The 57,671-nt window shown below is 38.8% G+C and carries 47 protein-coding genes (1 of these 47 cut by a window edge); 21 read left to right on the forward strand and 26 right to left on the reverse strand.

Features of this window, described 5'->3' with window-relative positions; all coding sequences use genetic code 11:
* Positions 1–131: 131 nt before the first annotated feature.
* The 4 genes from VB694_RS00680 to VB694_RS00695 all read right to left on the reverse strand — a co-directional run bounded on the left by VB694_RS00680 (position 132) and on the right by VB694_RS00695 (position 4,703).
* Positions 132–2,654: a DUF3769 domain-containing protein gene (locus VB694_RS00680; RefSeq protein ID WP_323358385.1), complete on the reverse strand. Its 2,523-nt coding sequence runs from the start codon at positions 2,652–2,654 to the stop codon at positions 132–134.
* Between the two features lie 202 nt (positions 2,655–2,856).
* Positions 2,857–2,973, reverse strand: coding sequence for a photosystem II reaction center protein I (locus VB694_RS00685; RefSeq protein WP_323358386.1), 117 nt, complete (start codon positions 2,971–2,973; stop codon positions 2,857–2,859).
* Positions 2,974–3,154: 181 nt separating this feature from the next.
* A complete protein-coding gene (locus VB694_RS00690) occupies positions 3,155–3,838 on the reverse strand; it encodes an acyltransferase (RefSeq protein WP_323358387.1) in 684 nt (227 codons plus the stop codon).
* A gap of 736 nt (positions 3,839–4,574) precedes the next feature.
* Positions 4,575–4,703, reverse strand: a complete 129-nt coding sequence (locus tag VB694_RS00695; protein ID WP_323358388.1) for a hypothetical protein — start codon at positions 4,701–4,703, stop codon at positions 4,575–4,577.
* Positions 4,704–5,293: 590 nt separating this feature from the next.
* Between VB694_RS00695 and VB694_RS00700 the strand changes: the two genes are divergently transcribed.
* Together VB694_RS00700 and glgP are read left to right on the forward strand one after the other, a co-directional pair.
* A complete protein-coding gene (locus VB694_RS00700) occupies positions 5,294–5,617 on the forward strand; it encodes a hypothetical protein (protein WP_323358389.1) in 324 nt (107 codons plus the stop codon).
* A gap of 416 nt (positions 5,618–6,033) precedes the next feature.
* Entirely contained in the window at positions 6,034–8,598 is a 2,565-nt protein-coding gene (gene glgP / locus VB694_RS00705) for an alpha-glucan family phosphorylase (RefSeq protein WP_323358390.1), read from the forward strand.
* 276 nt (positions 8,599–8,874) lie between these two features.
* Here the strand turns inward: glgP and VB694_RS00710 are convergent, their stop codons facing one another.
* The gene (locus VB694_RS00710; RefSeq protein ID WP_323358391.1) at positions 8,875–9,195 is read right to left on the reverse strand and encodes a hypothetical protein; all 321 of its coding nucleotides are present in this window, start codon (positions 9,193–9,195) and stop codon (positions 8,875–8,877) included.
* A gap of 230 nt (positions 9,196–9,425) precedes the next feature.
* Complete coding sequence (locus VB694_RS00715) at positions 9,426–9,641, reverse strand: DUF433 domain-containing protein (protein WP_323358392.1); 216 nt, start codon at positions 9,639–9,641, stop codon at positions 9,426–9,428.
* A 262-nt stretch (positions 9,642–9,903) separates the two neighbouring features.
* Between VB694_RS00715 and VB694_RS00720 the strand changes: the two genes are divergently transcribed.
* The 3 genes from VB694_RS00720 to VB694_RS00730 all read left to right on the forward strand — a co-directional run bounded on the left by VB694_RS00720 (position 9,904) and on the right by VB694_RS00730 (position 13,360).
* A complete protein-coding gene (locus VB694_RS00720; RefSeq protein ID WP_323358393.1) occupies positions 9,904–10,353 on the forward strand; it encodes a DUF29 domain-containing protein in 450 nt (149 codons plus the stop codon).
* A 27-nt stretch (positions 10,354–10,380) separates the two neighbouring features.
* Positions 10,381–12,108: an ATP-binding protein gene (locus VB694_RS00725; protein WP_323358394.1), complete on the forward strand. Its 1,728-nt coding sequence runs from the start codon at positions 10,381–10,383 to the stop codon at positions 12,106–12,108.
* A gap of 163 nt (positions 12,109–12,271) precedes the next feature.
* Positions 12,272–13,360, forward strand: a complete 1,089-nt coding sequence (locus VB694_RS00730) for an RNA-binding domain-containing protein (protein WP_323358395.1) — start codon at positions 12,272–12,274, stop codon at positions 13,358–13,360.
* Positions 13,361–13,566: 206 nt separating this feature from the next.
* Here the strand turns inward: VB694_RS00730 and VB694_RS00735 are convergent, their stop codons facing one another.
* Complete coding sequence (locus VB694_RS00735) at positions 13,567–14,307, reverse strand: DUF429 domain-containing protein (RefSeq protein ID WP_323358396.1); 741 nt, start codon at positions 14,305–14,307, stop codon at positions 13,567–13,569.
* Positions 14,308–14,454: 147 nt separating this feature from the next.
* On the opposite strand from VB694_RS00735, the gene VB694_RS00740 reads away from it, so the two are divergent.
* A complete protein-coding gene (locus VB694_RS00740; protein WP_323358397.1) occupies positions 14,455–16,089 on the forward strand; it encodes a mechanosensitive ion channel in 1,635 nt (544 codons plus the stop codon).
* Between the two features lie 96 nt (positions 16,090–16,185).
* Here VB694_RS00740 and VB694_RS00745 read toward each other — a convergent pair whose 3' ends face one another.
* Positions 16,186–17,637 (reverse strand): GTP-binding protein, encoded by a 1,452-nt coding sequence (locus tag VB694_RS00745; RefSeq protein ID WP_323358398.1) that lies wholly within the window; start codon positions 17,635–17,637, stop codon positions 16,186–16,188.
* A 284-nt stretch (positions 17,638–17,921) separates the two neighbouring features.
* On the opposite strand from VB694_RS00745, the gene VB694_RS00750 reads away from it, so the two are divergent.
* The 5 genes from VB694_RS00750 (at position 17,922) to VB694_RS00770 (ending at position 24,647) form a co-directional block, all read left to right on the forward strand.
* Positions 17,922–19,652: an EAL domain-containing protein gene (locus tag VB694_RS00750; RefSeq protein WP_323358399.1), complete on the forward strand. Its 1,731-nt coding sequence runs from the start codon at positions 17,922–17,924 to the stop codon at positions 19,650–19,652.
* A 1-nt stretch (position 19,653) separates the two neighbouring features.
* Positions 19,654–20,412: a TIGR00297 family protein gene (locus VB694_RS00755; RefSeq protein WP_323358537.1), complete on the forward strand. Its 759-nt coding sequence runs from the start codon at positions 19,654–19,656 to the stop codon at positions 20,410–20,412.
* Positions 20,413–20,668: 256 nt separating this feature from the next.
* On the forward strand, positions 20,669–21,427 hold the full coding sequence (locus VB694_RS00760) for a peptidylprolyl isomerase (protein ID WP_323358400.1): 759 nt from the start codon (positions 20,669–20,671) through the stop codon (positions 21,425–21,427).
* The gene (locus tag VB694_RS00765) at positions 21,376–24,060 is read left to right on the forward strand and encodes a type I secretion system permease/ATPase (RefSeq protein ID WP_323358401.1); all 2,685 of its coding nucleotides are present in this window, start codon (positions 21,376–21,378) and stop codon (positions 24,058–24,060) included. Before VB694_RS00760 ends, VB694_RS00765 begins: the two co-directional genes overlap by 52 nt.
* A gap of 95 nt (positions 24,061–24,155) precedes the next feature.
* Positions 24,156–24,647, forward strand: coding sequence for a hypothetical protein (locus tag VB694_RS00770; RefSeq protein ID WP_323358402.1), 492 nt, complete (start codon positions 24,156–24,158; stop codon positions 24,645–24,647).
* A 62-nt stretch (positions 24,648–24,709) separates the two neighbouring features.
* Here the strand turns inward: VB694_RS00770 and VB694_RS00775 are convergent, their stop codons facing one another.
* Complete coding sequence (locus VB694_RS00775) at positions 24,710–24,853, reverse strand: hypothetical protein (RefSeq protein ID WP_323358403.1); 144 nt, start codon at positions 24,851–24,853, stop codon at positions 24,710–24,712.
* Positions 24,854–24,881: 28 nt separating this feature from the next.
* On the opposite strand from VB694_RS00775, the gene VB694_RS00780 reads away from it, so the two are divergent.
* The gene (locus tag VB694_RS00780) at positions 24,882–25,031 is read left to right on the forward strand and encodes a hypothetical protein (protein ID WP_323358404.1); all 150 of its coding nucleotides are present in this window, start codon (positions 24,882–24,884) and stop codon (positions 25,029–25,031) included.
* Positions 25,032–25,714: 683 nt separating this feature from the next.
* Here the strand turns inward: VB694_RS00780 and VB694_RS00785 are convergent.
* On the reverse strand, positions 25,715–26,146 hold the full coding sequence (locus tag VB694_RS00785) for a hypothetical protein (protein ID WP_323358405.1): 432 nt from the start codon (positions 26,144–26,146) through the stop codon (positions 25,715–25,717).
* A 333-nt stretch (positions 26,147–26,479) separates the two neighbouring features.
* Here VB694_RS00785 and psbQ point away from each other — a divergent pair, with 333 nt between their 5' ends.
* Together psbQ and VB694_RS00795 are read left to right on the forward strand one after the other, a co-directional pair.
* Positions 26,480–26,944 carry a photosystem II protein PsbQ gene (gene psbQ / locus VB694_RS00790; RefSeq protein ID WP_323358406.1) on the forward strand — a complete coding sequence of 155 codons (465 nt, stop codon included), beginning with the start codon at positions 26,480–26,482 and terminating at the stop codon, positions 26,942–26,944.
* A 113-nt stretch (positions 26,945–27,057) separates the two neighbouring features.
* Complete coding sequence (locus tag VB694_RS00795; RefSeq protein WP_323358407.1) at positions 27,058–28,200, forward strand: FAD-dependent oxidoreductase; 1,143 nt, start codon at positions 27,058–27,060, stop codon at positions 28,198–28,200.
* A gap of 273 nt (positions 28,201–28,473) precedes the next feature.
* On the opposite strand, the gene VB694_RS00800 is transcribed toward VB694_RS00795, so the two are convergent.
* Entirely contained in the window at positions 28,474–30,318 is a 1,845-nt protein-coding gene (locus VB694_RS00800) for a bifunctional serine/threonine-protein kinase/formylglycine-generating enzyme family protein (RefSeq protein WP_323358408.1), read from the reverse strand.
* A 248-nt stretch (positions 30,319–30,566) separates the two neighbouring features.
* Positions 30,567–31,103, reverse strand: coding sequence for a P-loop NTPase family protein (locus VB694_RS00805; protein WP_323358409.1), 537 nt, complete (start codon positions 31,101–31,103; stop codon positions 30,567–30,569).
* Between the two features lie 270 nt (positions 31,104–31,373).
* Between VB694_RS00805 and VB694_RS00810 the strand changes: the two genes are divergently transcribed.
* The 6 genes from VB694_RS00810 to VB694_RS00835 all read left to right on the forward strand — a co-directional run bounded on the left by VB694_RS00810 (position 31,374) and on the right by VB694_RS00835 (position 36,587).
* Positions 31,374–31,955 carry a nucleoside monophosphate kinase gene (locus VB694_RS00810; RefSeq protein WP_323358410.1) on the forward strand — a complete coding sequence of 194 codons (582 nt, stop codon included), beginning with the start codon at positions 31,374–31,376 and terminating at the stop codon, positions 31,953–31,955.
* 227 nt (positions 31,956–32,182) lie between these two features.
* A complete protein-coding gene (gene rph / locus VB694_RS00815; RefSeq protein WP_323358411.1) occupies positions 32,183–32,926 on the forward strand; it encodes a ribonuclease PH in 744 nt (247 codons plus the stop codon).
* 65 nt (positions 32,927–32,991) lie between these two features.
* The gene (locus VB694_RS00820; protein WP_323358412.1) at positions 32,992–33,777 is read left to right on the forward strand and encodes an MlaE family lipid ABC transporter permease subunit; all 786 of its coding nucleotides are present in this window, start codon (positions 32,992–32,994) and stop codon (positions 33,775–33,777) included.
* 233 nt (positions 33,778–34,010) lie between these two features.
* Positions 34,011–34,733 carry a 6-phosphogluconolactonase gene (gene pgl, locus VB694_RS00825; RefSeq protein ID WP_323358413.1) on the forward strand — a complete coding sequence of 241 codons (723 nt, stop codon included), beginning with the start codon at positions 34,011–34,013 and terminating at the stop codon, positions 34,731–34,733.
* Between the two features lie 96 nt (positions 34,734–34,829).
* The gene (locus VB694_RS00830; protein WP_323358414.1) at positions 34,830–35,753 is read left to right on the forward strand and encodes an FHA domain-containing protein; all 924 of its coding nucleotides are present in this window, start codon (positions 34,830–34,832) and stop codon (positions 35,751–35,753) included.
* 93 nt (positions 35,754–35,846) lie between these two features.
* Positions 35,847–36,587 (forward strand): M50 family metallopeptidase, encoded by a 741-nt coding sequence (locus VB694_RS00835; protein ID WP_323358415.1) that lies wholly within the window; start codon positions 35,847–35,849, stop codon positions 36,585–36,587.
* 89 nt (positions 36,588–36,676) lie between these two features.
* Here VB694_RS00835 and VB694_RS00840 read toward each other — a convergent pair whose 3' ends face one another.
* The 14 genes from VB694_RS00840 to VB694_RS00905 all read right to left on the reverse strand — a co-directional run bounded on the left by VB694_RS00840 (position 36,677) and on the right by VB694_RS00905 (position 55,121).
* Positions 36,677–37,693, reverse strand: a complete 1,017-nt coding sequence (locus VB694_RS00840; protein ID WP_323358416.1) for a 2-hydroxyacid dehydrogenase — start codon at positions 37,691–37,693, stop codon at positions 36,677–36,679.
* A gap of 76 nt (positions 37,694–37,769) precedes the next feature.
* Positions 37,770–39,203: a GAF domain-containing SpoIIE family protein phosphatase gene (locus VB694_RS00845; protein WP_323358417.1), complete on the reverse strand. Its 1,434-nt coding sequence runs from the start codon at positions 39,201–39,203 to the stop codon at positions 37,770–37,772.
* A gap of 176 nt (positions 39,204–39,379) precedes the next feature.
* Entirely contained in the window at positions 39,380–39,799 is a 420-nt protein-coding gene (locus VB694_RS00850) for an ATP-binding protein (protein WP_323358418.1), read from the reverse strand.
* A gap of 195 nt (positions 39,800–39,994) precedes the next feature.
* On the reverse strand, positions 39,995–40,333 hold the full coding sequence (locus VB694_RS00855; RefSeq protein WP_323358419.1) for an anti-sigma factor antagonist: 339 nt from the start codon (positions 40,331–40,333) through the stop codon (positions 39,995–39,997).
* Positions 40,334–40,411: 78 nt separating this feature from the next.
* A complete protein-coding gene (gene glgX / locus VB694_RS00860; protein WP_323358420.1) occupies positions 40,412–42,532 on the reverse strand; it encodes a glycogen debranching protein GlgX in 2,121 nt (706 codons plus the stop codon).
* Positions 42,532–42,891 carry an STAS domain-containing protein gene (locus VB694_RS00865; protein ID WP_323358421.1) on the reverse strand — a complete coding sequence of 120 codons (360 nt, stop codon included), beginning with the start codon at positions 42,889–42,891 and terminating at the stop codon, positions 42,532–42,534. Before VB694_RS00865 ends, glgX begins: the two co-directional genes overlap by 1 nt.
* Before the next feature lie 88 nt (positions 42,892–42,979).
* Positions 42,980–44,800, reverse strand: coding sequence for an AGE family epimerase/isomerase (locus VB694_RS00870; RefSeq protein WP_323358422.1), 1,821 nt, complete (start codon positions 44,798–44,800; stop codon positions 42,980–42,982).
* Positions 44,801–44,854: 54 nt separating this feature from the next.
* Entirely contained in the window at positions 44,855–45,457 is a 603-nt protein-coding gene (locus VB694_RS00875; RefSeq protein WP_323358423.1) for a DJ-1/PfpI family protein, read from the reverse strand.
* Positions 45,458–45,586: 129 nt separating this feature from the next.
* Positions 45,587–46,033, reverse strand: a complete 447-nt coding sequence (locus tag VB694_RS00880; RefSeq protein ID WP_323358424.1) for a nuclear transport factor 2 family protein — start codon at positions 46,031–46,033, stop codon at positions 45,587–45,589.
* 345 nt (positions 46,034–46,378) lie between these two features.
* Entirely contained in the window at positions 46,379–46,804 is a 426-nt protein-coding gene (locus VB694_RS00885; protein ID WP_323358425.1) for a nuclear transport factor 2 family protein, read from the reverse strand.
* A 144-nt stretch (positions 46,805–46,948) separates the two neighbouring features.
* A complete protein-coding gene (locus tag VB694_RS00890) occupies positions 46,949–50,554 on the reverse strand; it encodes a nuclear transport factor 2 family protein (RefSeq protein WP_323358426.1) in 3,606 nt (1,201 codons plus the stop codon).
* A gap of 16 nt (positions 50,555–50,570) precedes the next feature.
* Positions 50,571–52,127 carry an EthD domain-containing protein gene (locus VB694_RS00895; protein WP_323358427.1) on the reverse strand — a complete coding sequence of 519 codons (1,557 nt, stop codon included), beginning with the start codon at positions 52,125–52,127 and terminating at the stop codon, positions 50,571–50,573.
* 422 nt (positions 52,128–52,549) lie between these two features.
* Entirely contained in the window at positions 52,550–52,891 is a 342-nt protein-coding gene (locus tag VB694_RS00900) for a carboxymuconolactone decarboxylase family protein (protein ID WP_323358428.1), read from the reverse strand.
* A gap of 478 nt (positions 52,892–53,369) precedes the next feature.
* Positions 53,370–55,121, reverse strand: a complete 1,752-nt coding sequence (locus VB694_RS00905) for an iron uptake porin (RefSeq protein WP_323358429.1) — start codon at positions 55,119–55,121, stop codon at positions 53,370–53,372.
* A 417-nt stretch (positions 55,122–55,538) separates the two neighbouring features.
* On the opposite strand from VB694_RS00905, the gene VB694_RS00910 reads away from it, so the two are divergent.
* Positions 55,539–57,671, forward strand: partial view of a CHRD domain-containing protein gene (locus VB694_RS00910; protein WP_323358430.1) — the 5' portion only. It continues 267 nt past the right edge of the window; the window shows 2,133 of its 2,400 coding nt (coding positions 1–2,133); its start codon is at positions 55,539–55,541; the stop codon falls past the right edge of the window.

Raw genomic sequence — 57,671 nt, forward strand, 5'->3', positions numbered from 1 at the left:
AAAACCGATAAATTATCGCCCGAATGCTTCGCCCCTACTTGGGAAAAAACCGATAAATTATCGCCCGAATGCTTCGCCCCTACTTGGGAAAAAACCGATAAATTATCGCCCGAATGCTTATTCTCTGTTACCTAATTACCCTGACGTACACCATTGACAACTGGTTTAACTTCTCCATCAGAAAACGGATCAGTACCACCTGTCCAGTTAAAGTCACTAATACGAATAGTAAAACCACCTAATTCCAAGACGGGATTGTAACGCAAGGTAATACCATAAGTACGGCGATTATATTCCATTATATAATCTGTGCTACTTTCCTGACCTGTATCTAAGTTCACTGATGTTTGTAAACCTAAGCGAAATGGTCCATATATTTGCTGTGAAATACCAGCACTCAAGACTCGATTATCAACAGAACGATCAAACAAAAATGGTGATAATCCACTGTTGAATCCTTGGGAATAACTAACATTAAAGGCTGTGTAGTCAAAAAATGGTCGAGAAAAATGACCAACCTGGCCGACTAAGCCGACTGTACCAATTAAGGTACTTTGATTATCGCCACTAGTGTAATAACTAGTAGTACCTGTAACACCAGCGATCGCTTGCAAGTAAGGAACTACAGGATTTGGTGTATATTTTAATCCTTCTGTCGCAGTTGGTGCTAAGGGTTTTCCCTGCCATAACAAGAAACCAGTACCAAGTGCAACACTACCTTGTAACCGACCTAAAGAAATGCGGTCATTTTGGCGTTGAGGTTCCAGTAAATCTGGGCGATCTGTATTCGCAGTAATATACTGAGTGCCGCCTTGATAACTCAGATTAATGCCACTTTTACCCAAGGGAATAATCGGAGAAGTGATCACAGCACCTAAACTACTCTGCACAGTTTGGAAACCGAGAGTACCATTGTAAAGGCGATCGCGATAGCTATATTCTAAATTCAATGTATGGGGATTTACCTCACCCAATGTCTGACGTAACCGTAAACTTCCCCGTAACTCATCTTCTATTTTATTAACATCCAGACTTGTTAATTCTCCCTTACCTTCGACTGTAGTTTTTGGACCTAAAACACTATTCAGTTTAGTTTTTACACCAAGAAAATCAGTAAAATTACCGCCATCTTCAAAAGCTTTCTGCACAAAAAATTGAGGTGTGACATTCCAGCGGGTTTTGTCTGTATTAACTACTCTCAAATTACGCTCCACAAACAAACCACCCCGTTTACCATTATCAAAACCAGGAGAGACAATAAATGGATTAATGTCCCTTTCCCGACGGTCAATTTTTTGATTATCAATGGGGATAGGTAAACTCACATTTTGGTCAAATACTAAACGTTGATTTTGGGTAGTAATTCTATCTACCAAAGGCGCTTCTTTCGTCAACGTCACTTTAGATGCTCGTAACTCTAATTCTGGTGGTGAAAAAGGATCATTGGTAATCCGCACATCCTCAGCTTGCCAACCACGGGGATTAAAATCAATGCGCTGGGCTTCAAATCGCATCCGTTTAATAATACCACCAGTTTTTGATCCGGGAATATTACTAGCATCGGCTTGACCACCAACGGTAACATTTATACCCCCAGGACTACCCACACCAGTCACGGGCTGATTAGCGCGAATGCGATCGCTTGGTGGGCGACTAGGTACACCTCCTGCTGTAATATCTGTAGTTACGGAAGGAGACAAAGCAAAATCCGTTTGAGTTGAAGGGATGTAAATTTCGCCTCTGCCATTTTCCAGATCCCCACTATCCTGGACAAAATTATAGGTAAAGCGTTCTCCCCGCAATATTTGATTACCCCTAGTCAGAGCAATATTACCTTCACCTACAGCAATTAAATTATCTAAATTTACCTGTAGGCGATCGGCATCTATAACCGCCCCATCAAATCGTACTACTACATTACCTTCAGCAGTAACAATTCGCCTTTGTTCATCATACTCTTGGCGATCGGCAGTTACTTCCACAATTCGTTTTCTCACCTCTGGAGTATCCCCAGCCGGTTGATCTGCGGGTAAAGTAGATTCTGGGGTTGGGGGAAATTCTACAGTAGTAGAAGTTGATGGTTGGTTATCAGGACTACGTGGCTTGAACTCAATAATATTTTGTACTAGAAAAGAACTGGGTATATTTTTTCCCGTCTCTGTTTCTCCAGAAATATTAATTTTACCATCTAATTTATGTATATTTACATAATTTTTCTGTTGAACTGGGGCTGGTGTTTCAATGACAACGGGTGCCTCAGACAATAATAATTTTTTGTGGTTGACAACTTCACCAGAAATTTGGGGAACTGTAGCAGCTGGGGAATTATCAGCATCAACAGTTTCCATCTGGGAATTAGCAACTTTTAAGGATGTGCCTAAAAGCGATGCACTTTTAGAAACAGTGAGGGGAGAAAATTCTGGAGGTAACGTTTCTGGAACAGGAGATGAAGATAAGGGCTTGACAACTACTAAATTATATGGATTGGTCTGGGTAGGAGTTGCTAGATCATCAGAAATCTCGATGTTTCCTGGAATTACAAATTCCTGCTTCCCAGTTTCATCCTCTACAACAGGAGTAGAAGACAGAGGATTGGCAGGTTGTATGTATTCTTGAACAGGAAGTGAGTCAGGTGGTAAAACTGGGTGAAGCATATCTCAGGACAATCGAGCTAATAAACAGCCAGATATTAAGCCGGAAGGATTCATTCAACATTTGCCTTCCGACCTTCATTTTTGGTTGACTTGCAGCCAGCCAACAAGAGGAGGACACTGTATCATTGTTCCAGATTTATGCCAGTTTTCAGGCTTTTTGTGTCTTCCATCTTTTAGCAGTTACAGATGATTTATGGTGTTCTTATTCTAAATCCCGACGGCCAGGGTTACGAGCAGGGTCATTTGACAACAATCCAAACACAAAAATTCCTACGAACAAGGCAACAACAATATAAACAGCGATTTTTAAAGTCACCATAGAAATATCTCCCAAGGGTAAGAAAAAAAGTTATCAGCAATTTCTATCTTACTCACATCTGGTCTTTTTTTGGAGGCATTGCCTCATATAAAAAGATAGGGTTTTTGTCCAGGAACTCATAGTAGGGAGCAATGCTCAAAGATTTATCATCACCGCAACATCCTTACCCAACCGTTAAAAATTAGACCAGTTCCTTTACATTTCGGCTTTTAATCACTTTTGCGGGTATACCCACAGCAATAGAATATGGAGGAATATCTTTACTAACTACTGCTCCCGCACCAATGACACTACCTTTACCAATAGTCACCCCATCTAATACAGTTACTCCATGTCCTAACCAGCAATCATCCCCAATGACAATTCCTTGACGAGTAATGCCTTGCCGATTTATTGGTGACAAAGGATCGGTAAAATTATGATTATTGGCATAGATCCCAGTGTGAGATGCGATCATGCAATTTTTACCAATTCTAATATCTCCCGGTCCAGCAATAGAGATATTTGCACCGATGAAAGTATCCTCATCAATGTGTATGTAAGTATCTTCCAGACAGCCTATATCAACGTTGCGCTCAATGGCCACTCTATTTTCTAAATGGATTCTATTATTTGGGTGTCCTTTGGCATCTAACCGGACATTTTTAAAGATGTGTACCCCCTGACCAAGTTCAATAGAAGATGTACCCAGAAACTCCACACCATTCTGAATGTACACCTGATCACCCATAGCTGCAAAAAGATGGCGATATACTAATCTTCTCAATTGGGGACCTAAAAGAATTGTCGGCAAATCACCTAATAAGGTAGTGGCAAAAAGTTCTTGTAATCGTTGTAAATTGGAAGAATATTGTTGGTTGATCATGGTTACGAATCTCTCTAATAAATTTTGTTTGAAGAGTTGGAATTTTCTTCAAAGAAAAGCTTTCTTATGCAAAATTGATACAGTTGTGCATATTTTAATACTTGTCAGTTAAGGAGAAAAATGAAGACAAGTCGCCAGGGCGAGTTTTCACCTTGATTCATTAAGTTTTTCCCCAATCCAATTAAAAAAATCAGATGGCAACAAACACTACCTGTAGTTTAGTATTGACACGCATCTATCTATTACTCAAGTTTTTGTTGAAAAGAATTGCCTTTTGACTTGACAGACAGTGTAATTTTTATGGAAAGATAATTAGTGTTTTTGTTAAGATTCAGAATACAGAACCCAGCATAGCCTGAGAAAAACCAGGGCAGACAGAATGACTAAAACTTTTACTATCATGCTGAATATTGTTGATAAAATCTCGAATCTTTTGATTCCTGATTCTACAACTGTTCTGATAGCTTGGCGTTAGCTATACGGCACTTTCTCCACTTGGGAAAATCCGAAAACTGTACTTTATTCGTAAGTATTCAGCTATAGCAATCGTTCATATCTAGATCCCCGAATTCACCAGATCAATTGATCATTTATGGACACAATAAATAAAAGAGATTGGGGATCTTATCGCTTTACCTGAATTCTTACTTTTTTTCTCCTGGCTTGTTTAAGGGTAAAGCATACTGCTAAACCTTTACTGATTCCTGAATGCTGAGGTTTTTTTTATTATAAAAATCTAGGGTGGAGTATCACCTACTTCTGCCATGACGTTGAAGTTGACCATCGGTGCAAACAAGTAAGCACTTCCTCGACTGTTATGACGGTTGTCTGGCAACGAATTTGTAGCGTATGCTGCTCTAATCATGCTGCAAACAAATGATTTATATACTAACAGAATCACGCTTTTAATAACATTAGCGGTTTTTAATTACAATTGATATTTACCATAACATAGTTTATTTTCAATGGACAACTTTAAGTAAAAAATCCGTTTATTCTCTATGATTTGTATCTGTAAAAATTGCAATATCGGATATTTTTATACTGCAATAATTTGTGATTTTTCAGTCAAGCTTGAGGTTTAATAGTTTGCCTATCATAAACATATTAATTCATAATTTATGATAGTTCATCCGGAAGCATAAGCCAACATAATTCATGAACTTCCACTTTTTTGATTAATTGGTTATCTATTATTTATATGGGAAATTACTGAATTTATGACATATTTGACTTGTTCTATTTAACTAAGTATTTTTTCATGCCTATAACTTTGAATTTGTAAATCACCTCATTGGATGAGCCAAGAGGATGATGTTTGTTTGGAACTAATCATGATAAATTCTTAATAAACAACAGATTAGTTATTTTTTTCTTTGCACCCTCTACCTACAGGACAAAGAGCCACTTACATAGTAGAATATGTCTTTTAAGTAACACGGATGGTTAAATTATATGATTGCAATTAAAGAAATTGTGCAACAAGCTCTAACTATTGGCTATTTGAGTGCTACAGCACAAAACCAGATTCAGAAACTTCTGCAAACCAATTATGACTCAGATGACCTAGATGGGTTAATTATTTTACAGCGTGCCGTGATCACGGGTAAAGTTAAGCAGGAGTCACTGGATCAAAAAAATCACGCTTCTTTTCCAGATAAGTATGCTTCATCAAACATCAAAATTGCTTATCAAATAGCCGCTGAGATGGCTTTTGCAGCTGCAATGGCTCTAACCATGTCACATAATACCCATGATCAGCCTTCTATTGGAAATTAAAAATAAACGTAGAAGCGACAGCTTTTGGTCACAGTCTACCACTCCAGATATAGAGAAGCCAGTATAACTTTATATCAATAAACTATTAAGAAATAATTAAAATTTTGCTTATTAATTGATATGATAGTCTAATATTTCTAGACTAAAATGCTGATAATAATAACTATAAGTTTTGTGAATACATAGACTGGATAAGTAACAATAAGAAATTAAAGCTTACGAAAATTGGTAAACTAAGTGATGGAAATCCATAGACCAAAGACATTTTTTGGTGTAAAGTTTAGCCAAATATGAGAAAATCATTATTAATGCTTAATAAAGTCATCAAAAATTCACAAACATAGTATAAAGAATTGGCAACATTAAGTAAAAACAGTAAACAATAACCATAGCTGAATTTAAACTTTTGCCACACTATGCAGCCAATTCGCACATTTAACGTTTCTCCTTCCATCCCTCAACGACTAGAACCACTGCGGAAACTAGCGTACAATCTACACTTTGATTGGAATGTTGAGAGCAAAGACTTATTTCGTCGTTTAGACCCAGATTTGTGGGAATCTAGCCGACATAACCCAGTTTTGATGCTGGGAACTATTAACCAAGAACGGCTATTGGAAGTTGTTGAAGATGAAGGCTTCCTCGCACAAATGGATCGTGCAGCGCGTCAATTAGAAGATTATTTGCAAGAACGCACTTGGTATCACAAACAACGCGGTCAGAATCCAAAAGAATGCTACGCTTATTTCTCTGCTGAGTTTGGTTTGGTAGATTGTCTACCCGTTTATTCCGGCGGTTTGGGTGTACTGGCAGGGGATCACCTCAAATCTGCTAGTGATTTGGGATTACCTCTGGTGGGTGTGGGTTTACTCTACCAACAAGGTTACTTTGCTCAGTATCTTAATGCTGATGGTTGGCAACAAGAACGTTACCCCATCAACGATTTTTATAATATGCCTTTGCATTTGGAACGTAATCCTGATGGCTCAGAGCTACGGATTGCGGTAGATTATCCAGGACGCAAGGTATACGCTAGGGTGTGGCGTGTGCAGGTGGGAACAGTACCACTATATATGCTGGATACGAACATTGAACCCAACAAAGCTTATGACCACGACATCACCGATCAGTTGTATGGTGGTGACATTGATATGCGGATTCACCAGGAAATTATGCTGGGGATCGGTGGTGTGCAAATGTTGAAAGCGTTGGGATATGAAGTCACCGCTTACCACATGAATGAAGGCCATGCGGCTTTCTCGGCTTTGGAACGCATTCGGATGTTGATTCAGGAAGAAGGTTTGAGTTATGCTCAAGCTAGACAGGTAGTGTCTTCTAGTAATATCTTTACTACCCACACTCCTGTACCAGCGGGGATTGACTTGTTCGCTCCTGATAAAGTTTTGTATTATCTGGGTTACTACGCAGATATCTTTGGTTTACCCAAAGAACAGTTTTTAGGACTGGGACGAGAAAATACTGGTGATTTATCTGCGCCTTTCAGTATGGCTGTGTTGGCATTGAAAATGGCCACATTTTCTAATGGTGTGGCACAACTCCACGGTGTTGTCTCCCGGCAAATGTTCCAAGGTTTGTGGAAGAAAGTACCAGTTGATGAAGTACCAATTGCAGCTATTACCAATGGTGTTCATGCTCGCAGTTGTGTATCTAAATCAACTCAAGAGTTGTACGATCGCTATCTTGGTCCAAACTGGTCATCAGCAGCACCAGATAGTCCACTGTGGGAACGGATGGACTCTATTCCTGATGAAGAATTATGGCGCAATCATGAACGCTGCCGCCTAGATATGGTTCTGTATGTGCGGGAACATTTGGTTAAGCATTTAGTTGATCGTGGTGCTTCTGCTTCTGATATTGCCCAAGCGCAAGAAGTGCTTGATCCCAATGTCTTAACTATTGGTTTTGCTCGTCGTTTTGCTACCTACAAACGCGCTACTCTGTGGATGCGTGATTTGGAAAGAATTAAACGGATTTTGTTGGGTAACAAACACCGCAAAGTGCAGTTTGTAATTGCTGGAAAAGCACACCCTAAAGATATTCCCGGTAAAGAATTAATTAGGGATATCAATCATTTTATCCGCGAACATCATTTAGAAAAACAGGTGGTGTTTGTTCCTAACTATGATATTCACATTGCCCGGTTGATGGTAGCAGGGTGTGATATCTGGTTAAATACCCCCCGTCGTCCCCGTGAAGCTTCCGGTACTAGCGGTATGAAAGCTGCTATGAACGGATTGCCTAATTTAAGTGTACTTGATGGTTGGTGGGATGAAGCTGATTATGTCCGCACCGGTTGGGCAATTGGACATGGGGAAAATTACGAAGATCCTAATTATCAGGATGAAATAGAAGCTAATGCTCTCTATGAGTTGTTAGAAAAAGAAGTTGTACCTCTATTTTATGATCATCGTGATGGCGATGGTTTACCCCGTCCCTGGGTAGACAAAATGAAGGATGCAATTCGTTTAAATTGTCCGTTTTTTAATACTGCGCGGATGGTGCGGGAATATGCACAGAGAGCTTATTTTCCTGCCAGCGATCGCTATCATACTCTCACCGTTAGTAACTATGCACCTGCTAAGGAATTAGCGGCTTGGAAAGCAAAATTAGGTGAACAATGGTTTAACATCAAAATCAAAGATATTGATGTTTCCGCAGCTTCAGAAATTGAGGTAAATCAAACGGTAGCTGTGAAAGCTAAGGTTGATTTAGCCACTTTAACAAATGATGATGTGCGCGTGGAATTATACCAAGGTGCAATTGATGCTAATGGCGAAATTGTCAATGCTGTTCCTGTGGTGATGGATTATCAAGGACAGGATAACCAAGGTTTAAGTATTTACACCGTGGATATCATTTACACCACTTCTGGTTTGCAAGGTTTATCTTTGCGTGTGTTACCACAAAACCAATACCTTGCTACTCCTTATGAACCCAGGTTAATTGCTTGGGCTGAATAGTTTTTGTATCTTCATTCAATATTAGGCGTTGCTGATGGAATTTGGCAACGCTTTTTTTATTTGTCTGAATCAGGATATCCAGGATTTAAGGATTTACAGGATGAGGATTTTTGTCAGAATCAGGATGGACAGGATTTGAGGATTTACAGGATGTGATTTTTTGTCAGAATCAGGATGTCCAGGATTTAAGGATTTTCAGGATGAGGATTTTTGTCAGAATCAGGATGTCCAGGATTTGAGGATTTTCAGGATGTAATTGTTCAATAGTAAATTATACTAGATGATAGAAATTTCTTGATAATCACCAAGTTCAGTTGTATTGATAACAGAAGAAATTTTATCAATTTGTGTCCGAATTTTTGGCCATGAAGTTGACAATAAAACCACAATTGCAATTTGGCGATCGCTCAAATTCTGTTGATAACGCAAATTCTGATCTGTTGTAACAAGTATTTGATATCCTTTAGATTCAGCAGATTTTATAAGTTCTCCATTTGATAAATTAGACCATCCTTCTTCATAAGCTGTTGTTACAGAATGGTCTGTTAAATATTTACGTAATGGTACAGGAGTTCCCTGATCAAAAAGAATTTTCATTTCTAATTAGGGCTTGCTGAAAAAGTTGTCTGTGAGGGTAGGGAACAGGGAACAGGGAACAGGGAACAGTTTCAGCCATCTGGATATACTTAATTTCCTATATCCGACAAGGAAAAATGCAACTGTTTTGAGACTCAATTTGCCAAACCCTTGCACTTTTTTGTTCTAAAAATTCGCAAAACCCTTATTAATAAACGGTTTTAGTTTTATTCAGCAAACCCTAATTATATCTAAGCAGCTAATTTTTCAAGCTCATAATTAAGTACAGCTTCAACTTGTGATCTTTGCACAGGTGGAAACCATTCCAAAAATTCATCTACAGTTGCACCATCGCGCAAATTTTCAAATAATGCAGCAACGGGAACTCTTGTTCCTCGAAATACCCATGCACCACTTACTTTATCAGGTTGTCTTTCTATGGCATCTAAATTTTCCCATTCCTTCATCACTTATACCTCTTTGGTAAATGGAAAAGTTACACTTGCATTAATTGTAAACTGGCAATTGTCTGAATCAGGATTTCCAGGATTTGAGGATTTTCAGGATGTGATTGATCACTATATGCTATATTCAGCGAATATGCTTTGAATAATCAAAATGTTAAAATAGCTTAAATTGTGTTAGCTTTCCTAGTTTACAGGTTGATTGTCTAACATTACAAATGATTTCACTTAAAATGGAATTAGGTCATTTAGAGGATTTACAGCAATGACACGGACACCGATTGCAGTATCTTTATATGAGCAAGACTATTTACTCTGGATTGAAGATATTGTCCACAAATTACGGAATAGAGATATAGAAGGACTAGATATTGATAATTTGATAGAGGAAATAGAGGATTTGGGGCGCTCAGATAAACGTGAACTTGAAAATCGGTTAGCAGAACTTTTAGAACATATTCTCAAGCGGAATTATGTGAACATGACTGATTGTTATCGTGGGTGGGTAGAATCAATTATTAAACAAAGAATTGGCATCAGAAAGTTACTCAAAAATTCACCTAGTCTCAAGCCTTATTTTAGCCAAGTGTTTGATGAAGCTTACGCAGATGCTCTGAAAATTGTCCGCAATGGTTATCCCCAGTGTGAATTTCCTGATGCGTGGCCGTTTAGTTGTGATATTGAAGCAATGTTAAATGTGGACTTTTGGGAATAGATGAACTTTAAATTTAAAAAATAAACCATGATGAATACTAATGATATCCAATCTTTAATTAGCAAGGCTGACGATTTATTGATAAATTGTCAAAATGCTGTTACTCTTAGACAACATGGAAACGTATTATCAAAAAATAGACAATATAATAAGGCGTTTGAATTATTTGAACGGTCATTGCAGCTTCAACCTGATAATATTGTTACTTTAACTAGCTATGGAAACGGATTATCTAAAGCAAGAATACATGAAAAAGCTTGTGAGATTTTTGAACATTCTTTACAAATTAATCCTGATGATATTATTACTATAGCTAGATATGCTAATATTCTAATTAAATATGGAAAAATATTATTAGATGCTAGAAAATTTGAAAAGGCTTGTGAAGTTTTTGAGCAATATTTACAAATAAAATCTGATAATTATATATCTTTTATATACGCTAAATGTCTAGAGCAGTTGGGTAAATACACAGATGCCATATCTCAACTTCAAGCGATAGATTTTGATAGCCTACAGCAATATCATGTAAATGTTATTCATATCAGCTTAGGAAGACCTTACTATTGTCTTAGATTGTACGATCAGGGAGATAAATATTTTAACTTAGCAATTGCTAACTCAGATGATAAAGAGAAGTCAATACTATCCAGTGCTAGAAGTATTCTCGCTCATAATCCTCATAATGAAACTGCTGTGAAGATGTTACAACAAATTGCTGAGGAATCACCACGCTATTCTCAAGCACTGGAAATGTTGACGCTGAATTTAAGTGAAGAAGAGTATTTTAAAATGGTCAAATCTGATTACCAAAGTGGTGTAAATGACACCGAAATACTAAATCGAGCAATTTATCATAAAATTGCTAATGAAATCAGTATTCTTAAAGGGATTGCTTACCGGATTTTGCGTTTTTCTCAAACAGAAGATCCCTTACTCACAGGTATTATTAATGATATTGAGAATGTACTTGAAGAAGTTAACCGTCGTCGAGGATTAGAAAAATCCCAAATTGCCACTATTGCTAATGATGAATATGAGCAAATTATAGCAATTATTTCCCAAACTGCTCATGATATTTCTGATTTTGTTAATAATGAGTTGGCAATTATTGAGTCTAAAACTAGACGCGCAATGAGAAAAATTACTATTGATGATCCTCACTATAAGCAATTTGAAAAACTATTAACCCAACTCAAATTTACTCAAATTGCTCTTAATGATCTCAAAGCTATTAATGAAGGTATCAAAATTAAGAATCATCATTTTAAAATCAAAAAAATATTTGAAAAATGGGAAGCTAACCCTCATATTGATAATGCTTCTATTACTTTAGATATTGCAAATGGTGATTCAGAGTTTAATGGTGATGAAGAAAAGATCAAAAGTATTTTAAATGAATTAGTAGAAAATTCTCTCAAACACAATGCTAAAAAACTAGATTTAAACATCTCCATATCTACAGAGGATATTATCAATCCTGTGGGAGTACGTGGTGCTAATATTCCAGGTGAGCAAAAATATCTATTAATTGAGTTTAATGATAATGGTCAAGGAATTCCCTCAGATAAAAAAGATTGGATATTTCAACCTCTAAAAACTACAGCTAATGAAGGTTATGGTAGTGGGTTGGGACTATTTATCATCCGCAAAACATTAACACAGATGAACGGATACATCCAAGAAACTGGATGGAAAGGAGCTAAATTTAAAATCTATATTCCTTATACAAAAAGCGAAAATGTAAAAATTTAGGTGGGGTGATAAGATCCCCGACTTCTTTGATTGATTTTGTCCACAAATTATAAATTGATGTCAGAAGTCGGGGATCTGGGTATCAGTCTCACTATGGGGTTATACTGGCAAATAGTATAATTTACTTTATGTCCTTTTTTCAAGCCGTCAAAGTCATAGAATTATGCAGACTGAAAATATTCATTTGCTACTGGTGGAAGATAATCCTCGTTACCTCAGTGAACTTTTAGAGTGGTTAAATGATTACGGTTATCGTCATATTGAGACGGCTGCTAGTGTAGTTGAAGCAACAGAAAAGTTAGGTGATCCTTTTGATGTGATAATTGCTGATATGCGAATGGAGCAAGATAACAGTGGATTTGCGATTGTCGAACAGGTAAAAGCACGTAATCTTTCATCAGTGGTGATTATCCTCACTGCTAACGACACTGTGATAGATTGCCGGAATGCTTTTAAATTGGGAGCATGGGACTATATTTCTAAAAATATGGGGGGTAATGTTTTTGATGCTCTCCACGATTCTATCCAAGAAGCCATTACCTATTTTAATCGCTGGGGTAATGTCCACAATGAACAGTGGATAACTGAAAATCTAGAAATTTTAGAAAAAGACTATTGGGGTAAATATATTGCAGTCATTAATAAAACTGTGATTGAAACAGCAGATAATGAAGATACCCTCAACGCATTACTTGAGGAACGAAAATTAAGACGGTTTTTAACTACCATTAGAAAAATAGGCGATTTACAACCAATTTCTCAACTTATAAAATTACCAGAAAGTCCGACATTAGAATATAAAAGCACTTTGCAATGGGATGTTAGACAAAATCGGAAAAATGAGGATTTGAGATTTAGTGTCCTCAAAACTATTGCTGCTTTTCTCAATTCTGAAGGAGGAACTCTAATTATTGGAGTTGAAGATAATGGTAATATTTTTGGTTTAGAGCAAGATTTAGCTATACTTTCCAAAAGTTCCCTAGATCAATTTGAACAGACAATTGTACATCTAATTTGTGATCGCATTGGTGCTGGCTTTATGTCATTAGTTACGGTTAGATTTGAGACAATAGACAGTAAAACAGTCTGTGCAATTGATGTCAGAAAATCAGATATAATAGCTATCATGCAAGGGAAAGATAAAAAATCAGAACTCTATATTCGTGCTGGTAATACCTCAAAGTCTCTTGATATTTCCGAAACAGTAGAGTTTTGTCTAAAACGCGGTAAAACGTCAGGAGAAAATTATTAGACCAAGCAATTAACTGTATTCGTGGGTAAGAATTCAGGTGAGGCGATAAGATCCCCGACTTCTTTTTTTTATTGTGTCCATAAATGATAAATTGATCTTAGAAGTCGGGGATCTGAGTATGAACGATTGCTATAGCTGAATACTTACATTCGTGGTATAGTAGAAACCCAACAAAGTGAGAGCGATTTTTATTTAGATTGTAGGTTTTAGATACAAATCCTCTCAGGTACAACTATATAACCTGTGCTTAAATCTCCTAAAACTAGGTTACGTTGTGTCCCCCAAAACCACCAATATGCAGCTACATAAGCGCAAATTAAACTATCTAGTTTATCTTCTGTTTCTTTGAGTTCTTTTCCTGTGTAGGGAATTTCTGAAGGAAACGAACCGCAGAGACGCAGAGAACGCAGAGGAGGAGAAATTGCAGGGAGAATATTGAGGATGTAATTATATAGTTTAATGAGTTCTGAACGACGTTCTTGGATTTTTCCTTTTTTATATTTAAGAATGCGTTCTAAGTTAAATAAATTAACTATGGTTGGATGGGGGAAAACTTCGATTTGATATCTGTTGGGTTTTTGCGGTTCGATGGTTGGTGCGTGTGCAAAACCACGCGATTCTAATTCTAAACCAAAATTAATAGTGCGTTCTGCAAAGGCTAGATTTTGGTTTGCTGGATAACAACCAGCGTGATATTTACCAAAGTATTTATGACTGAGTTTATCTGGTAAACGACTCCCTGTAAAATTGGGAATTAGTGTCGGTGCATCTACGGCAATGATCGCACCTTCATCCGCTTGTACTTTTTTATCTATCCAAGTGAGGATGTCTGCGATCGCATCTTGACGATCTAAATTCAGTAGTTGCAGTTCTCCATCTATTAATTCTAAACAGCATAGTCCACTGGGTTGGGATTTCCAGCCAAAATCAATGCCGACAAATTTCATAATTTTTAGCTTAAATATGCAATTATTATTACATTTGGCATGAATACTGGCAAAAAATAAATCTTTCTTTCAGAAGTTTTGTTTTAGACACAGATTCTCCTATAGTGTCATAGTTTCCAAGTATATACAGTTAAATATCGAAAAACCATGAATACAACTTGGCACGGAATCACCCAGTTGACAGGAGTTGGTTTGTCGAACAGGGTGCAGTATTTTTTAGCACAATCGTCAAGCTTACCAACGGAGACATCAGAAGTAAGTAAAGGAGTTAATGATGTCCAAGGAGTTGTTGAACAACTAATTCAGTTTACCCCCCGGTTATTAGGATCTGCGGCGATTTTGTTGGTGGGTTGGCTACTGGCTGCGATTATCGCTAAGGCTACTAAGACAATTCTTGATAACACAAACATAGATAACCGCATTGCTGCTGGTATTACTGGTACTCAGGATGTTCCCCAGATAGAGAAATTAATCTCTAGTCTGGTATTTTGGAGTATCATTCTGTTAACAGTGGTGGCTGTTTTACAGAATTTAGGTCTAGAAGTGGCCTCTCGTCCACTGAATAATTTTCTCGATCAAGTAATTGGCTTTTTGCCCAAAATAGTCGGTGCAGGTATAATTTTAGCTGCGGCATGGTTTTTAGCAACTATTGTCAAACTTCTGACGGTGCGCGGGTTACAGACTTTTAGACTAGATCAGTTTTTAGGTGAAGACAGTACACCGGGCTTAAATCAATTATCTCTAAGTGAGACTATTGGTAGTGCTTTGTATTGGTTCATTTTCTTGCTGTTTCTTGTTCCAGTGTTGGATACTTTGGGACTGCAACAAGCACTACAACCAGTTCAAGCTTTAACTACGGAAATTCTTTCTATTCTGCCTAATATCTTGGCAGCAATATTAATTGCGGCTGTGGGCTGGTTTTTGGCTAATATAGTCCGCCGGCTTGTGACTAATTTACTACACACAACTGGCATTGACTATCTGGGAAGTCGGTTTGGACTGTCTCCAAATACGGGGGTACAATCTTTATCAACAATTATTGGCACGATTGTTTACATTTTGATTTTGATTCCTGTGGCGATCGCAGGTTTGAATGCGCTCAAAATTGAGGCTATTTCTGCCCCAGCAATTTTAATGCTGCAACAGGTTCTCAATACTTTACCCAGTATTTTTACAGCATTGGGCATTTTAATTGTTGCCTATTTTCTGGGTAAATTTGTCTCGGAGTTGGTAACAAGCATCCTCACCAGTTTAGGTTTTAACAACATTTTCACTGTTCTGGGTTTACCATCACTTACTCAGCAAACAGCAACTTCTGAAACACCCACTACCCCAATTCGCACCCCTTCCGAGATAGCTGGCATTATTGTTTTGGTGGGGATTATGCTGTTTGCAACTGTCGCCGCAGTAAATATTTTAAATATTCCCGCACTGACAGTATTGGTAACAGGCATTGTTATTATTTTAGGTCGGATTTTAGCAGGATTGGTAGTATTTGCTGTGGGTTTGTTTTTGGCAAATCTAGCTTTTAGTATTATCAGCAGTTCTGGTAATTCCCAAACTAGAATTTTGGCGCAAGTGGCGCGAATTGCTATCATTGCCTTGGTTTCAGCAATGGCGTTACAACAGATTGGTGTTGCTCCTGATATTGTTAATTTAGCCTTTGGGTTGTTATTTGGGGCGATCGCTGTCGCTATTGCTTTAGCCTTTGGTTTAGGTGGCCGTGATGTCGCCCAAGAACAAATGAGAGAATGGTTAGCTTCTTTCAAAAGTAAAGATTGATTGGGTAATTGGTCATTGGTAATTGGTAATTGGTAATGGGTAATTGATCGTTTCTTCCCAGTCCCCAGTCCCCAGTCCCCAGTCCCCAGTCCCCAGTCACCTTCTTCTTACCTTTGTCAATAATTCATCTTTGATGCGGTTCAAAATTGAAGTCTCATCCAAAGTTGACAAAATTTGGCTAACTACTGCTTTTGGTCCTTCGGGTCCCCAAGTCGCCCCATTAGCTAAATAAGCCTTGGTAACTTGTCCGATACCATAGGAAGAAACACCAGCTACTCCTCCTTGAGTTATGGCTACTGATACATAAGGCGCTAAGGCAACTCCGGCCGTAGCTGATGCCGAAATTCCTAGTAAGCTTTTTAATGCACTTAATCCTAAGTTTGCTAGTAGTTCACTAGCGCCAATTCCGCCCATACTCAGGGCGATTTTTTGTAGCAACTGTACGGCACCGCTTTCTGTCATAGGGATGCCGTACAGTTGAGATAAACCTAAAATTAGAGCAATATCAATGACAACACTGCTAAGGATATCGACTACGGTAACAGGATTGAGAGCGATCGCTAATGCTTTAGTCATCACCGCTTTCCAAATCAACTCATTGGCGTTTTGTTCCCGAATAATTAATTTTCTCTGCACAACTTGCTCATTCACTATGTCAGCATAAAGCATCGAGTTCAAAGCCACCAAAGCTTTACCTTCCCGTTGCAGAATTTCTAAAATTTTCAGTTTTAATTCATCAACTTGAGCATGACCTTGACGCAACTGTATACCTCTACTCCCATCAGCACGAACTACAGCAGTTTTTACCAACGGTGAAGCCGCAGACATGACAATTTCATCCGGTGAAACTAACTCTTTTACCCTCTCATCCCGAATTTTTTCGTAAATGGAGATCCGGTCAGTTTCTGGATACTGGTCAACTTTGTTAAATACCAAAATGATCGGTTTACCAGCTTCCCGCAACTGTGAAAGTGCTTCATGTTCCATCTTTGTCATATCCGCAGTAATGACAAACAGAATTAAATCTGACTGTTTTGCGATCTGTTCAGCTAAAGCAGCGCGGGTTTCACCATCGACTTCATCTAATCCAGGAGTGTCAATTAATTCTACTTGGGATTGATTATTGCTACGTAAAGTAACTCGTAAAGCCCGTTCAGTTTCACCAATCACTTCTTCAGTAATTGTCCAATTCACCTTTTGTTCTGTACGAGTTACACCGTGTAATGGTCCAGTTTCAAATACAGATTGTCCTACTAAAGCATTAAGCAAGGAAGACTTACCACGTCCCACCATCCCAAAAGCCGCAATCTGTACCACCATGCTTTCTAATTTGTTCAACATGGTTTCTAAATCGGAAATCTCTGCTTCCAAGCCTGATTTTTCCTGGGTGGTGAGGTTAAGATTATTAACTAAATTTCGCAGTGCCGTTTTAGCTTGTTTATAGTTAAGTTCTGCTTGAATATCTTCAAAGGAAAAAATGGCGCTATCTAGTTCTTTCTCCCAGTTGGGTGAATTGCTAGGTTCAGGTTCGGGTAATGTCGATGTCATATAAAATTTGATATTTTTAATTAATCTCTATATTGATCCTAAGCATTCATTAGTCATTCGTCAGCCATCAGTCTGCTATCACGTCTACGTTTATCTTTAATCCCCAAGATATTGAATTGGGCGCATATATGGCTATGCCATGCAAGTTATCATACAGAATTGCTATTAGCCATGTTTTGACATGAAGTTTGTATTTCATTGACTTTCAATTTGCTGTATATATAAATAAAGATATTAAAATCAACTAATAATCTAAATTAGTACCTTTAATCAAGCATTACCAAATGAGAAAGATTTTAATAATTGAAGATGATTTCATCATGCGCGAGCTTATTCAGCAAATTCTCGACATTGAAGGATTCTCCACTAAAACCGCAGAAAATGGTTGGCTGGGCTTACAGATGGTTGAACAATATCAGCCGGATCTGATTATTTGTGATGTGATGATGCCTCGTTTAGATGGTTATAGCTTAATTCAAGTATTACGTCAAGATCCATTCACCGCTATAATTCCTTTCATTTTTTTAACTGCTAAAGTCGAGCGATGTGATTTGCGTCAAGCAATGGAACTTGGTGCTGATGACTACTTAACTAAGCCATTTGAAGCACCTGAACTTTTGCAAGCAATTAAGACTCAATTCCAAAAACGTCAAGTTGTTACTCAACAATATATAAATCAAATACAGCGTCTGGAAACCGAATTTCTCTATTTAGCTCGTCATGACAACTTAACGGGATTACCTAACAAAATTTTTTTAGAAGAGCATTTCAATAAAATCCGTCTTCAAGTTTATAATGAATGTCAAATACTACCCTTGTTCCTGATTAATGTAGATATACTGCACCGGAATAAATTATTTTTTGAACCTGGGTGGAAGCATTTATTAATTAAAACATTAGCTAGAAGATTAAATAATATAATTTCCCAGCATAATTTTATTGAATTGATTGGACATTTAAAGACGGAACAATTAGTTATTTTGTTGAAACCTTGTGATGATCTTAAAATTATTTCTGATGCTGCTCAACATATTTTGGATACCATTTCCCCAGCTTTATTCATCAATGATCAAGAAGTATTTTTAAAGGCAGAAATAGGAATTTCTTGTTATCCTAATGACGGTTTAGAACTTAGCCAATTACTTAGTTGTGCAGAATTTGCTCTGGATAATTACCAATCACAAGAGACAAAATCATATCACTTTTATAGTCAGGAAATCCTAGATACTTTTTTGAAAAAAGCCATTTTAGAAACTGATTTATATCAAGCCTTAAACAGAAATGAATTTCAACTTTACTATCAACCTCAAGTTAATACTCAAACAGGAAAAGTAGTTTGTGTAGAAGCATTAATTCGTTGGCATCATCCAGAACATGGGATAATTTCTCCAGCAGAATTTATTCCCATTGCTGAAGAGTCCGGTTTTATTATTACCTTGGGAGAATGGATCATCAAAACAGCTTGTACACAAATTAAAACCTTGCAATCTGAAGGAGAAAATGATTTAAATATAGCTGTTAATATATCAGCTTGCCAATTGAGAACTGAAAATTTTAGTGAGAAAATTATTGATATTATTAACGAAACAGAGATTGATCCTCGAACATTAGAGTTAGAACTGACTGAAACAGTCTTTATTCATGATATTGAATCAGTTAAACAAAAATTGAATAATTTAAGTAGCCAGGGGATTAAAATATCAATTGATGATTTTGGCACAGGTTACTCATCATTTAAATATTTGCAAGAATTTTGCTTTCATAATCTCAAAATTGATCGTTATTTTATTAGTAATATTGATAAATTAAAAAATAAGCAAGCACTTGTAAAAAGTATCATGCAAACAGCAGATAATCTTAATCTTAGTATCATTGCGGAAGGAGTAGAAACGGAAAATGAGTTAGATTGGTTGATGAAAAATAATTGTGATATAGTGCAAGGGTATTTTTTCAGTCCTCCTTTACCAATAGAAGAACTGAAGAAGTTTTTGCAAAATCGAAATTCAAATGACTAAGATGTTATCTTTGTTTGCATCATTAAATCCCTGGTTAATAGGTGTAGGATTAAACGCGATTTTGTTGGGAATAGTGGCGATTATTCCCAAAAAATTACTAACACCTGCGGGAATATTCCATGCTTGGTTATTGGGTGTAATTATTTGGGGAACACTGGGCTGGCAAGGATATATAGTGGTAGTGTTTTATTTCATTGTCGGTTCTGGGGTGACGCGTATTGGCATGGCGCAAAAGGAAGCAGCAGGAATTGCAGAAAAGCGTTCTGGTGCTAGGGGTCCCGAAAATGTTTGGGGTTCGGCGTTAGTTGCGGCTGTGTGTGCGGTGGGAGTATTGCTTGCACCTGATTGGAAGTTTTTGCTGTGTTTGGGCTATGTAGCCAGTTTTAGCACCAAATTATCGGACACGACTGCAAGTGAAGTGGGTAAAGCTTATGGAAAGAGTACCTTTTTGATTACGACGCTGCAACCTGTAGCTAGAGGTACAGAAGGGGCAGTCAGTTTAGAAGGGACTTTAGCAGGTGTTGTCGGCTCAGTAGCGATCGCATTTGTGGGTTGGGGTGTAAACTTAATTGATGTCTTAGGAATTGTTTGGTGTGTAATTGCAGCATTTATCGCTACAAACGCAGAAAGTGTAATTGGTGCGACATTACAATCTAAATATACTTGGCTCACCAACGAAGTTGTCAATATCCTAAATACGCTAATTGGGGCAGTTTCAGCGATTATTCTGGCTGTAATTTGGCAAATAATATTTGTTTAAAACTTTACCAATAGCTCAAAAACTCTAACAGCAAATTTGCTGTTTTTTTAATGTTTATTGCTGAAAATAATACTAGTAAATTTGTCAAAAAATATACTTATTATTGATATGTTTTAGGTAAATTTTATAATTATTTATTTTTGATTTATCGAGTTCATAGAATCTTTATCATTATGAACCCTAATTTCCTGCGGTTTTATCTATTATTTAATGGAAAAGTTGTATATATTTTTAGGGATTTCCTCACATTTATTTCATGGAATCTTCATCATTTTTTACAGTCAATGACGCTCAAATTGACCTTTCTCAAGTAGTTAAGTATTTACAAGTCTCTGGTAAACTGAATCAGTTTATTAGTGATGTTCTCCGTCAGTATATTTTAGAAAAAGAACTAGAAACCAGAGATGACATAGATATCAGTACGGCATTAATTGAACAATCAATTATTGATTATCGGTTAAAAAGTCAACTAACTGAACCGCAGAAATTTCAAGAATGGTTAAAAAACAATGGTAGTGATTACACCACATTTTATGAATCAGTGACATTTAGTTTCAAATTAGAAAAATTAAAAGCATTAATTGGAGAACAAAAATTACCAGAATACTTTATTGAAAGAAAGATTTATTTAGACAAAGTTGTACTTTCTCGGATTATGGTTGATAACCAAGAACTAGCAGAAGAACTACACACCCAAATTGAAGAAGGAAGTAGTTTTGAGCAACTAGCAAAAGAGTATTCATTGGCAGATGAGCGCGTTTTTAACGGGATGATGGGACCAATTAGTCGGGGTAGTTTACCGGACATTTTACGGGCGGCTGTGGATGCAGCTAATCCTGGACAATTAATAGGACCAATTGAACTAGATGGGCGGTTTAGTTTGTTTCGATTGGAACAAATTCTGCCAGCATCTTTAGAAAATATGCAACTTAAACAAACACTACAAAATGAGTTATTTGAGCAATGGCTAGGGGAGAAAATTCAAAACCTGACAGTAAAATTACAAGTGAGCTAGATATTCTGAATTATCAATCTTTAAGCGTAAATGTGCTTGATGCTGTACCTTGGGAAAAACCGCCATTTTGCTGGTTAACTCCTGAACAAAAAACGGAATTTAAAAATCAATTAGAAGTTCGTCAATACCAACTTGGCGAAAAAATTTGGTCACAGGAAACAGGAGGATATCAGTTTTTTATTGTCACTGGTAAAGTCCGTTTACGCCAAGAAGGTGTGAGCAAACCTGTAGCGACCTTACAGGATGGAGATTGGTTTGGCGATTTGCAACAGTTATTTACTAATTGTAAGGCTGTAGCTGCTAGTAAAGAAGTGGTAATTGTATGTTGGAATTCATCGCTTTGGGTGGAATTTTCTCATCCTCAAATTGATGAATTTTGGAATTTGCAAGATGACGAAAAAGTTGACAGGGAACAGGTGACAGGTAAAGAATTTTCTCCCCATCTCCCCATCTCCCCATCTCCCCACCTCCCCATCTCCCCACCTCCCCATCTCCCCATCTCCCCATCTCCCCTATCATCTTCATATCCTTTTGTAGTGAGTGGAAATACTGCGGCTGCTTGTTTAACGATGGTGGCACAATATTTAAATAATCCGGTACAACTGGAATGGGTGCAACGCCAGTTGCGAGGACAACGTGCTAAAAATGTGACAGAAACAGCAGAAAAATTAGGGTTAATTCTGCGGAAGGTACAGGTAAATTGGGGTGAATTAAGACAGTTATCATTTCCAGCTTTATTAATGTGGAAATCTGAATCTCTTAGCAGTTGGGTTGTAGCTTATGGAATGAAAGGTAATTGTCTAATTATTGCCAATCCTCTTAATTTTAAATGTGAATATTTAACCCAATCAGTAGTAGAATCTGGCTGGGATGGTAAATTATGGCAAGCTGAATTAATTTCCAAACAAGAAAAATTTAATCTGGCTTGGTTCACTCCCGCAGTTTGGAAATATCGGAAATTATTAAGTGAAGTATTGCTGGCTTCCTTTACTTTGCAATTATTGGGTTTAACTTCACCATTAATAACCCAAGTTATCATTGATAAAGTGATGGTGCAGGAGAGTTTAGCAACTCTCGATGTGATGGCGATCGCCCTCTTGTTAGTTGCTATATTTGAATCTATCCTGGGTATGCTGCGGCTATTTATCTTTACCCACACAGCACGGCGTTTAGATTTGAGTTTATCAGCCCAACTTTTTCGCCATTTAATGCGTTTACCTTTGGCTTATTTTGAGTCGAGGAGAGTGGGAGATACAGTCGCCAGAGTCCAGGAATTAGAACAAATTCGTCAATTTCTCACAGGTACAGCCTTAACAGTAATTCTCGATAGTATCTTTGCTGTTGTGTATTTGGCATTGATGTTTTATTACAACATTCCCCTGACTTTTGTCGCTTTAGCAGTGTTACCATTATTTGCGACTTTAACAATTGTCGCTACACCAATTTTAAGAAATTGGTTAAATGAAACCTTTAACCGCAGTGCTGACAGTCAATCATTTTTAGTAGAGACTATTACAGGTATTCATTCTGTAAAAGCCCATGCAGCCGAACCAGTAGCCAGAGAACGCTGGGAAGGTTTATTTGCACGGTTTATTAGAACTGGTTTTAAGGCTTCCACAACCTCAAACATTAGCAGTAATATTGGTGATTTTCTGACTAATTTTTCCACATTGTTAATCCTTTGGTTTGGGGCGAAATTAGTAATTGATCATCAACTTACAGTTGGTCAATTAATCGCTTTTCAAATGTTATCTGGGCGAGTCACTGGACCCTTATTAAGACTTGTGCAGTTGTGGCAAAATCTTCAACAAGTCCTACTTTCAGTAGATAGAATTGGTGATATTCTCAACGCCGCACCAGAAGCAGAAGCAGGTACAGGTTTAGTTTTACCACCCCTCAAAGGTGAAGTTAATTTTGATCAAGTTTTCTTCCGCTATAGTGCTAACACAGAACCTGTATTAAAAGGAATTTCTTTTGATATTAAACCAGGTCAATTTATAGGCATTGTTGGCCGCAGCGGTTCTGGAAAAAGTACCCTTTCCAAACTTTTGCAACGTCTTTATCAAATTGAATCGGGACGCATTTTAATTGATGGTTTCGATCTCAAAAGTTGTGATTTAGCATCTTTAAGACAACAAGTTGGTGTAGTTCTCCAAGAAGACTTTTTGTTTAATGGTTCTATCTTGGAAAACATCAGTCTAGGAAATCCAGATATTACCGCTGAACAAGTTGTAGAAGCTGCCAGATTAGCTGTAGCACACGATTTTATTAGTCAATTACCTTATGGTTACGAAAACAATGTTGGTGAAAGAGGTACAGCTTTATCTGGTGGACAAAGACAAAGAATAGCTTTAGCAAGGTTGTTTCTTTCTAGCGCACCAATTTTAATTTTAGATGAGGCTACTAGCGCCTTAGATAGTGAAACTGAACAACAAGTATTGCAAAATTTGCAAAAAGTTTCTGCTAACCGTACCGTGTTTTTAATTGCCCATCGTTTTGCACCTTTAAAACGTGCAGATTTAATATTAGTCATGGAAAAAGGTATCATTGCTGAACGGGGTACACACGCCAGTTTATTGCAACAAAAAGGCTTGTATTGGTCACTTTATCAAAGACAACAGGCTAATATTTAAGCAGGAGACCTTCATTGTCTCTAGATTCCTAGATCCCCGACTTCTTTAAGAAGTCGGGGATCTATTTTCTATTTTCTGTATCGAAAAAAGTGCCGTTGTATAAGACAAGTTTAAAAAATTTATTGAGTAGTACCACATTGGGACTTGGTGGTTTAGTCGCTAGTGGATTTGAATTAGGTTTATATAATTGGGTGATGATGGCTAAATTAACAGCGGATCGTGCGGGTTTATTAGCTTGTCAAAATATTAATATTGCTACAACTGCACTGATGAAACTTGCAGGTTTGCCTGAAGAATATTTAACAGATAATGTCATTGATGATTTTTTGATGCAATCTCGTGAATTTACATCCAGTAACTTAGATAGTTTGGATAAAGTCACAAAAATATTAAGCTATTCCGAAGCTAGACTTTCTTGGATAATCATGCGAACTGGAGAATTATTAAAATGGTATGATTCAGGTGAATATGATAATTTAATTCAAGGAAATGGAAATTTAGAAACACCAGAAAATACAGAATATCCGCAAGATCCAGAAGATAATAATCCAGAAGCAGAACATTGGAATTTTATATCTTTTTGGTAATAAAGCAGGGGAATGGAGAGATAAGGTATATTGTTGACCTGTTACCCTCCAAGACATAAATATTAAAATGAGGGATTGTGTTGATCATCCCAACATTTATCATTACGCCAAACTCTGCCAGTTGACTGACATTTTTCTTGGTCTTCAATACCAGGAATTGAGGTAGGGTGAATAGTGTTTAAGCTGGATGTAACATAAGAAATCATGAAAGAACCTATATAAAAACCGCAAAAGATGAAAGTTCCAAAAAAAAACGTAAAGCTGACACATTTAACAGCAGATACAACGGAAAAGTTACCTTGTTTACTAGATGGGGGAAAGCGCATATATTTTCTCGGTGTGGTGTTGATGGTAGATAACACCTGGGGAATATTTGGGCGCTGATTAATTCAACTTAGAGAATTTATTTATCGCAGAAAATTTTGGAGATTTCTGTTATCTGGTAACTCCATTAGGCTCTACTGGACTTAGTATACTAAACTAATAGTAGAAGGGAACAGGCAACAGGGAACAGGAAGAATGTCAAATATTAATCACTTTAGAATGTTCCAACCAATAAATGATCCAAAACTACTCATTGCGATCGCAACATCTGTTAGAGAGATTCATTCCGATGCGTTTCATTCCGAATTAAAATTGGGCATTTTTTTACTTGGAACACTCTTAAGGATTTAATAATTTGGCAAAAAGGGATGGATATTGCACCAAAGGTGCTATTTCCTCACTCAACTTTTTCCCAAAGATGAGCCATATATTATGGTACAACAAATCAGAATAATTGCTGTATCCATTCGGTGCTAATATAGCTTAAGGATATGGGCGACGATATAGAAGAGAATATATAAAACTTTAAACATAGCACAAAGTCCAGTTAATGAATTATAAACTCACCTAATTTTATCTAAGCGCGTCAGACTATGCTCATAAAAAGATATAGAAATGATTCTTAATTTATTATGCCTAGTAAAGCAGAATGATTATTAGTATTATTAAAAAACTAGAAAGTTAAAATTTTTTTCCTGTTCCCTATTCCCTTACCATAACGACAATTTTTAACGCTAACCTACTTATAACTTGCCATCGAGGTTAAAGATTTCTAAAATTTGTCGGCAAATCTGTTTGAGTTTTTCCTCAACAGTAGGGGAAGGTAAGGACTCACCCACAAAATTCCATTGGTCTACGGTTGAAAGTCGCCAAACTTGGCCACGATGGTCAAATCCTGAAACTTCAATACCAATAGCACGCCGAGATTTGTGGATAGGATCTTGATAAAAACGGATTTGAATTAAAATACTGCGACAGCGCCAAGATTTGCTGATTCCCGGAAAATGAAACCCGATATCTATAGAATCTGGATCTACTAATTCCCTGGTTTCTGGGTCATTATGCCAAGGTTTAAGATCCGATTTAGCATCAGGAAACTCTAATTTAAACAAATTAACTACGGTAGCAATTTTGCTGGTGAGTTCAAGATTTGTTGCTTGTTCAGCTGCATTCACGTTAAAACTCTCCTAATCTTGCATTGGCCTTTGAGGGATGGGAAAATCGAAAACCCGCTATCAGGCTGATTTTAATTAGTGTTTCAGCTTATCAAGAAGATCGCAAATTTAGCAACTGTGAATTATGATTTCCTCACATTTTCTGGAGTAATGATACTTGAAAAAATATGCAGATTGACCAGAAAATCTACCTTTTGACTGTATAGTCGCCAACTACTGGTAAATTTTAGGGAATTTTCTGTAAAAACTTTGCCGAACAGGAACGATAAATCACAGTAGCGATCTAAAATGACACTGTAAATCGGTAAACCAACAGCAAATTAATTTCCGTTTATGGTGCGTCAACGCTCTATTTTGTCCCTGATTCTCGTAATCTTAACCACATTCCTGATCAGTTGTGGTGGTCCTAGTGTCGCTACTGCACCTCCAACTTACACACCAGATCAACTGGCGAAAATTCAGGTATATGTTCCTGATATTCAGGTAGTGCGCGATCGCTCAAAAGAACTCAACAACCTGATTCAAAGCGGTGAATGGATTAAAGTGGGTAATTTTATTCATGGACCAATGACAGAAGCCAGATTAAATATGACTTATGTCATCCCTAACTTAGTACCCCAAGACCAACCTCAAGCTAGACAGATTACAAAGGATTTACTGACTCACTTGGTGAGAATTGACCAAGCTGCTAGTGCAGGTAACACCAATCTGGCTTTAAGTGCCTACAAAGACGTTTTTGTAGATGTTGACAAGTTCCTACAATTGATTCCAGAAAGCAGTCCTCAAGCTGAATCTTAGATTAGTCAGCGTTTCCTGAGTGGTGAATCTTGAGTCACAAAACGCTAGGGTAATGAAGTGATAGGGTGAAGAGGAAACTCTTTACTCTTCACCCCTCACTGTTCACAAAAGTCATGAATGTAGTAATTATCGGTTGTGGTGTAGTTGGGGCAGCGATCGCATATCAACTCAGCCAAGTTAAAGGTTTAAATATCACTGTTTTCGATAAAAACCAACCAGCACAAGGTTCAACAGCTGCTGCTCTCGGTGTTTTAATGGGCGTAATCAGCCATAAAATTAAGGGTAAAGCTTGGCAAATGCGCCAAGAAAGTATACAACGTTATGAAACTTTGATTCCTGAACTGGAAGGGATTACAGGGCGGAAAATCCCTTTTAACCGTCAGGGAATCGTCATGCTATTGTCGGAAAACTCAGAACACCCTTTAGAAAGTGGTGTGGAAGTGATGACAGAATGGGAACAATTGCGGGAAGTTCGCAAATCTCAAGGTTGGCAGTTAGCTGTGTGGGACAAGGAAAAACTTCAGGAATTCTGTCCTCAAATTAATCACCCTAATCTTATTGGTGCTGTTTATTCTCCTCAAGACCGTCAACTCAACCCCACAGCTTTAACTTTAGCTTTAGTCGATGCGGCTCAACGCAATGGCGTAAAATTTAAATTTGGCGTATCTGTCAAAAATAATCAAACTCCATCTTCTCAATTAATACAAATATCACCTACAGTTACTGAGCAACTTAAATCTATTGAAACTTCAGAAGGTACTATCAACGCAGATTGGTTTATTGTCGCTGCTGGCTTGGGTTCAACGTTACTGACTACACAATTAAACCACAAGGTGCATATTCGTCCAGTATTGGGACAGGCTTTATACTTAAGTTTAGGCCGGTTTTTAGGAAATCCTGAATTTCAACCCGTGGTTACTGGTAATGATGTCCATCTTGTACCTATGGGTAGCGGTGATTATTGGGTGGGGGCTACGGTAGAATTTCCCAATGATGAAGATGAGATATTTGCCAAGAAAGAATTACTGGAATCTTTGCGACAAGAAGCGATTGCATTGTGTCCAGATTTAGCAGCGGCTAAAGTTCTTCGCACCTGGTCTGGTTTACGTCCCCGTCCTGAAGGTAGACCAGCACCTGTTATTGATAAATTACCAGGTTTTAGCAATATTATCTTAGCTACTGGTCATTATCGCAATGGTGTTTTACTCGCACCTGCTACAGCTTCAGCCGTCCAAAAAATGATCGTTTCTCCATAGAGATTGACCAATTTAATAGGATGCCTGAAAAGTTTTGAGCGATTAAAAATCGCTACTACACAAGCAAAGTCCCTTATGGTGAATGCCTCCGGCACGCTACGCGTTAGCAAAGCTCCACGAAGTGGCACGCCAGTTCCCTATGGCGGGAAACCCGCCTACAGGGCTGGTCTCACCACCTGCGTGGACTAATGAAAAATCAAGGGTTTGAAACCCACGGAGGTGGGTTTTGTCTGTATAGCAGCGACTTCCAGTCGCTGAAAACAATTTACTTACTTACAACACCACCCGAAAACCCGATATCCTTAAACCACTCTCAGCTTCATTCCAACTGCGACTAGCACTGCGACAAAGTTCTGCACTGAAATTCCAAGCACCACCACGCAAAACCCGACGATGGATATCACCATCAACGTCCCAAATACTACCATCCATAGGTGCGCCATCATAATTATTATGCCAAGGGTCAGCACACCATTCCCAAACTAACCCGTGCATATCATACAAACCAAAGGCATTTGCTACATAAAAACTGCCTACATTTGTCGTTTCTTTGTAGAAGTTGCTTTTTGGTTCAACTGCATAAATATCACTACCACTACAATTAATTAATTCAGAAGTAATAGTTTCCCCAAAATGAAAAGAAGTCGTAGTTCCCGCACGACAAGCATATTCCCATTCTGCTTCACTAGGTAAACGATAATTTCTGCCTGTTTTCAGCGATAACCGCAAACAAAATTCTACTGCTTCATACCAAGAAATATTTTCTATTGGTAAATTTGCACCTTTAAATTTTGTAGGATTGAGATTTAAAGCTTGGGTAACTTGCGGTAAAGCTGCAACCGCTTTCCATTGTGATTGAGTAATCGGATATTTCCCCATAAAAAAAGGTGGGACTATAACTTTATGTTGAGGATGTTCATCAGCATTACCTTCAAGGTTTGGTGAACCCATCAAAAAACTACCACCAGGAATTGATACCATTTCTAAAGTAACGTTTTTATTTAATTCTTCAGCAAAGAATTTGCTGCTACGTCTATCACGGTTAATCTCTCTCCCTCCCGTATCTACAGTCACAACCTCAAAATTAAAACTTTCTAATGGGGGAATGGGAACAATGTTTTTGGGTATTGTTGATGTTGGTATTATTGGTGTTGCTTCTTGTTGAGGAATAGGGATGATTTGCAAGGCAACTGGTGGAGATATTTCAATTTTTAAATCATGCAAAACTTCCGCCGCTGACTGATATCTATCACGAGGAAAATGTTGCAGTAATTTATCTAAAATTTTATTTAACTCATCACTAATAATAATACCTTTTTTTTGTAAACGTTCTTCCCACAACCATTTTGCATTCATCGGATCATAAAGAACATCTTTTAGTCCATAAGTATGTTGCATTGGTAAATCTTGAGTTAATAACCGCACGCAAGTTACACCTAAAGCATATAAATCACTCGCATGACAAGCAAAACCTGCCATTTGTTCTGTTGGTGCATAACCTAAAGTATAAATAGCTGTTGCTTGTCTAGCAATACTTGTATGGGTAACTTGTTTTGCACCACCAAAGTCAATTAATACAGGTTTTTGATCTGCATTTCTTCTAATAATATTCTCTGGTTTGATATCCCGATGAATAACATTTTTTTGGTGGATAAAATCAAGAATAGGTAATAAATCTAATAGCAGTTGACGAATTTCTGTTTCATTATAAGCTTGTTCTTGTACTTCTTCTAGAAGAGTTTTACCAATAATAAATTCCTGCACTAAATACAAGCTAGAACCTTGTTCAAAGTAAGCTAGTAACCGGGGAATTTGGGAATGATTTTCTCCTAGTTCATATAATCTAAAAGCCTCTTCTTTGAAAAATTCTGCTGCTTTTGCACGTTGTCCTGTTCCCTGAACTTGAGGGAAAAATTGCTTAATAACGCAAGGTGCGTTGAGTCTGTCTACGTCTTCTGCTGCGTAAGTTTTGCTAAACCCACCTTCACCTAATAATCGCAAAACACGGTAACGGTTTCTGAGCATTTCACCAAATGTACCATGCCCACAAACAATGCAAAATTTACTGTAGTCAGGGTTGAATGGGTTTGAACAATTGGGATTTTGACAAATTTGCATGGCTGAGGAGAAGAGAGCATTTTGTCCAAAGTCAGCCCCAATTTTTAATCATTTATCAGTTATCAGTTATCAAAGCAATATTAATAAATAAGCGTATATATATGGGCGCACATATTTCCAATATAATATTACTGTTTGACCTTTGAAAATGTTTATTAGGAACTTTCGCGGAGCGCGTCGATAGCTTGCATGGTGACGCAGAAGCCATAGACATACCGCAAAGTACGCAAAGTGCGCGAAGTTAATATCTAAGGCTGATGACTGCGACGAATTTCTGTAATTTGGTCTGCTACATCCAATAGAGATTTCGGCATTTCTGGACCTGTGAGAATAATATCAACATGAGGAGGTCGTTTTGTCAGAAACTCTAAAACCTCAGCTTCTGGAATTAAGCCAAAGTTCATAGCTAAACTTAACTCATCTAAAACAACAAGAGAATATTTACCTTCAGATACTACTTGTTGTGTATATTTCCATAAGCTTTGTAAAGCTTGACTTTCAGTTTCATCTAGATGTGGTGTATCAATGCAACGTGGTAAATCACAGCGTATCCAATCTAAATTTTGCCCCATTTGGATAGGTTTGTCATGTCCTTGACGAATACCACCTTTGAGAAATTGCACTATTAATACTGGTGTACCTTGTCCCGCAATTCTCAGAGATTGGGAAATAACACTAGTAAAAAAGTTACGATGAGAACTAGTGAAAACTTGTACTAATCCATCGAGGGAATATGATAAACTGAGAGTCGAATTGATACTTGGGGTTTCTAATTGGGCAACCATAATGGCTAAAGTTAAAGAGTCAGAATAGATGAATTGGCTGTTATAGTAGTAATCGTAAATTTAAACTGTATAATTAGTTTGCTTTGTACTGCCAAGAGGGTATGTGTAAGATTAACATTATTTAGTCAAATACAAATACTAGATTGCTTTTTAGGTCAATAACCATAGTAATTTACATTTTGGTTTTTTGCAGAAAAGTTTTTGTAAAAATAAAAACAAAAATTTGCAGTTAGGTAATGATGAATTTGAGATGATGAGGAGTAAATTGCTGTGAAATTGGTGATTTTAGGAGGTTCAGGATCGGGAAAAAGCACTCAAGCACAAAGGCTCTGCAAATACTTTGAAATTCCTCTGATTTCGACGGGTGAGATTTTAAGGGAAGCCATATCTGGAGAAAATTCAGTGAATGGTTATAGTGAATTGTATGATTTAGTCCGCTATGCCCAACCTTATGTAGAAAAAGGGGAATTAGTCCCAGATGAGGTGATGATTGAATTTGTCAAATTGCGTCTCATTCAGCAGGATATTGATTGTGGTTGGATCTTAGAAGGCTATCCCCGTACTGCTTTTCAAGCAGAAGAATTAGATTTTTTGTTAGACAATTTAGAACAAAAGCTAGATCATGCTTTGTATCTGCAAGTACCAGAAGCAGTCATGGTTAGTCGTTCTTTAGGGCGATCGCTCCCAGATGATCAACCAGAAATTGTCCAGCGGCGTGTAGAGTTATTCTATGATCGCACTATCCCCATTTTAGAATATTATGACCGTCGTCGCCGTCTGTTAACTATCAATGGTGACGATTCACCAGAACAAGTACAGCACAATATTCTCAGTTTACTTGGTAATAGGTGACAGGTGACAGGTGACAGGTGACAGGTGACAGGTGACAGGTGACAGGTGACAGGTGACAGGTGACAGGTGACAGCGAATAAAGAAGTAAGAGTTGATTAATTTTTCCCAATCCCCAATCCCCAATCCCCAATCCCCAATCCCCAATCCCCAATCCCCAATCCCCAATCCCCAATCCCCATGTTTTTGGTAATCTAAAGGCAGAATGGTAAAATTTTGAGGCAATTCCAATGGCTTGGCAACGTCCCGACGGTCGAAACCCCGATGAACTTCGTCCACTGAGTTTTTATCCTCATTTTACCCGCTTTGCGCCTGGTTCGGTTTTGGCAAAATGCGGTGATACTCAGGTACTTTGTACTGTGAGTGTCACCGAGGGAGTACCCAGGTTTTTAACAGGTAGTGGCAAAGGTTGGTTAACAGCTGAATATCGGATGTTGCCATCTGCGACACAACAACGAAAGGAAAGGGAATTATTGAAATTATCGGGACGGACACAAGAAATTCAACGTTTAATTGGCCGCAGTTTAAGGGCAGCTTTAGATTTTGAGGTGTTGGGAGAACGGACGCTGACTGTAGATGCAGACGTGTTACAAGCAGATGCGGGAACGAGAACAACAGCCATTACAGGTGGTTTTGTGGCTTTAGCCCATGCTATTTCTCAATTATTGCAGCAAGGGGTATTAGAGCGATCGCCTTTGTGTAGACAAGTAGCAGGGGTATCCGTCGGCTTATTGGGGGGAGAAGCATTTTTGGATCTCAATTATATTGAAGACGTAGCCGCAACTGTAGATTTTAACGTGGTCATGAATCACAAACTGGAAATTATTGAAGTCCAGGGAACAGCCGAAGAAGGCAGTTTTAGCCGTCAGCAGCTGAATCAGTTATTAGATGTTGCCCAAAAAGGAATACAGGAATTATTGATTGCTCAACGGGATGGAATTGCAGACTGGAATGCCGTCTTTGCAGAAGACTAAGATGCAATATTTCCCGCCTGTGGTCACTTGTGTTGAATACTGACTTAATAATAAAGTAAGGACTAATGGCGGTAAACTTGCAACCAACAAGAAATTTAGAGCAATTGTGGATTGTCCGCTGTTTGTCCACAGTATTGCTTTTTGGTCAAATCTCGCTGCACATACTTCAAGGGAAAACTTATTACCGGAAGATTCTAGAACATACCGTGAAAGTTGGACCTGCGTCCCTCTCACCAGTTCTGTTAGTCAGTTGTTTTGCGGGCATGATTTTCACCATCCAAACAGCCAGAGAATTAGTCAGATTTGGGGCTGTTGAATCTGTGGGAGGTGCTTTTGCTTTGGCTTTTTGCAGAGAATTAGCACCTCTCTTGACTGCCAGTATTATTGCCGGACAAGTGGGTTCAGCATTTGCAGCAGAAATAGGAGCTATGCGAGTTACAGAACAGATTGACGCTCTTTATATGCTCAAAACCGATCCCATTGATTATCTCGTGCTGCCGAGAGTGATTGCTTGCTGTCTGATGATGCCAGTGATGATGATTTTGGCAGTAGTTATGGGCATCACAAGCGGAGCTTTTGCCGCATCATATTTTTATCAAGTGCAACCAGAGACATTTTTAGAGTCAGTCCGAGATTTTTTACTGCCTTCAGATGTGTTAATTATTTTGCTCAAAGGGTTGATTTTTGGACTGATAGTTGCAGTTAATGGCTGTAGTTGGGGACTCACTACCAAGGGAGGAGCTAAGGAAGTAGGAGAATCTGCGACAACGGCAGTTGTAACTACTTGGGTAGCAATTTTTATCATGGATTTTGTATTGGCGTTGCTACTGTTTGAAAAGCCTGTACTTTAACAGTTATCAGTTAACAGTTATCAGTTAACAGTTATCAGATAATAAACCAAGTTGCTAGTTATAACAGTGATCGGCAAGAAGAGTGTACAAAGGTACAAGGGAATAAACACCTCTGTCCTCCTATTTCCTGCTTCCTGCCTCCTGATGATGTTAAAAGTTTCAAAAGTTAAAAAGGGAAACTGTTAAAAGTTAGGTATTGTATTGCTGGAAGTCGGCTCTGTAATGATAAAGTCATGAACAAAACGGTTGAAATTTTACCGGATCTATCGGCGCTGGTAGCACGGGCGCTAGATGTGATCCTGTCCAAATTGGCAACTGCCATTCAGGAACGAGGGCAATTTACTATTGCCTTATCTGGTGGTAGCACACCTAAGCCATTGTACGAAGCAATAGGCTCTTTAGACCTACCTTGGGATAAAATTCATGTATTCTGGGGAGATGAGCGTTATGTACCATCAAACCACCCTGATAGCAATGAATTAATGGCTCGTGTTGCATGGTTAGATCGCGTAGCTATCCCGGCGACTAATATTCATGCCATACCCACTTTATCAGCCAATCCAACGGTAGATGCGGCTAAATATGAACAGCATCTGCAAGAATTTTTCCATTCTGCACCAGGAAATTTTCCCGCTTTGGATGTAGTTTTATTGGGAATGGGTGATGATGCCCACACAGCATCTTTATTTCCCCACACCGAAGCTCTGAATGTACGCGATCGCTTGATTACTGTGGGCAATAAAGATGGTAATCCTCGGATCACCTTCACTTACCCATTTATCAACGCTGCGCGTAGCGTAATTTTCGCAGTTGCTGGTGCTAATAAACGACCTGCTCTAGCACAAATTTTTGCACCCGTAGCTGATGATTTTACCTATCCATCTCGCTTGATTAAACCCCAAGGAGAATTGTTATGGCTGCTAGATGCAGCAGCAGGTTTAGAAGTTAAACCCTAAATCAGTTAACAGTTAACAGTTAACAAGTCATAGGTACAACTTACAACTGCTTACTAGTAATATATTTTACGATGACCTTGACAAAGGCTTAAATCCATGATCGTCTGCCCGAATTGCAATCATCCCAATCCAGACGGCGCTGTTCAGTGTGAAGCTTGCTACACGCCGTTACCAGCAACTACAAACTGTCCCAGTTGTGGGGCAACTGTGCAGACAGATGCTGCTTTTTGCGGACAGTGTGGCTATAACTTACACTCTAATGCGGCCGCAGCAGAAGCAACAGTAGTGGGAGAAGCAATGACTCCCAATATTCCTGTGGAAGTACCACCATTGGTCAGTCCTGACCCAATGTTAGAACTTTTACAACCAGATGCTTTAGGTCTCAACGCTCCTGCTAATCCTCCCGCTGCTTTCAACTTACCACCGACAGTAGTGGCAGCACCACAACCAATACCCGCACCAGTTCCACCTCCAGAAGCAGTAGTTCCACCTGCACCAATACCAGTTCCAGAACCTGCACCAGTTCTACCTCCAGAACCAGTAGCTCCACCTGCACCAATACCAGTTCCAGAACCTGCACCAGTAGCTCCACCTACACCAATACCAGTTCCAGAACCTGCACCAGTTCCACCTCCAGAACCAGTAGTTCCATTTACACCTGCGGTAGTAGCATCTAGAACTCAATTACAACAGGTGGTGGCGAGGTTATTCCACGTCCAGAGTAATCAAGAAATTGAATTACCGCAAAATCTCTCTGTGGTTCATATTGGTAAACCTAACGATCACATTCCTCCAGATATTGATGTGGCTGGATTTCCCAATTCAGAAATTGTCTCTCGGATTCATGCAGATATCCGTATTGAGGGAGATGCTCATTATATAGAAGATGTGGGTAGTTCTAACGGCACTTATATTAATAATTTGCCGCTATTACCAGGAAATAGACACCGCTTACGTCCAGGAGATCGTATCAGTCTGGGTAAGGGAGATTTGGTAACTTTCTTATTTCAACTCTCTTAGAGGAATAATTCGTAATTGATAATTCGTAATTCGTAATTAATAATGAGTAATTATAAAATACGAGTTACGGATTATATATTAAGGATATAACCAATGCGGGACAAGAAAGATTTTCAACCTTTTCTGACTCAAGAAGCCCCTCCAGAATTAGAACGGATGGGCTTAAATTGGCTTGTGGGGGCTGCGATCGCCACTGCTGTTTTGTGGCAATTCCCAACAGGTGATTATATTTTATACCCATTTACTATCTTGGCGACGTGGTTTCATGAAATGGGTCATGGCTTGATGGCGCTGATGTTAGGGGGAAATTTCCAGAAATTACAGATATTTAGTAATGGTTCTGGTGTTGCTAGTTATACTATGCGCTCCACATTTGCTCCGATTGGTCCAGCTTTAGTTGCAGCCGCAGGTCCAATGGGTCCACCTATTGCTGGTGCAGCTTTAATTCTCGCTTCCCGCAGTTTTAAAGCCGCTTCCCTGAGTTTGAAAATCTTGGGAGGCTTTTTGCTATTTTCTACATTAGTTTGGGTACGTTCTTGGTTTGGGTTGATAGCAATTCCCATCTTAGGTTTAATTATTTTAGTAATAGCTTTAAGAACTCCGCGCTGGGTACAGGGTTTTGCTGTTCAGTTTTTGGGTGTGCAAGCTTGTGTGAGTACGTACCATCAATTAAATTATCTTTTTAGTTATAGTGCTGGCTCTTTAGGACTTTCTGATACAGCACAAATGCAGAAATATTTACTGTTACCTTATTGGTTTTGGGGTGGGTTGATGGCTGTGGCTTCTTTAGTGATTTTAGTGCAGAGTCTGCGGGTTGCCTATCGTTCGCAATGATGGGTAATAAAAATCACAAAAGTTCATCTGCATACTCATTGTGATGATGATTTTCAGGAGCTAATTTCTCATGAATTAGAACAGTAATATCAACCAACTAAAGCCTTTTCTGGTTGATAGCGGATTTCATTGGCACAAGAACGACCTTGTTCAATGTCAGCGATATTAGCAAAAGTGGTATCGGCAATATTTCTTAAAGCCTCTTCTGTAAAGAAAGCTTGATGTCCCGTAATCAGGACATTAGGAAATGTGGTCAAGCGTTGGAAAACATCATCTTGAATGATTTCCCCAGATAAATCTTCAAAAAACAATTCTGATTCTTGTTCGTAAACATCTACACCGAGATAACCAATTTGACCGGACTTTAACCCCTCAATTACTGCTTGAGTATCAATCAACGCACCCCGACTAGTGTTAATAATCATCATACCCGGTTTCATTTGAGCGATCGCTTCACTATTAATCAAGTGATGAGTTTCCGGCATCAGGGGACAATGTAGAGAGATAATATCAGCATTGGCAAAAAGTTCTGGCAGTTCCACATACTTTCCACCTAGAGCTTCTAAATCTGGGTTGTGATAAACATCATAGGCCAGGAGATTACAGCCAAAACCTTTCATAATCTGTCCCAAGATCAGCCCGATTTTACCTGTACCAATAATTCCCACTGTGCGCTCATACAAGTTAAATCCTAATAGCCCATTCAGAGAAAAATTACCTTCCCGCACACGATTATAAGCGCGGTGAATTTTGCGATTTAGGCTTAAAATCAGTCCTACAGCGTGTTCTGCTACTCCATAGGGTGAGTAAGCTGGTACACGGACAACGGTAATTCCTAACTTGGCTGCGGTTGCTAAATCTACATGATTGAAACCTGCACAACGCAGAGCAATCAAACGAGTACCCCCAGCAGCGAGAATTTCCAAAGTCGAAGCATCAACTTGATCATGGACAAATGCACAAACACAGGGAAATCCAGCTGCTAAGATGGCGGTATCCCGATTCAGACGTGGTTCAAAAAATAGCAACTCATGTTGAATCGGAAAATTTGCAGCTTCTAAAAACTGCCTATCGTAAGTTTTTGTACTGAAAACTGCTACTTTCATCCAAAATTTCAGGTTATAAGCTGCTTGACACCTTTATAAACTACACCCTATATCCCAAACCCCACACCTTTCTTAATTATTTCCTTTGCACACAGAGCATCGTTATATCATCGAATTGTGGTGCATCAGCCACAAAAGCAAATAAATTAGTTTTGATAGAATTTAACAACTCACTAGCAGAAGTGGATGGTTGCTCCAAAATATCTCGCAGTCGCTTGTCTGTAAATAACTTACCTTCAGGGTTTTTGCCTTCTGTCACCCCGTCAGTATAGCCAATCAAAATATCACCAACTTCAAGTTGAATTTGCTGGATTTTAAATTTACTTCCAGGCATCATCCCTACCGCTGGACCAGTAGATTTAAGAGTATTCTTGACACCAGATTCGTTAAGAATAAATAGCGGTTCATGTCCACCATTAATATAAGTAAGTATCCCCGTTTCTGGATCTAGAACCCCAAAAAACATGGTAGCAAACATACTCATTTGCCAGTGATTTTGTGCAACATATTCATTAGTTCTAGAAACTGCTTGCAGGGCATTTAGATGAGCTAAATTTTTGGAGCCAGACTCACCAATCCAACCATCAGTTGGCTGATTTTCTTCTAGAATTTGACGAGCAAAGCCGCGCAATTGGGTTTCTGAAGAAAATACACGGATTAAACTCCGCATCAGAGCCATAAATAAAGCTGCTCCTACGCCCTTATCACATACATCCGCAATTACGAGTCCTACCTGTTGATTAGGAAGCTCAAAAGTGTCGTAGAAATCTCCAGCTACCTGACGGGCTGGATGAAAACAAGCAGCAATTTCCCAAGTAGGTAATTTAACTAATTCATAAGGGAGAAAATCAATCTGTATTTGTCGTCCCTTTTCTAATTCAGCATCAAGAGCTTTTGAATATTTATCAAGTTTTGAGTACAGACGAGCATTTTCCAAGACCAAGGCCATCTGGTCAGCAGTTAGCAACATCAGGTTGGCTATTTCTTGGGTAAAATGACCCGGTTGAGAGTGTAACAAAGTGATAATACCAAGTAATTCTTCACCCCTGATAATGGGAACAGCTAAGACAGAACGGACATTATAAGGCTGATTAGGCAAAGTGAGCCAACGATCATCATGCTCCGTATCTACAATTAATCCTAGTTGACGGTGACGGATTACCCAACCAGCTAAACCCTTATCTAATACATTACCGATCAGATTTTTGCGTTGTTCTGGCGTTACTTCTGCTCGTGATAAAATCGCATCTGCGACTTTTCCAGAAGTTTCCAGTAAAAACAGACTACCTTTTTCAGAGTTAGTTTGATCTGTGGCCACATCTAATGTAGTCTGTAAAGCGGCTTTTAGTACCTCCCCTTCAGTAGAGGATCGTGCCATTGATACTAATTTTTCTAGCAAATGACTTTGAGCCTTAAAAGCAGCCCCTTCATTTCTGAGTTCTGCGACTTCACGGCGGAGTGATTCTAGTTCTGTGTAATCTACAGCTTGAGTCTGATTGTTAAAATTCATATTCCCCCTAAGCAAATGATTCCCACCATCAATTTAAATTGAGTTGTACCAAAAATTAGATGCCTAAAACCTGTATATGTTATGTTTTTCAATTGCTTAACCTAGTTAAATTAGATTTATGGGGGCTGAATTAACTCAATATAGCTTAATAGCCTCAGTAAAAATCTATAAATCGCCTATTTACAATTTACAACGAAGATGTTGCGATTTCTATCTTCTATACGTTCATAGAAATATTTATCAACACCTTCCATTGCTAAGTATACACCGAGTCCACCCATGGATCGCTCTGCTAAAGGCTTGTTTAATTCTTCAGCTTCCACAGTTACCATTTCATAAGGATCATATCTAGCTCCTGTATCTTCAATACAAATAGTTAACGCTGATTCCTTCAAATTGCTAGATATGTCTAATTTACCTTCTAAACCTGCTTCTTCATAACCATGAAGAATTATATTGGTGGCAATTTCATCAACTGCTAGACGGAGTTTGTAAGTAGCTTTTTTATCCAAGCCGGCTGATTGGGCTGCTGTGATCACGTATTTAGCGATCGCTCCTAAAGAATCTAGTGTTCCCGATACGGTTAAAGTTTCCATAAACAGTTGTTGTTGTACACAGGGATAATCAGTTTGATTGAATATCTGCGTCTCAGAAATGCAGATAGGTAGCTTTTAAAATTTTTGTGTTACTTATGTTGTGTAGAAACCTGATTTTGTTTTATCTGTGTAGAGACGTTTGGCAAAAACATCTCTACAATTAAATTCATGTTTTACTTCAGCAATGACAAATTACTACACCTTTTCTATCTTTGCAGCGTCGTACTCATCTAGTAAGTAGACACTGTGATGGAAACCAGTTTTTGTAATTGTTTCCAAAACTGTATCTTTTTGAGCGCCTACCACATAAATATCCAATTTTCCCATCTGTTGTTTAGCGAAGATCAGCACCCGGAGTCCGGCACTGGCCATAAAATCTAAGTCTTGCATCATCAACACCAAACGTTTAGGATGTTGGGCAGCAGCCTCTTCTACCTTAGTCTTAAAAATTGATGCTGTACTTGCATCCAGTTCACCAGCTAAGGTAATTTTAGCGATATCATCACTTATTTCCAGAGTTACATCTAAAGCCATAATTTCCTGTGAGTATTTGAATTACAAAAAGTGGTTGAAGGTTAAAAACTGGCAAATTCAACTTTGCCAAACTCAAATTTATTTACCTACCAAAATGGCCACAGAGCGATCGCCCATCAACAATCCCGATTGATTTTCTAGCATCGGTTCACTACCAGGTTGCCAACTATCATGGGGTGTTGTAGCGCCAGTATTTGCAGAAATATGCCAATTCATGCCCACAGGCAAGCCAGGAATCTCAAACCACTGAGCTTCCCAGTGCATATTCATAGCCACGTAGATATAATTATCTTCCACAGTTCCCTGCTTGGCGTGTTTTCCACACAGCATAAAAGCCAGAGTTCGACTAGCATCAGACCAATCAGCAGCCCAAGCTCTTGTGCCATGCCAAGTGATATCTGCATAACCACTGCCCACATAATCACGGTTTTGGAAATGCCAGGGATTTCTCAATACTGGATGGGCATTACGGAAAGCAATACAGTGTTTAAAAAACTTAAACAAATCTGCATTAGTTTCCAACAGCTTCCAGTCTAACCAGTTCAAGTCATTATCATGGCAGTAAGTATTATTATTACCATACTGAGTGCGTCCCACCTCATCACCCATGAGAATCATTGGTACACCCTGACTCACCATCAACATAGCCAGGGCATTTTTAATTTGCCGACGGCGTAAAGCATTGATACCTGGATTATCTGTTGGACCTTCCCAACCACAGTTCCAACTATCATTATCATTAGTGCCATCGTTATTATTTTCACCATTAGCCTCATTATGTTTCCCGTTATAGGAAAACAGATCCATCATGGTAAAACCATCGTGTGCCGTAATGAAATTAATTGATGTTGCGGGAGCGCGGCCAGACCAAGCATATAAATCAGGAGAGCCTTGCAAACGTTGAGCAGCATCCCCAACCGTACCATCTCCTTTTAAGAACTTACGAATCCCATCACGGTACTTACCATTCCATTCTGCCCAACGGCCATAAGCCGGGAAAGAACCGACTTGGTATAAACCGCCAGCATCCCAAGCTTCAGCAATCAGTTTACACTTAGCCAAAATCGGATCAAAGGCCAAAGATTCCAGCAGAGGAGGATTTGCTAAAGGTGCGCCCCAAGGATCACGACCTAAAATAGCTGCCAAGTCAAACCGGAAGCCATCAATATGATATTCTGAAGCCCAGTAACGCAGACAATCTAAAACTATCCCCCTGACAATGGGGTTATTGCAGTTAAGAGTATTCCCAGTACCGCTAAAGTTGTAATAATATCCTTCTGGGGTGAGCATATAATAGGTCTTATTGTCAATCCCCCGAAAAGAAATTGTTGGACCATGCTCATTACCTTCGGCAGTGTGGTTAAAAACTACATCGAGAATTACCTCAATCCCGTTTTTATGTAATTCCTTAACCAGTGCTTTTAGCTCATCCACCTGCATCCCAAACTTGCCTGTAGCCGCATAACCAGCCTTGGGAGCAAAAAAACCGACGGTACTGTAACCCCAGTAATTGTAGAGAGTTTCCCCAGTTTGGGGATTAGGACGGCTATTTTCAAACTCATCAAACTCATAAATAGGCATCAACTCTACAGCATTGACACCCAACTCTTTCAGGTAAGGAATTTTATCCCGGATACCTGCAAAAGTACCCAGATGTTTTTCTTTCACACCAGAGGAGGGATGACGGGTAAAACTGCGGACGTGCATCTCATAAATAACCTGATCTTCTGGGGGAATTTCCAAAGGACGGTCATTTTCCCAGTCAAAATCATCAAAAGCAATTCTAGCCCGATGATGATAAATATCATTCCAGTCAGGAGTTACACCCCAAACATCCCGACCACCAATAATTTTGGCGTAGGGGTCCATCAAAACTTTGCTGCTGTCAAACCAATGACCTTGCTGGAAATTATTTGGACCATCCATACGATAGCCATATTCCAGATTTTCATAATCCAAGTCAAAAACGGTCATGCAATAAACATTACCAATGCGAAACTCTTCAGGAAAAGGAATTTCTGCTAAAGGTTGTTTAGCGTGCTTTTCAAACAGGACTAAAGTGCAAGATTTGGCGTAACTCGAAAAAACAGAGAAGTTAACTCCTCCGGGAACTAGGGTTGCACCAAACGGAAATGGTTTTCCGTTGCGTAATTTAAACCCTTCGTAAGTATGCGTTGGATGAATATCAATTCTTTCCATTAAACTATTCCTGATTTCAGGACTTCTAATCCTGCTTCTTGATTCTCGCTAGTCTTAAAAAAGTCAATAAATCCAGTTACTGTCATTGTGTCGGTAACATCTTCACTCAAACCCACCAGTAGCAGTTGGACTTTTTGGGCATCTGTTTTATGATAGAGACTTTTTAACATCCGTAAACCTGCACTGGACATATATTCTACCCCTATCATATCGAGCAGAATTTTACTGCCGGGTGTAACTAAAGGTAAAACTTCTTTTGTTACCGATGATGCTGTACTGGCATCTATATCACCTTTCAAAACAACTATGTTTATGTCTTCAATCGTTGTGATATTAATCTCAATTTTAGTTTCTTCCATGTTGCTAACTTCTGGTAGATTTGCATTTAGATATGGGGAAGAAGTAAGGGGAGTGTTTTATCCCCCTTTTTCTTCCTGCTATATATAGTTACACAGGTACAATCTGTACTTTCACTTTTACCCGTTCGTTAGTTTTGGGTAAAGTGACGGTTAAAGCTTCTGCATCGAAATTGCTGTAAGGTTCGCCGTCGATTTCACACTTGCCAATTTTCACACTTCCAGGAGGTAAAATATCTGGTGATACTCGGAGAATATTGTCAGGGAATCCACCGGGAATGGGTTTAAAGTAGAAGTCCATTGGTTGTTTGGTAATTAGCAGATTTGTATAAACTGCTGCTAAATAGCATAGTTCAAAGGAGTGATAACCACTCATGGAGTGAGAACCTTTACCCCGTTCGTTACCTCCAGAGAGATAAGGAATACCGTTAGCGAGAACGTTAAAGTAAACCCCACCTTCTTCTAAATCTAAGAACCAAGCGTTATAAAATGCTGCTGATTCCCGTGCTAACCGGTGATATTCTTTATTTTCCAGAATACCTGCGAGAATCTGATAGGCTAAAATTGCTTGTTCTTGTTGCCACCAAGCTTTGCGATCGTGCCAAACAAAACGGTAATGCTCTTCACCTTCAGCTAAAGTACGTTCTACAACGTCGTACCAACCACCACGTTGTTGATCACTACCCACATCTGGCATCATATCAGCAATTTTTTGAGCGAGATTGACATAGCCATCTTTAGCTTTGAGGCTTTGCATCCGCATCAAGTTCCAGGCAATTTTCAGGTTGTGACCGACTACGGCGCGGTTTTGTTGCCAACCCCAAGTTGTATCATGAGACCAGTCTTGGAAGAATCTTTCCTGTACAAATGGGCTGTTTTCGTAGTCAGGGAAACGCTTTTCGATGGTGTCGAAGGTATACTCCAGCATATCTGCATATTCTTGTTTACCTGTTGCTAACCACAGGTTAATCAGGTAAGCTGGGGCATGATCACCGACAGAGTTCCAGTTTTTTGTTCCCTTATTATGTCCTAATGAATCGCTGAGAGGATCTAAAGTTAAGGGATCGATGTGGGAGAAATATCCACCATGTTCGCCTTTATCGAGGAAAAACTCGTTAAAAAGCTTAATTGTTTTCTCGGTGTCATCCATAATTCGGGGATCACCGGTACAACGATAGGTTTGAATGGGACCTGCTAGAGCGTAAATTTGTTCATAAGCAGGGATAGCGTAATAATCATCCCCAAATTCGGAAGCAAAGATTTTATCTTCTTTTTCTCCCTTTACATCAATACCGTGATACCAGTAGACAATTCCTTCGTCTGAGTCTACAAACCTCATGTGTTCCCGCAGGTACTCAGTTCCATTTTCAGCGGCTTTGAGGAAACTATCATTCCCCGTCATCAAGAAAGCAGTAGCAAAACCATAAACTAGACGGGAAATAGTATCGGTTTCTTGGCGGAAATTGGTGGTTGATTGTACACCACTCAGATTTAAAGTAGTGCGATACCTGCGGTAGTCGTAGTCACCATCACCAAATTGAGCTTTGAGGTAAAATTTGCCTAAAGCATTGACCTGTTTTACCCACCAATCTTGTTTCTCGAAAACGTAATCTGTTTTCTGACGACCAGCAAAAACTATCTGTTTAGCATCGAAGATATCTTTATCTGGATAAAATACCCCATAGGTAAATAAATACCTTCCGGGTAATAACATGGCTCTCATGCTGGCGGTTGCATCAGGATAGCCTTCGTCAAAGTTTTGAATTAACTTAGCAAAGGCCATGGGACTAATTTTAATTTGGAACTCTCTGCCATCAGAAGTTTGCAGTCCAAATGTGTCGCTATTACCGTCATACTCGGTAACGTATCCAGCGATGAGATCAGAAAAGGTAAAATCTACTTTTGTGGTCATAAGATTTCCTAGTTTTGATAAGAATTGATTAGGTTAAATTATGGATAAACAGAGCTAATTTTTCTCAATTTCTTTGACAAAAGTTTCCATGAATTGGTCTACCATGCCGGGATGTTTGCCTGTAATCAGATTACCATCAATGACTAAATCAGCAGTGATATCACCTTCATAAATTACATCTGCCCCGGCATTTTCTACATCACAGATGATATTATGAGCGCAGGTTACTTTTTTACCTTTGATTAAGTCTGGGTCTGCACAGAATAACCACAAGCTATGGCAAATTGTCCCTAATTTCACATTACCTTCGGCTACTGCATTTCGCAGAAAAACAACTGCGGGAGCTTGGTTTTTCTCACCTTTTTTGACATTGACTTGATATCTGAGCCTATCCATTGCATAAGCTCCAATACAAATAATGCCTTTGTAGTCACTGGGTTTGATATCTTTAACTTCTGTGCTGACAGTGACATGATATTCTACTTGATCATTTTCGGGGTTTGAACCAAAGTGTAATTCTTTGTTTCCCCATAAATGAGAAATATATTCTACTTCATAACCTTGTTCGGGGAAATATTCATTAAAACGGCGGAATTCTGTGCCGTCAAAATGTTCTTCAATTAGTACGCCAATTTTGCCTTTGTTTTCAGTTGCCATTCTTTATTTTTCACTCCTTACTAAACTAATCTATGTTGTGATGTCTAGGACAGAGAAAGTATCAGTCACTGTTCATGAGATCAAAATTCACAGTTTTTTCCCTAGAGCTTTTTACATAATTTGTTGTTTTTATGTAAATACTGGGGATATATCCATGTAAATTCGCATGTCTTGAACCATATCTCCTTCCATAGAAAATACGTTGCAGCAGGGAAGGTTAAACATTTTATTGTCGTGACGAGTATAGCTTACTTCCATCTCCACAATGATAGTTTCCCCACTTTCCCAGATACTGATAATGTTGTGTTTTATAGATTGGAAATTCTGTAAAAAACCAGCCGATGATTCTTTGATGGCTTGTTTGCCGACTACCATAGGCAAGTTACCGAATTTGTAGACAACATTATCGGTACATAGTTGGAGAGATTTTGCTATATTCATCTCATCGCTGGCAGCTAGAATCTGCTTGATAATTCCTGCTCGAACACCTGGAAACATTTCTAAGGTTGAGCTTTTAGAGGTAAAGGTTTCTGTTTGAGGATTTTGTTGTTCTGGCATATTTTTAAGCAATGTCATTTTTTTTTGAAGTCTTCTGCCAATTGATTAAGAATATCTACTTTCGTTGCTGATTAAATACTTTGATCACAAGGGCTGAATTTTTCTCTATTTTCTATCTTCTTTAATTTTCTGCCTTGATTTCACATCCTCTGTAATGTAAATTACGCCATGACAAATAATCAATTGATGGTTAATTTGTACAAAGTCTAATTTATTATTTGTTTTGGCGACTAGAAGTCGCGGCTACACAGACAAAACCCATCTTCATGGGTTTGAAACCCTTAATTTTTCGTTAGTCCACGCAGGGGGACTTTGTTTGTGTAGTAGCGACTTCTAGTCGCTGGAAACTTTTCAAACACCCTCTTAGCGATATGTCCTGGGACTATGCTGTCTTGGGATTTTTTCATCCATCCAAAGTTCCGATTGGTCTGGGTAAACCCGCCATTCACAAACCTTGTTATCGTCGTTGAATCTGATAATATCGGTGCAAGGGAAGGTTACGGGCTTTCTATCGCTGCGACGAATATATCTAGCTTCCATTTGGATGATCACTACATTTGGTAGATCCCAAGTTCCTCGAAAGGTAAATGGTAATTGGGGTTCAGCAATGGAATACAACCATTTTAAATAGTTAGCGATCGCTTGCCATCCTCTACCTTCCTGTGAAGAACCAACTTTGAATAGAACATCATCAGTAAAGAAAGTTTTAAAGTAATCCCAATTAAATTCCCCTCCTGCTTGTTCCATTTCCATGACAAGAGCGATTTTATCAACCTTTGTAGCTATCATGTTTTTCTTCCTGTATTTGAACTAATTAATCAACAAGTTTGGGATGGGATTGGGTTTTTACCTGATGTCTAGACTGGTTATGTTTAGAAGTAAAAGTTGCCACCATCTCCTATCTGAGAACTGTTTAATTAAAAGCCTCAGAGCTTATTTTGCTTGGCCTTTGAGTGACTCCATCCACAGTTCAGATTGGTCTGGGTAAACCCGCCATTCATAAATCTTGTTATTTTCATTAAATTTGAGAATGTCAGTACAGGGAAAGGAAATTGGTTTACCATCAATGCGACGAATGTATTTAGCATCCATTTCAATAATCACTACCCCTGGTAAATCCCATGTTCCTCGGAAATCAAAAGGTAATTGGGGTTCAGCTATGGAATAAAACCAAGTTAAATAGTCAGCTATTACCTTCCAACCATGACCTTCTTCAGAAGCACCAACTCGGAACGTAATATCGTCAGTAAAATAAGTCTGAAACTTATCCCAATCAAACGATCCTCCGGCTGTTTCCATTTCTATACATAAAGCTATTTTGTCAACCGATGCTATCGGCCATTTTGGTCCAGCAATAGCCCATTTTGGCACATACCCTTGGTTGATTCTCTCCTGAGCTTCAGGATGTTCAGCAAAATGCTTTTTCATCGTCCCAGGAGCTATCATTTCCTTACCTTGGCTGATGGATAGCACAGACGCAGATTTGGGAACAGGAATTTTTGGATCAAATACAGGATTTACATCCATAAAAATTCGCAATTCACTGAACTTATCTCCCTCAACACGGAAGATGTCACAACAAGGAAGCGAGATCATCGAGCCATCTTTGCGCCAGTATGCTACATCCATTTCCACGAACACTACGTCTCCGGCTTCCCAGATCATCTTAATTTCGTGGTAAACAGCATCAATTTGACTGAAGAAGGCATCGGCTGATTTTTTGATTGATTCTTTATCCAAACAGACATCGAAATTACCGAACTGATACACTGGTGTATCGGTGAAAAAGGTAATGAAACCTTCTGAATCAAAGGCTTCTCCTCTAGAAAACAAGCGTTTGACTAGGTCTGTATTTGTTCCTGGAAATTTACTTTGCATAAAGTTTCTCCTGTTTGTGATTGCTACTATTGTTTGTGCTTCTTGCTGTTCAGCAACTTCTTTGGCGCTGAGTACAGCTTTCTGCACTGCTGTGTAGAGCCTTTCTTGAATGGTGTTAGCTATCTTGCGGCCTTCTTCATTCACAGGCTCCCAGTTCAGGGTATAGGTAATAGTGAGAGGAGTGTTTGTTGTGGGTCGCACAACTTGATTAACTATCTGACCTTGAAATAGAGGATTATCTACCAAGGTATGTGTTATTGAGCCTAATGTTTTGTTGATAGTAATTCTTTCTTTGATGATCATGCCCAGGGCATTCATTTGACGCAGCATTCCATCGCTATATCTCTCCAGAATTTTAGGAGTTTGAGCTTCAGGGTTGTAACGTGATGTATTTTCAATTTTGTCTAACACCACATTCCAAACATTTTCCCAATCAGCATTTACAGGAATGCTAAATGTAAAAGATATGGCGTTTTTGCCGGTCTGTTGATGAGCTAATTTACCATTGTGAACTTGATCAGATTTCCCATTTCCTTGAATGTGATTGCTAATTTTAGCTTCTGGAAAGGTGAAGTTAGTTCCATTAGCTTGGTTATATTCTGCCATTCCTTGTTGGAAGCTGGTTTTAACTTTCCGGGTAACTTGGTTAAATTCCAATTGTTCCCCATTTGGTCCTTTGCAGTAGAACAAAGACCAGCCTTCCATTGGGTCGTGACTCCAGTCTATTTCTGGTTCTCCTGCGGCTAAATCTTCTGGTTCATTCCAAAATTTAAAGGAATTATATCTTTGCGCTACTGCTCTTCTTTCAGCTTCAGATTTGACGTGGACAACTCGGTTACAAATAACGTTTGTCATCCCTCTTTTATGACATTCTGTTTCCAACATATTGGCAAAAACATTTAAGTCAACGCCTTCTTTAACGTTGAAAGAAATGTGCATGGCATTGACATTACCAATGTGGGAAGGAATGCTAGGAACTGAAGTATGAGAGGCATGAGGTTTACCCGCTTCTCGGAAGTAGATTAGCTCTACAGCGGTGTTGCCAAAGGAAATAAACTTAACATCTAATGCGTCTTCTTGGGTGCTTCTGAGATGGGGAATAGCTAGGTTTTTTGGATCTATACCTTTAGCGATCGCATCCAATTCTTCTTGTTGAAAAAGAGTATTTTGAATGACATCACCGACTAACTCATTTTCACCAACAACTAATTTTCCTCCCAACACTTCTGTGTAAAATTCAAGGGATTGATTCATGTCATAAACTGTGACACCGACGTGTTGAACGCCTTGCAACAAATGTCCTAAACCAGAAGTAGTTAAGGCGCTATTTTTTAGATCAGTTTGACTATTGTTGATTAAACCCTTACCGTTGGTTTGACCACCAACCATTAAGGACACAATATCATTTTGGATCTGATTGGTAGCACCAATGTTATTAATCAATTCTGCCACCTTGGCACTCCGTTGGCCAGCCAAAGTCAGTTGACTATCGTAAACAAAGGTATAAGTTGTTTTTTCGGGAAATGGTTGAATTTGTTTAATATATTTAGCTGCGTCTTTTATGGCTGCTAAATATTCGGAAGATGCGAAAAATTTCTCTCTTTCCAAATGATTAGCAAAGGCAATTTCATAAGCTGCATGATATTGCTTTTCTGCTGGTTCATAATGACCAACTCCTGCTGCATCAGGTCGAGAATTATCTACTTCTTCAAATAAGTGTAATCGGAATTTAAGCAGAGAATCACTACTGCTAACTAAAGGAGCAAAGGTTTCTTTAAGATAACGGTGAAAAGCTTCTGTAGTTGCGCTATGAGCTTTTTTCACCATGACGTGAAATTTAATTACCCCTGTTTCGCCGTTGGGATTTCCTGTGGGAATTCTATCGACATAAGTGATGGAATTACCAGGACTGCTGTTGTAACCGATGGCTTTGCGGAACAAGTTGTGTTCATCATCCATCAAAATAGCAGAGGCTGTGAACCATGTCTGACGATCTGCATCACTGGCAAATGTTAACTCGGCGATACCATCAAAGTTATCTTCTGAGTCGGTTGTGTAGTCTAAGCCAGGAATTTGCGGACAAAACCCACCTTGGTTATGATTTACCCGAAATTGCCAATATTGATGTTGACCTGGTAATCTGGCGCAAACTGGACCGTGTACGTTTTTCCAATATTTATCGAAAAGTTCTTCTGATATTCCTTGTCTTTTCCACAGGAGTACATAAAAGGCTACTTTTCCTTTTTGATCCCGTGCTGAATAATCAGTTTTGATTGCCTTTTTGCTTTCTACAAGCATTGCTGCTGTCCTTGATGTGGGATGTAAATCATCAACAATTAAATTGAGGGTAGCAAAGCAAGCTGCAACTTTATTAAATCCTGCGTAAACACAGAGAAATAACATTAGCTCTTCAATTTCTGCTAGGGTTGCACCTTGCTGGAGCGCCATTTTTACATGAGCAGCGAAGGGATTACCAGGACCTCTATGATCTTGATTAACAACATCAATGGCGATGGTAATCAGAGCCTTAGTTTTTTGGTCAATTAACGGTAAACCCCAAGCTTCACCTGCTACCCGAATGACAAAATCACCAAACTTAGGATTGATTTGTTTTAGACCTTTTTGCAGTTCAAGGTCATCCAAAACTGCGTTTTTGTACACTCGCTCCTGTTGCATTTTAAGCAGTGGTGATCAATGTCAATAATTCCTGTGCAGCAAAAACATCACGATAGAAAGTTAATTGTTCAGTTTTCAAATAGCAAGCACCACGATGGCCACGACGCACCCAAGTGACATTTCCTTTAGCCAGAGTTTCGTTGGTTTCATCATCCACACACTTCCATTCAAAGTAAGTATGTTCACCAAAAAACATGACAATTGGCCAGCACATTGTCACTCCTGGTTGAGCAATTAAAGCCCACCAATGTTTTTCTCTTTCTTTTTGTTGTTCTAAACCTTGGTATGGTCCATCCTGACAGAAATAAACCAGATCATCACGATATTCTCCAGTTAAAATATCGCCTCTTCCTTGTCTTAAGGCTTCGCAATGGGTAGGCCACCAATCTCTGTTTTCTTGCTCAATTTGTGCCAGGGTATAGTAAGGACCAATTTCTGGGAGTTTTGGTTCTTTCATGGACACAATTCTTTCTGCATCTTCGATCAGTTTTTTGGCTACGTAAGGAGTAACTAAACCCGGACGAGAATAATCAGCGGCTAAACCAGCATAGTAATTAGTGCGTTTTTTTGTTGCTTTTGGTTGGCTTTGTCCGTTTTGGGAAGAGGAAAATCCGTTGGTTTGTTGATTGTAAAGAGTTTGATTTAACATGAGAGATTCTATATCTTCTTGAAGTTGATTAACTGCGCCTATTTCGGTGATCAATTCTGCGACTGAGGAACTACGTTGACCAGCCAAAGTCATCTGACCATCGTAAACAAAGGTATAAGCTGTTCTTTCGGGAAATGGTTGAATTTGTTTAATATATTTAGCTGCGTCTTTTATGGCTGCTAAATATTCGGAAGATGCGAAAAATTTCTCTCTTTCCAAATGATTAGCAAAGGCAATTTCATAAGCTGCATGATATTGCTTTTCTGCTGGTTCATAATGACCAACTCCTGCTGCATCAGGTCGAGAATTATCTACTTCTTCAAATAAGTGTAATCGGAATTTAAGCAGAGAATCACTACTGCTAACTAAAGGAGCAAAGGTTTCTTTAAGATAACGGTGAAAAGCTTCTGTAGTTGCGCTATGAGCTTTTTTCACCATGACGTGAAATTTAATTACCCCTGTTTCACCGTTGGGATTTCCTGTGGGAATTCTATCGACATAAGTGATGGAATTACCAGGACTGCTGTTGTAACCGATGGCTTTACGAAATAAGTTGTGTTCATCATCCATTAGAATGGCTGAAGCTGTGAACCATGTCTGACGATCTGCTTCACTTGCAAATGTTAACTCGGCGATACCATCAAAGTTATCTTCTGAGTCGGTTCTATAGTCTAAACCTGGTATTTGTGGACAGAAGCCGCTTTCATTATGCGCTACATGAAATTGCCAGTATTGATATTGTCCTGGTAATCTGGCGCAAACTGGTCCGTGTACGTCTCTCCAATAGTCATCAAAAAGTTCTAGAGAGATGCCTTGTCTCTTCCACAGGAGTACATAAAAGGCTACTTTTCCTTGTTGATCCCGTGCTGAATAATCAGTTTTGATTGCGTTATTGATTGCTGCAAGCATTATTGCTGTCCTTTGCCACCACTACTGAAATTTTTGTTGATGTCATTTTGATGAGAATCAAGAATGAAACTTGAGAAAAATCAAGATTTTAAATCAAGACTTTTAAATCAAGCGATCGCCTATCTTTTCACGGATAAATTTTTACTATCTACATAGAGATAGCAGGTTTAAAAATTATTCAGTGACAAGCTTGAGCTTGTTTAATGTAATTGTTTCAAAATTACAATAAGTTGGTTTAACTGCTGCTTGATGTCAATATTTATGATTTTTATATTAACTCTTGCATTTGTAGACAACTTATGCTTATTACTTAAAAAAAGTGAGTTGATTTTTCCTCAAATAACCTTATCTCCGTCTTTCAGTAATTTTACTTTACTCAGCTACAAATCGAGATTGATGGATTCCAGAATTACACCGAAAAATTATTTGCCCATGATTTCGTTTAAAGCACCAAAACAACCTGCGACTTTATTAAATCCTGCGTAGGCGCAAAGGAACAACAATAGCTCTTCGATTTCTTCAGGAGTTGCTCCCTGTTTGAGAGCCATACTGACGTGAGCGCCAAAGGGGCTTCCAGGTCCTGCTTGTCCTTGGTTAACTACATCTACAGCAATGGTAATTAGAGCTTTAGTTTTTTGGTCAATTAATGGCAGTCCCCAAGCTTCACCTGCTACTCGCGTGACAAAATCACCAAATTTGGGATTTATCTGTTTTAAAGCCTCTTGAAGTTCTAAATCATCTAAAACGGCATTTTCATACTTCATAGCTTGATTTTTCCTTCATTATCTTGGTATTTAACAACCATGCAAAAATTGGTAGTCAAAGGGAGTAAAATTTAGCCTTCTTTTAGTCAGAAATCAAGATTTGTTAGCCCCCCATCAGGATTTCTACTAGATTTTGAATTCTATTTTCAACTCGGGTTAACCTAGCCTCTAGCAAATATACAGCATAAAACCAAAATATTATAATTTTTTTGCTTCTAGCTGTATGTATATTTACTACCATAGATTGGCATTAAGCTGTTAGAGTTAACCAGGATTTTAATAACTTTTTACATAGAACAAATATTAAGTTTAAATTAATGAAAACTAATACACGTATTAAGTAGTTAATGTCAATAAGTAAAAAGTAAGAATAAGCTAATTTAAGCCATAAATTAAGATTAATTGTCATATTAAACGGGAAATTTACTATAGCTCCCCGACTTCTCGAAGAAGTCGGAGATACTGAATCAGCAAGTAGCTAAAAACTGAATGTTGTTCTCACTCCACCAATGACAATATCTTCGTTATCTGCATCCTGGTTAGGTGCTGTAATCCAGATCACAGAAGGCGTAATGGAGAGATTGTTGGTAATTTGATGCCTGTAATATGCTTCTAGATGTAATGATGTATCTTTTTTAAATTGCTGATAAGGTAGGTTACTTCTCACATCTGTTAGAGTAGGTTCCATCCCTACAATTAACCCCCCCTGATTTCCTTGTTTAAACAAATCGGGAAAAGCGGCTTGCACTGAGTAAGTCCAGATATCAGCATCACCTTTACCAATTAGCCTAGCTTGGATTAAATTTGCCCAACCACCAATTAGCACCTTGGGAGTGATGGCGAAGTATCCACCAACCTGATAAGAATTGGTAATCACGGCAGAAGCTTCAGCAAATAACACACCCTCATCATCAAACCGATTGGCTAAGGCAGTACCAACAAAACCATTCCCTCTAAAAGTTTGACCATTATTAAAGCCAAAATTACCAGGACCAAAGTAGCCATGCTGGTATAAAAGTTGTAAAAACAGTCCAGGATTGGGATTATAGTTAATCTGTCCAGCAGCTACATAATCTCCATTAAAGAAACCGCCGGCGTTAGAATCATTGGCAAAAGTTGATAAGTACGTCAAAGTTAGCACTGTCGAGTCTACGATTTTGTAACTAGCAGAAACGCCTGTTCCAGCCCCGACGAGATAAATAGGAGGTGCTTCAGCAAAGGAGCTTGTTGGACCACTACCAATGCGATAATATGGAGCAAATTTCGTCAGTAAAACAGGACTAAAACGATAGCGATTAGCAGCAACAACATCTATAACTAGATTCTCCCCAATGGGAAATTGATATTCCAAACCGATGATTCTGGCGTTATTCTCAGTATCACCTGAACCTGTGGTATCGCTTGAACCTTCTCTGGTAGGACCTACATTTATGCCATTGTTGTTTGTAGTTAAGTTAGGAAATGCACTGTTGGTAGCACCAATGGCGGTAAGCAGCAAATCCTTACCTGTGAAGCTAGTCAGTAACCCCAGGAAGAGGTTGTATTGCATATTAGCTTGAGGATTGCCATCACCGGAGAAATAGGCATTATTTTGAACTCTTAAATTACCGAAGAGTTTGGTGGTGGTAGAAAATTGATTTTCCCCTATTTCCGTGGTTTTAGCTTCTAAGGTATCAACACGACCACGCAGAGTTGCTAGTTCGGCGGAGAAATCTTGTTCTAACCGCTGCAAAGCAAGTAAATCTGGCTGGGTGATAATATCCTTGGTAGCTGTAGCAATTAATTCGTTGATTCGGTCTAAACAAGCATTTAAACCTGCGGCAAATTCATAACGATTGATGGCACGGTTTCCCCGGAATGTGCCATTGGGATAACCTGCAATACAGCCATAGCGTTCAACTAGGGATTGTAAAGCACCAAAAGCCCAGTCTGTGGGTTGGACATCAGAAAACTGAGCGACAGTATTAACTTGCGCCATGGGATTGCTTTCTCTGTCCTCTTGATGGCCTTCGTGACTGAAATGATGAAGGGGCAAATCAGAAAGCGTTGTTATGGGTGTTGATAATGTTTGGTCAATTTCTTGGTTGGATAGTATTTCTGGATCTATGACCGATGGAGAAGATGTCTGATAGACTGGTTGAGCGATCGCAGGTGTGAAAGCAGAAACTACGATTTGGGAAACTAAAATTATCAGACTCGCTCTCCAACTGGAAAAGTAGTGGTGTTGCATATTCAATATCAATTAATTAATTGCCTTGTGTTTTTGATTATTAGCTATGTATAATAACAGAGTTCGGTGATGGCAGATTGTAGAGCGATCGCTGCCGACAATCTTCAACTCGAATGCTATAACTAACAAAACTACTTCATCATCAATGCTTGATGCAAATAATGTATAACTCCCATAGCATAATAGGCTACGATGATCAATAAGAAAAGTTAAGTGCAAATTTTCTTCATAATTTTTTTAGCCTCTGGATGAATCGCAGATGATTAACTATTAATCAATAGTTTGTGTGGAGGTAAATTAAGTAAAGAATATTTACTTCAATTGATTAATTTTGCTGATTAATGTACCAATCAAAGCCTTAAATATTCAGCTTTGAAAAATTACTCTCATCATTAAACTAAAACGGAAATCAACTATATGACACATCCCATAGGTTCTTTGCCAAGTAACTCATCCGGTACAGACACTAGTGGTAATACTGGCTCTAGCGAACCCAAAGATTATTCCATATTCAACAAGCCACTTAACGGTAATTATCTAATAGTCCCCCAAGACGCTCCCCTAGATGAACGTCCAGCCATCTCTACTTCGGGTGATAGGTATACTTTTTTACTTACTACTAAAGAAACTAACTTCGGATTAAATGCCTTTGACTTCTTTGTTCCCACCGGTGGCGGTCCACCACCACACATCCACAATTTTGAACATGAGGCATTTTTTGTCGAAGAAGGGACAGTTAACTTCTTCGTCGGTAACGAAGCCGGCGCACTAGATATTGCATCTGGAGATCCTGGTAAAGAAGAATTTATCTTGGAGGGATTACCAGAAGGTACTTTTGTTTTTGGTCCAAGACTTAGACCCCACGGATTTGCCAACCCAAATTCAACCGCAGCAACATCAGGAACAAGCACCGGAGCTAGGGTTCTCTCGGTTACAACCCCTGGAGGATTAGACCTCTTATTTGAATTTGCAGGTATCCCCGTCATAGACAGGAATGATCCCATCCCTGCACCTCCACTGGGAATTGATCCTAAACAGTTAGAATTTGGACAACGCACTGGTGGTGGGGTCGCATTTAATGGTTATCAACCCCCTCAAGGAACTCCCAATTATGTATTGGTGTTACCAGACAACGCCACTCAAGAGTTAAAGGACACAATCCAAACCCAGTTGGCTGGTGTGGATGGCTTCACTATTTCCACTTATAGTGAGCGACCGAAATTTACAGGTCTCTTCGGTATTGAATATACTTCTTTGAGTAGTTTTGCTGAAACAGTAGATGATCAAGGTAATAAACTTGCATACAATAGTTTTTCCCTAGCGCCTACAAACACTGACACTTTTGCTCAAGCTTACTTGAACGCTAATCAAGTTTTAGTGCCAACACAATCATCGGGTACTGGCATTGCTGATCTAAAAATCAATGCTCAAGGGGAAATTGAGTATAGCTTGACGGTGACGGGTTTAGATTTTGGGGCATTGGTAGTAGGTGGTACTCCGCAAACTGCTAATACTGATGATGATGTGACTGCTATTCATATCCATACTGGTGAACGGGGTAGCAGTGGTGTTCATGTATTTAACATTTTGGATGGTAATGAACAGGATGAAACAGACCTGAGCATTAGCTTAAACGACGGAATAGCCACCATTAGCGGGATCTGGAATCAGACAGAGAAAGCAATTCCCTCAGCTTTAAGTGATTTCCTCAATAATCCTGGCTTACCTGGAAATGAGAGCGACTTCTATATCCAGGTTCATACTGAGGGAAATCCCAGTGGTGAAATTAGGGGTCAAATTGCCAGCAGTACGAATGATTTCCCCGAAATGATTCACAGTGACAACCATGAAGCCTTTTATGTGAGAGAAGGTACATTATCATTCAAAATTGATAATGAAGTCAGATTGGTAGAAGCTGATACGTTTGTTTATGTGCAACCAGGAACGAAATACTCTTTTGCCAACTTCGGCAATGAAGAAGTAACATCTTTGGCTGTTTCTGTAGACTCACCACCAGTCTTACCAGCAGTCATACCATCAACTTTAACTGCTCAGAGTAGCGTATTGTCTAATGACTTTAAATTCTTGAGTGGTAATGATAACGTGTTTGGAGATACCACTGGTAGCCGTAGGAGAATTTACGGTAGTGAAGGAAACGATGAAATCTTTGTCAATGAAGATGATCGTGCCTTCGGTAAATCAGGAGACGATATTATTGATGCCTCTCAAGGCCAAGGTGGAAATCGCCTTTATGGAGGAGATGGCAATGATGAAATCTACGTTAATACCAATGACCGTGCCTTCGGAGAAGATGGAGATGATATCATTGATGCCTCTGGAGATGGCGGTTACAACCGTCTTGATGGTGGCAATGGTCACGATACCTTGTTTGCTGGTAGGTATGATGAGTTGTTTGGCGAAGAGGGTAATGATATCCTGATCATTGGCACTGGTGGTAATAATCTTCTCTATGGTGGTGCTGGAGAAGATCGGTTTGTGATTGCTGACAGTGGATTTGCTGAATCGGTTGTAGAAACTAGACAATTGACT

It is taken from the genome of Anabaena sp. UHCC 0451, from assembly GCF_034931405.1.
In the GTDB taxonomy this organism is placed as follows: domain Bacteria; phylum Cyanobacteriota; class Cyanobacteriia; order Cyanobacteriales; family Nostocaceae; genus RDYJ01.

What these genes read in the sequence shown, in the direction of transcription:
- VB694_RS00680 (WP_323358385.1), bottom strand. Translation starts at nt 2,654, where the DNA reads ATGCTTCACCCAGTTTTACCACCTGACTCACTTCCTGTTCAAGAATAC.
- VB694_RS00685 (WP_323358386.1), bottom strand. Translation starts at nt 2,973, where the DNA reads ATGGTGACTTTAAAAATCGCTGTTTATATTGTTGTTGCCTTGTTCGTA.
- VB694_RS00690 (WP_323358387.1), bottom strand. Translation starts at nt 3,838, where the DNA reads ATGATCAACCAACAATATTCTTCCAATTTACAACGATTACAAGAACTT.
- VB694_RS00695 (WP_323358388.1), bottom strand. Translation starts at nt 4,703, where the DNA reads ATGATTAGAGCAGCATACGCTACAAATTCGTTGCCAGACAACCGTCAT.
- VB694_RS00700 (WP_323358389.1), top strand. Translation starts at nt 5,294, where the DNA reads ATGATTGCAATTAAAGAAATTGTGCAACAAGCTCTAACTATTGGCTAT.
- glgP (WP_323358390.1), top strand. Translation starts at nt 6,034, where the DNA reads ATGCAGCCAATTCGCACATTTAACGTTTCTCCTTCCATCCCTCAACGA.
- VB694_RS00710 (WP_323358391.1), bottom strand. Translation starts at nt 9,195, where the DNA reads ATGAAAATTCTTTTTGATCAGGGAACTCCTGTACCATTACGTAAATAT.
- VB694_RS00715 (WP_323358392.1), bottom strand. Translation starts at nt 9,641, where the DNA reads ATGAAGGAATGGGAAAATTTAGATGCCATAGAAAGACAACCTGATAAA.
- VB694_RS00720 (WP_323358393.1), top strand. Translation starts at nt 9,904, where the DNA reads ATGACACGGACACCGATTGCAGTATCTTTATATGAGCAAGACTATTTA.
- VB694_RS00725 (WP_323358394.1), top strand. Translation starts at nt 10,381, where the DNA reads ATGATGAATACTAATGATATCCAATCTTTAATTAGCAAGGCTGACGAT.
- VB694_RS00730 (WP_323358395.1), top strand. Translation starts at nt 12,272, where the DNA reads ATGCAGACTGAAAATATTCATTTGCTACTGGTGGAAGATAATCCTCGT.
- VB694_RS00735 (WP_323358396.1), bottom strand. Translation starts at nt 14,307, where the DNA reads ATGAAATTTGTCGGCATTGATTTTGGCTGGAAATCCCAACCCAGTGGA.
- VB694_RS00740 (WP_323358397.1), top strand. Translation starts at nt 14,455, where the DNA reads ATGAATACAACTTGGCACGGAATCACCCAGTTGACAGGAGTTGGTTTG.
- VB694_RS00745 (WP_323358398.1), bottom strand. Translation starts at nt 17,637, where the DNA reads ATGACATCGACATTACCCGAACCTGAACCTAGCAATTCACCCAACTGG.
- VB694_RS00750 (WP_323358399.1), top strand. Translation starts at nt 17,922, where the DNA reads ATGAGAAAGATTTTAATAATTGAAGATGATTTCATCATGCGCGAGCTT.
- VB694_RS00755 (WP_323358537.1), top strand. Translation starts at nt 19,654, where the DNA reads ATGTTATCTTTGTTTGCATCATTAAATCCCTGGTTAATAGGTGTAGGA.
- VB694_RS00760 (WP_323358400.1), top strand. Translation starts at nt 20,669, where the DNA reads ATGGAATCTTCATCATTTTTTACAGTCAATGACGCTCAAATTGACCTT.
- VB694_RS00765 (WP_323358401.1), top strand. Translation starts at nt 21,376, where the DNA reads ATGGCTAGGGGAGAAAATTCAAAACCTGACAGTAAAATTACAAGTGAG.
- VB694_RS00775 (WP_323358403.1), bottom strand. Translation starts at nt 24,853, where the DNA reads ATGATTTCTTATGTTACATCCAGCTTAAACACTATTCACCCTACCTCA.
- VB694_RS00780 (WP_323358404.1), top strand. Translation starts at nt 24,882, where the DNA reads ATGAAAGTTCCAAAAAAAAACGTAAAGCTGACACATTTAACAGCAGAT.
- psbQ (WP_323358406.1), top strand. Translation starts at nt 26,480, where the DNA reads ATGGTGCGTCAACGCTCTATTTTGTCCCTGATTCTCGTAATCTTAACC.
- VB694_RS00795 (WP_323358407.1), top strand. Translation starts at nt 27,058, where the DNA reads ATGAATGTAGTAATTATCGGTTGTGGTGTAGTTGGGGCAGCGATCGCA.
- VB694_RS00800 (WP_323358408.1), bottom strand. Translation starts at nt 30,318, where the DNA reads ATGCAAATTTGTCAAAATCCCAATTGTTCAAACCCATTCAACCCTGAC.
- VB694_RS00805 (WP_323358409.1), bottom strand. Translation starts at nt 31,103, where the DNA reads ATGGTTGCCCAATTAGAAACCCCAAGTATCAATTCGACTCTCAGTTTA.
- rph (WP_323358411.1), top strand. Translation starts at nt 32,183, where the DNA reads ATGGCTTGGCAACGTCCCGACGGTCGAAACCCCGATGAACTTCGTCCA.
- VB694_RS00820 (WP_323358412.1), top strand. Translation starts at nt 32,992, where the DNA reads ATGGCGGTAAACTTGCAACCAACAAGAAATTTAGAGCAATTGTGGATT.
- pgl (WP_323358413.1), top strand. Translation starts at nt 34,011, where the DNA reads ATGAACAAAACGGTTGAAATTTTACCGGATCTATCGGCGCTGGTAGCA.
- VB694_RS00830 (WP_323358414.1), top strand. Translation starts at nt 34,830, where the DNA reads ATGATCGTCTGCCCGAATTGCAATCATCCCAATCCAGACGGCGCTGTT.
- VB694_RS00835 (WP_323358415.1), top strand. Translation starts at nt 35,847, where the DNA reads ATGCGGGACAAGAAAGATTTTCAACCTTTTCTGACTCAAGAAGCCCCT.
- VB694_RS00840 (WP_323358416.1), bottom strand. Translation starts at nt 37,693, where the DNA reads ATGAAAGTAGCAGTTTTCAGTACAAAAACTTACGATAGGCAGTTTTTA.
- VB694_RS00845 (WP_323358417.1), bottom strand. Translation starts at nt 39,203, where the DNA reads ATGAATTTTAACAATCAGACTCAAGCTGTAGATTACACAGAACTAGAA.
- VB694_RS00850 (WP_323358418.1), bottom strand. Translation starts at nt 39,799, where the DNA reads ATGGAAACTTTAACCGTATCGGGAACACTAGATTCTTTAGGAGCGATC.
- VB694_RS00855 (WP_323358419.1), bottom strand. Translation starts at nt 40,333, where the DNA reads ATGGCTTTAGATGTAACTCTGGAAATAAGTGATGATATCGCTAAAATT.
- glgX (WP_323358420.1), bottom strand. Translation starts at nt 42,532, where the DNA reads ATGGAAAGAATTGATATTCATCCAACGCATACTTACGAAGGGTTTAAA.
- VB694_RS00865 (WP_323358421.1), bottom strand. Translation starts at nt 42,891, where the DNA reads ATGGAAGAAACTAAAATTGAGATTAATATCACAACGATTGAAGACATA.
- VB694_RS00870 (WP_323358422.1), bottom strand. Translation starts at nt 44,800, where the DNA reads ATGACCACAAAAGTAGATTTTACCTTTTCTGATCTCATCGCTGGATAC.
- VB694_RS00875 (WP_323358423.1), bottom strand. Translation starts at nt 45,457, where the DNA reads ATGGCAACTGAAAACAAAGGCAAAATTGGCGTACTAATTGAAGAACAT.
- VB694_RS00880 (WP_323358424.1), bottom strand. Translation starts at nt 46,033, where the DNA reads ATGACATTGCTTAAAAATATGCCAGAACAACAAAATCCTCAAACAGAA.
- VB694_RS00885 (WP_323358425.1), bottom strand. Translation starts at nt 46,804, where the DNA reads ATGATAGCTACAAAGGTTGATAAAATCGCTCTTGTCATGGAAATGGAA.
- VB694_RS00895 (WP_323358427.1), bottom strand. Translation starts at nt 52,127, where the DNA reads ATGCTTGCAGCAATCAATAACGCAATCAAAACTGATTATTCAGCACGG.
- VB694_RS00900 (WP_323358428.1), bottom strand. Translation starts at nt 52,891, where the DNA reads ATGAAGTATGAAAATGCCGTTTTAGATGATTTAGAACTTCAAGAGGCT.
- VB694_RS00905 (WP_323358429.1), bottom strand. Translation starts at nt 55,121, where the DNA reads ATGCAACACCACTACTTTTCCAGTTGGAGAGCGAGTCTGATAATTTTA.